Annotated in this window: 38 protein-coding genes, 2 tRNA genes and 1 pseudogene; 15 read left to right on the forward strand and 26 right to left on the reverse strand. The window is 69.8% G+C overall.

Features of this window, described 5'->3' with window-relative positions; all coding sequences use genetic code 11:
- Positions 1-382 precede the first annotated feature (382 nt).
- From ACWEOW_RS24420 to ACWEOW_RS24495, 16 genes are all read right to left on the reverse strand, one after another.
- A tRNA-Ala gene (locus ACWEOW_RS24420) sits at positions 383-458 on the reverse strand.
- Positions 459-488: 30 nt separating this feature from the next.
- Positions 489-719 carry a DLW-39 family protein gene (locus tag ACWEOW_RS24425; RefSeq protein ID WP_452271855.1) on the reverse strand — a complete coding sequence of 77 codons (231 nt, stop codon included), beginning with the start codon at positions 717-719 and terminating at the stop codon, positions 489-491.
- Positions 720-748: 29 nt separating this feature from the next.
- Positions 749-825, reverse strand: a tRNA-Ile gene (locus ACWEOW_RS24430).
- 216 nt (positions 826-1041) lie between these two features.
- A complete protein-coding gene (locus tag ACWEOW_RS24435; protein ID WP_452271856.1) occupies positions 1042-1962 on the reverse strand; it encodes a DUF3566 domain-containing protein in 921 nt (306 codons plus the stop codon).
- Entirely contained in the window at positions 1959-4811 is a 2853-nt protein-coding gene (gene gyrA, locus ACWEOW_RS24440; protein WP_452271857.1) for a DNA gyrase subunit A, read from the reverse strand. The genes ACWEOW_RS24435 and gyrA overlap by 4 nt, the downstream gene beginning before the upstream one ends.
- A gap of 147 nt (positions 4812-4958) precedes the next feature.
- On the reverse strand, positions 4959-7082 hold the full coding sequence (gene gyrB / locus ACWEOW_RS24445) for a DNA topoisomerase (ATP-hydrolyzing) subunit B (RefSeq protein WP_452271890.1): 2124 nt from the start codon (positions 7080-7082) through the stop codon (positions 4959-4961).
- A 398-nt stretch (positions 7083-7480) separates the two neighbouring features.
- Entirely contained in the window at positions 7481-9004 is a 1524-nt protein-coding gene (locus ACWEOW_RS24450; RefSeq protein ID WP_452271858.1) for a protealysin inhibitor emfourin, read from the reverse strand.
- Positions 9005-9082: 78 nt separating this feature from the next.
- Entirely contained in the window at positions 9083-10273 is a 1191-nt protein-coding gene (locus tag ACWEOW_RS24455) for an FtsX-like permease family protein (RefSeq protein WP_452271891.1), read from the reverse strand.
- Complete coding sequence (locus tag ACWEOW_RS24460) at positions 10273-10929, reverse strand: ABC transporter ATP-binding protein (RefSeq protein ID WP_452271859.1); 657 nt, start codon at positions 10927-10929, stop codon at positions 10273-10275. The genes ACWEOW_RS24455 and ACWEOW_RS24460 overlap by 1 nt, the downstream gene beginning before the upstream one ends.
- Positions 10926-12695: a hypothetical protein gene (locus ACWEOW_RS24465; protein WP_452271860.1), complete on the reverse strand. Its 1770-nt coding sequence runs from the start codon at positions 12693-12695 to the stop codon at positions 10926-10928. The genes ACWEOW_RS24460 and ACWEOW_RS24465 overlap by 4 nt, the downstream gene beginning before the upstream one ends.
- 102 nt (positions 12696-12797) lie before the next feature.
- The gene (locus tag ACWEOW_RS24470; protein ID WP_452271861.1) at positions 12798-13265 is read right to left on the reverse strand and encodes a hypothetical protein; all 468 of its coding nucleotides are present in this window, start codon (positions 13263-13265) and stop codon (positions 12798-12800) included.
- A 194-nt stretch (positions 13266-13459) separates the two neighbouring features.
- On the reverse strand, positions 13460-14074 hold the full coding sequence (locus ACWEOW_RS24475; RefSeq protein WP_452271862.1) for a DUF721 domain-containing protein: 615 nt from the start codon (positions 14072-14074) through the stop codon (positions 13460-13462).
- The gene (gene recF / locus ACWEOW_RS24480) at positions 14067-15326 is read right to left on the reverse strand and encodes a DNA replication/repair protein RecF (RefSeq protein WP_452271863.1); all 1260 of its coding nucleotides are present in this window, start codon (positions 15324-15326) and stop codon (positions 14067-14069) included. The genes ACWEOW_RS24475 and recF overlap by 8 nt, the downstream gene beginning before the upstream one ends.
- Positions 15327-15374: 48 nt before the next feature.
- Complete coding sequence (gene gnd / locus ACWEOW_RS24485; RefSeq protein WP_452271864.1) at positions 15375-16484, reverse strand: phosphogluconate dehydrogenase (NAD(+)-dependent, decarboxylating); 1110 nt, start codon at positions 16482-16484, stop codon at positions 15375-15377.
- 192 nt (positions 16485-16676) lie between these two features.
- On the reverse strand, positions 16677-17804 hold the full coding sequence (gene dnaN, locus ACWEOW_RS24490; protein WP_452271865.1) for a DNA polymerase III subunit beta: 1128 nt from the start codon (positions 17802-17804) through the stop codon (positions 16677-16679).
- 649 nt (positions 17805-18453) lie between these two features.
- The gene (locus ACWEOW_RS24495; RefSeq protein ID WP_452271866.1) at positions 18454-19143 is read right to left on the reverse strand and encodes a TetR/AcrR family transcriptional regulator; all 690 of its coding nucleotides are present in this window, start codon (positions 19141-19143) and stop codon (positions 18454-18456) included.
- A 117-nt stretch (positions 19144-19260) separates the two neighbouring features.
- Between ACWEOW_RS24495 and ACWEOW_RS24500 the strand changes: the two genes are divergently transcribed.
- Positions 19261-20232 (forward strand): NAD-dependent epimerase/dehydratase family protein, encoded by a 972-nt coding sequence (locus ACWEOW_RS24500; protein ID WP_452271867.1) that lies wholly within the window; start codon positions 19261-19263, stop codon positions 20230-20232.
- 40 nt (positions 20233-20272) lie between these two features.
- Here the strand turns inward: ACWEOW_RS24500 and dnaA are convergent, their stop codons facing one another.
- A complete protein-coding gene (gene dnaA, locus ACWEOW_RS24505) occupies positions 20273-22042 on the reverse strand; it encodes a chromosomal replication initiator protein DnaA (protein WP_452271868.1) in 1770 nt (589 codons plus the stop codon).
- 564 nt (positions 22043-22606) lie between these two features.
- On the opposite strand from dnaA, the gene rpmH reads away from it, so the two are divergent.
- The 7 genes from rpmH to ACWEOW_RS24540 all read left to right on the forward strand — a co-directional run bounded on the left by rpmH (position 22607) and on the right by ACWEOW_RS24540 (position 28219).
- On the forward strand, positions 22607-22744 hold the full coding sequence (gene rpmH / locus ACWEOW_RS24510) for a 50S ribosomal protein L34 (RefSeq protein ID WP_010849920.1): 138 nt from the start codon (positions 22607-22609) through the stop codon (positions 22742-22744).
- 18 nt (positions 22745-22762) lie between these two features.
- Positions 22763-23113, forward strand: coding sequence for a ribonuclease P protein component (gene rnpA / locus ACWEOW_RS24515; RefSeq protein ID WP_452271869.1), 351 nt, complete (start codon positions 22763-22765; stop codon positions 23111-23113).
- A complete protein-coding gene (gene yidD / locus ACWEOW_RS24520) occupies positions 23110-23430 on the forward strand; it encodes a membrane protein insertion efficiency factor YidD (protein ID WP_452271870.1) in 321 nt (106 codons plus the stop codon). Before rnpA ends, yidD begins: the two co-directional genes overlap by 4 nt.
- A gap of 83 nt (positions 23431-23513) precedes the next feature.
- Positions 23514-24503 (forward strand): membrane protein insertase YidC, encoded by a 990-nt coding sequence (gene yidC / locus ACWEOW_RS24525; protein WP_452271871.1) that lies wholly within the window; start codon positions 23514-23516, stop codon positions 24501-24503.
- 102 nt (positions 24504-24605) lie between these two features.
- Positions 24606-25355 (forward strand): Jag family protein, encoded by a 750-nt coding sequence (locus tag ACWEOW_RS24530; protein WP_452271872.1) that lies wholly within the window; start codon positions 24606-24608, stop codon positions 25353-25355.
- A gap of 85 nt (positions 25356-25440) precedes the next feature.
- Positions 25441-26232: a 16S rRNA (guanine(527)-N(7))-methyltransferase RsmG gene (gene rsmG / locus ACWEOW_RS24535; RefSeq protein WP_452271873.1), complete on the forward strand. Its 792-nt coding sequence runs from the start codon at positions 25441-25443 to the stop codon at positions 26230-26232.
- Between the two features lie 226 nt (positions 26233-26458).
- Positions 26459-28219 (forward strand): AAA family ATPase, encoded by a 1761-nt coding sequence (locus tag ACWEOW_RS24540; protein ID WP_452271874.1) that lies wholly within the window; start codon positions 26459-26461, stop codon positions 28217-28219.
- 982 nt (positions 28220-29201) lie between these two features.
- On the opposite strand, the gene ACWEOW_RS24545 is transcribed toward ACWEOW_RS24540, so the two are convergent.
- A complete protein-coding gene (locus ACWEOW_RS24545; RefSeq protein WP_452271875.1) occupies positions 29202-29339 on the reverse strand; it encodes a hypothetical protein in 138 nt (45 codons plus the stop codon).
- Positions 29340-30990: 1651 nt separating this feature from the next.
- Here ACWEOW_RS24545 and ACWEOW_RS24550 point away from each other — a divergent pair.
- Positions 30991-32067 (forward strand): ParB/RepB/Spo0J family partition protein, encoded by a 1077-nt coding sequence (locus ACWEOW_RS24550; RefSeq protein ID WP_452271876.1) that lies wholly within the window; start codon positions 30991-30993, stop codon positions 32065-32067.
- A 42-nt stretch (positions 32068-32109) separates the two neighbouring features.
- Here ACWEOW_RS24550 and ACWEOW_RS24555 read toward each other — a convergent pair whose 3' ends face one another.
- Positions 32110-33570, reverse strand: a complete 1461-nt coding sequence (locus ACWEOW_RS24555) for a hypothetical protein (protein WP_452271877.1) — start codon at positions 33568-33570, stop codon at positions 32110-32112.
- A gap of 139 nt (positions 33571-33709) precedes the next feature.
- Between ACWEOW_RS24555 and ACWEOW_RS24560 the strand changes: the two genes are divergently transcribed.
- Both ACWEOW_RS24560 and ACWEOW_RS24565 read left to right on the forward strand, forming a co-directional pair.
- Positions 33710-34567, forward strand: coding sequence for an Fpg/Nei family DNA glycosylase (locus ACWEOW_RS24560; protein WP_452271878.1), 858 nt, complete (start codon positions 33710-33712; stop codon positions 34565-34567).
- Between the two features lie 86 nt (positions 34568-34653).
- On the forward strand, positions 34654-37833 hold the full coding sequence (locus ACWEOW_RS24565) for a BTAD domain-containing putative transcriptional regulator (RefSeq protein WP_452271879.1): 3180 nt from the start codon (positions 34654-34656) through the stop codon (positions 37831-37833).
- A 32-nt stretch (positions 37834-37865) separates the two neighbouring features.
- Here ACWEOW_RS24565 and ACWEOW_RS24570 read toward each other — a convergent pair whose 3' ends face one another.
- From ACWEOW_RS24570 to ACWEOW_RS24580, 3 genes are all read right to left on the reverse strand, one after another.
- Positions 37866-38267, reverse strand: a complete 402-nt coding sequence (locus ACWEOW_RS24570; RefSeq protein WP_452271880.1) for a nitroreductase family deazaflavin-dependent oxidoreductase — start codon at positions 38265-38267, stop codon at positions 37866-37868.
- A gap of 125 nt (positions 38268-38392) precedes the next feature.
- Positions 38393-39226 carry an ABC transporter permease gene (locus tag ACWEOW_RS24575; protein ID WP_452271881.1) on the reverse strand — a complete coding sequence of 278 codons (834 nt, stop codon included), beginning with the start codon at positions 39224-39226 and terminating at the stop codon, positions 38393-38395.
- On the reverse strand, positions 39223-40377 hold the full coding sequence (locus ACWEOW_RS24580; RefSeq protein WP_452271882.1) for an ATP-binding cassette domain-containing protein: 1155 nt from the start codon (positions 40375-40377) through the stop codon (positions 39223-39225). Before ACWEOW_RS24580 ends, ACWEOW_RS24575 begins: the two co-directional genes overlap by 4 nt.
- A 110-nt stretch (positions 40378-40487) precedes the next feature.
- On the opposite strand from ACWEOW_RS24580, the gene ACWEOW_RS24585 reads away from it, so the two are divergent.
- The 3 genes from ACWEOW_RS24585 (at position 40488) to ACWEOW_RS24595 (ending at position 42627) form a co-directional block, all read left to right on the forward strand.
- The gene (locus tag ACWEOW_RS24585) at positions 40488-41378 is read left to right on the forward strand and encodes a metallophosphoesterase (RefSeq protein ID WP_452271883.1); all 891 of its coding nucleotides are present in this window, start codon (positions 40488-40490) and stop codon (positions 41376-41378) included.
- A gap of 105 nt (positions 41379-41483) precedes the next feature.
- Positions 41484-41795: a DUF4287 domain-containing protein gene (locus ACWEOW_RS24590; protein WP_452271884.1), complete on the forward strand. Its 312-nt coding sequence runs from the start codon at positions 41484-41486 to the stop codon at positions 41793-41795.
- 1 nt (position 41796) lies between these two features.
- Complete coding sequence (locus ACWEOW_RS24595; RefSeq protein WP_452271885.1) at positions 41797-42627, forward strand: alpha/beta fold hydrolase; 831 nt, start codon at positions 41797-41799, stop codon at positions 42625-42627.
- An 80-nt stretch (positions 42628-42707) separates the two neighbouring features.
- On the opposite strand, the gene ACWEOW_RS24600 is transcribed toward ACWEOW_RS24595, so the two are convergent.
- Positions 42708-43373, reverse strand: a complete 666-nt coding sequence (locus ACWEOW_RS24600) for a hypothetical protein (RefSeq protein WP_452271886.1) — start codon at positions 43371-43373, stop codon at positions 42708-42710.
- A 275-nt stretch (positions 43374-43648) separates the two neighbouring features.
- On the opposite strand from ACWEOW_RS24600, the gene ACWEOW_RS24605 reads away from it, so the two are divergent.
- Entirely contained in the window at positions 43649-44305 is a 657-nt protein-coding gene (locus ACWEOW_RS24605) for a GNAT family N-acetyltransferase (RefSeq protein WP_452271887.1), read from the forward strand.
- 3 nt (positions 44306-44308) lie between these two features.
- On the opposite strand, the gene ACWEOW_RS24610 is transcribed toward ACWEOW_RS24605, so the two are convergent.
- From ACWEOW_RS24610 to ACWEOW_RS24620, 3 genes and pseudogenes are all read right to left on the reverse strand, one after another.
- Entirely contained in the window at positions 44309-45538 is a 1230-nt protein-coding gene (locus ACWEOW_RS24610; RefSeq protein WP_452271888.1) for an N-acetylmuramoyl-L-alanine amidase, read from the reverse strand.
- Positions 45539-45686: 148 nt separating this feature from the next.
- Complete coding sequence (trxA, locus tag ACWEOW_RS24615; RefSeq protein ID WP_452271889.1) at positions 45687-46010, reverse strand: thioredoxin; 324 nt, start codon at positions 46008-46010, stop codon at positions 45687-45689.
- A 75-nt stretch (positions 46011-46085) separates the two neighbouring features.
- Positions 46086-46337: pseudogene (locus tag ACWEOW_RS24620) on the reverse strand (thioredoxin-disulfide reductase); the annotation flags it as partial.

Below are 46337 nucleotides of genomic sequence, written 5' to 3' on the forward strand. Positions count from 1 at the left end.
CGAACCGGCGAGCGACCTCGGTGACCGTCGCCCCGTCCAACACCTCCAGCACCGCCCGGTACCGCAGCTCGCTCACACCCAGCTCCCGCAACATCACGCGCTCCTTCCGCGACCCCACTCGGGGTCAGAAAAGAACGCACCGCGACAGCACAGCAACCACTCACCAGCGCAGGACCATCGGCAGGACTGTCAGCCACCTACCGGAACGACTGTCGCGCAGGAACCGAACCCGCGTCCCCAAACTGGAAGGCAGGAACCGGAACCCGATGGTCAAGCATGAACCGGAACTGCACATGATGGCAACGATCACCGCTGCAGTACTTTTCTGGGGTACGGGCACGAAAGAGGCCCTCTCCGAAATCGGAAAAGGGCCTCTGACCTGTGGTGGAGCCAAGGGGACTCGAACCCCTAACCCCCTGCTTGCAAAGCAGGTGCGCTACCAATTGCGCCATGGCCCCTGGTCCAGCGGGCCAGAGGCCCTGGCTGGATCAGGACGAGGTCGTCGCCTCGTCTGTGGCAGTGGGTGCTGCCGGTGTCGGTACGGGCTCCGTCGCCTCGGCGACGGGCTCCGCTGCAGGTGCGGGCGCAGCGGTCGACGTGTCGACGTCGTCCGTGGCCTGCGTCCACAGGTCCTGCTCGGCCTGCTGCTGACGCGCCTTCCGGCGAAGGAACACGACGCCGGCAACGGCTGCACCGATGAGGAGTAGACGCTTCACCATTCGAGGATCCCCTTCCGCGGTGGTGGTGATGGTGGGCCTAGGAGGACTTGAACCTCCGACCTCTTCCTTATCAGGGAAGCGCTCTAACCGTCTGAGCTATAGGCCCATCGTCACCTTCGCGCGACCGATCGAACACGGTGGTCCTGATGACCGGACGCGAGGGGAAACGTTACCCGATGCCCCTCGCCTGCACCAAAACGGCCCAGCCCGGCTGCCACGATCGAGCGGCTGCCACGACCCAGCGAGCGCCGACGTATGCCGGGAGACCGGCGTCACGGCATACGCCAGCGTCCCAGCGGGGCTGAGGCCGGCAGGGGCGGCGTCAGTCGTCGGTGAGGGTGAGCTGCACGCCTCCGACGAGCGCGGAGCAGATGTTGTAGAGGAACGCCATGACGGTCGCGATCGCGGTCATGAGGATCACGTCGATGACCCCGATGACGATCGACAGGGACACGACCCGGCCGAAGCCCACGTAGTCCTTGATCGAGAACGGGTCGGACGTCGTGGTCTGGAGCGACTGGAGCACACCCTCGACGTCGGTGAACACGTTCATCGTCGACAGGATCATCCACAGCACAGCCGTGAGGACCACGCCCGCGATGCCGAGGGCGACCGAGAGCAGGAAGCTCATCTTCATGACCGACCAGGGGTCGACCCGCGCCACGGCGAGGCGCACCCGGCGAGGGCCACGGTGCTTGCGCGCTGCGGCCGTGCTGGCCGTGCGCGAGCCCGCCGTGGCGTGCGCGCCGCCAGCACCGGCACCGCCAGCACCGGGCGACACCCGCGCGGTCGGAGCGGTGCGGGTGGTCACGGCGCCGCGGGACAGCTCGGTGCCACCGTTGTCAGGAGCGCCGGAGGTGCTGCCCGTGCCAGTGGACCCGGGCGTGCTGATCGGGGTCGTCGAGCCGGTGGTGCCGTACGCCGAGGAGCTGTAGCCGCTCGAGGAGCCAGAGCCAGAGCTGTAGCTGCTCGACGAGCCGGTGCCGGCCCCGCTCGAGCTGTAGGGCGAGCCGTTCGTGCCGTAGTAGCCCGCGCCGTTCGACGTGTAGTCGCCAGAGCCAGCCGTGCCGGACGCATCAGACGAACCCGATGACCCCGACGTCGACTCACGCGACGCTCCTGTCGAGCCGGACGCACCCGAAGAGCTGTTCGTCGAGCTCGGCGACGTCGAGCCACTGCTCAGGGCCGGGCTGGTCCCGTATCCGGTCGCACCGAACGGCCCATCAGAGCTCGTCGTGCTCATTCGTCACCTCCGTTGTCGCCATCGGACGAACTGTCCTCGATTGTCGAGGTTTCGTCTGACGGTACGCCATCGGGCCCAGGAACCGTAACGGACGCTCCCGTAGTGGAGCCCTCCGACACGCTTGTCGTGTCCGAACTGCTACCTTCGCCCGTTCCCGGGGCCCCTTCGGCCCCTCCGCCAGCCTCTCCACCGGCCGCGGCGCCTCCGCCCGCCGCGTCGCCCGCGTCAGACCCCTCGGGGTCGATGCCCACCTCGGACGCCACCGCCGCCTCGGCGTTGCGGGCCACCGCGACGATCGCGTCACCCTTGTCAGGCGTCGCGAACCGCACACCTTGCGTGGACCGGCCGGTGTGACGCACCTCGTCGACCCGCGACCGCACGATCTTGCCCTTCTCCATGACGACCATGACCTCGTCGGTGTCGACGACGGTCAGCGCGCCGACCAGGTCACCGCCCTTCTCGGAGAGCTTCGCGACCTGGATGCCCAGGCCGCCACGGCCCTGGAGGCGGTACTCGGAGACTGGGGTGCGCTTGGCCAGGCCGTTCTCGAAGACGACGAAGACGTCGAGCTCCTCGCCCTCCTCGACGACCGACATCGCCAGCAGGTCGTCGCCGGGCCGGAACTTCATCCCGGTCACGCCGGACGTGGACCGCCCCATCGGCCGCAGCGCCGAGTCGGTCGCCGTGAACCGCAGCGACTGGCCCTTGCGGGACACGAGCAGCAGGTCGTCGCGGCTCGAGGAGAGCCCAGCGCCGACGAGCTCGTCGCCGTCGCGCAGGTTGATCGCGATCAGCCCGCCCGAGCGGTTCGAGTCGTAGTCCTGCAGGCGCGTCTTCTTGACCAGGCCGCCGCGCGTGGCGAGCACGAGATAGTCGGCCGACTGGTAGTCCTTGATCGCGAGCACCTGGGCGATCTGCTCACCAGGCTGGAAGGCGAGCAGGTTCGCCACGTGCTGGCCCTTGCTGTCGCGCGACCCCTCGGGCAGCTCGTACGCCTTGGCCCGGTAGACGCGCCCGAGGTTGGTGAAGAAGAGCAGCCAGTGGTGGGTCGTCGTCGTGAAGAAGTGCTCGACGACGTCCTCCCCGCGCAGCGTCGCGCCGCGCACACCCTTGCCGCCGCGCCGCTGGGAGCGGTACTGGTCGACCCGCGTGCGCTTGGCGTACCCACCCCGGGTGATCGTGACGACGACGTCCTCCTCGGGGATGAGGTCCTCCATCGACATGTCGCCGTCGAAGGGCATGATCGTCGTGCGCCGCTCGTCGCCGTACTTGTCGACGATGGCCTGCAGCTCCTCCGAGACGATCTGCCGCTGCCGCTCGGGCGAGGCAAGGATCGCGTTGTACTCGTCGATCTGCACCTGCAGGGCGTCGTGGTCCTGCTGCAGCCGCTCCCGCTCGAGGGCGGCGAGCCGGCGCAGCTGCATGTTGAGGATCGCGTTCGCCTGGTCCTCGTCGATCTCGAGCATCTCGATGAGGCCCGTGCGGGCGATGTCGACGGTGCGGGAGCCGCGGATCAGCGCGATGACGTCGTCCAGGCGGTCGAGCGCCTTGAGCAGGCCACGCAGGATGTGGATCTCAGCTTCAGCCCGGCGGAGCCGGAACGTCGTACGCCGGACGATGACCTCGATCTGGTGATCCACCCAGTGCCGGATGAACGCGTCGAGCGGCAGCGTGCGGGGGACGTCGTCGACGAGGGCGAGCATGTTGGCGCCGAACGTCGTCTGCAGCTGGGTGTGCTTGTAGAGGTTGTTGAGCACGACCTTGGCGACGGCGTCGCGCTTGAGCAGGATGACCAGTCGCAAGCCGTTGCGCCCCGACGTGTGGTCCTCGAGGTCGGCGATGCCCTGGACCTTGCCGTCCTTGACGAGGTCGGCGATCTTCTGCGCCAGCATGTCGGGGTTGACCTGGTATGGAAGCTCGGTGACAACCAACGCCTGTCGGTTGCCGACCTCCTCGACGTTGACGACGGCCCGCATGAGGATCGAGCCGCGTCCGGTGCGGTAGGCGTCCTCGATGCCGCGCTGGCCCACGATCGTCGCGCCGGTCGGGAAGTCGGGGCCCTTGATGATGCCGAGCAGGTGCTCGAGCAGCTCCTCTCGGGGCAGCTCGGGGTTCTGGAGGTGGAACTGCGCGCCGGCCGCGACCTCGCGCAGGTTGTGCGGCGGGATCTGGGTCGCCATCCCCACCGCGATCCCCGCCGAGCCGTTGACGAGCAGGTTCGGGAAGCGGCTCGGCAGCACGGACGGCTGCATCGTCTTGCCGTCGTAGTTGGGGACGAAGTCGACCGTGTCCTGCTCGATGTCGCGGACCATCTCCATGGCGATCGCTGCCATCCGGCACTCGGTGTATCGCGGGGCGGCGGCACCGTCGTTGCCGCGCGAGCCGAAGTTGCCCTGGCCGTCGACCAGCGGGTAGCGCAGCGACCAGTCCTGGACCAGGCGCACCAGGGCGTCATAGATCGCAGTGTCGCCGTGCGGGTGGTAGTGGCCCATGACATCGCCGACGACGCGGGCACACTTGTTGTAGCCACGGTCGGGCCGGTACCCGCCGTCGTACATCGCGTACACGATGCGCCGGTGCACGGGCTTCAAGCCGTCACGGACGTCGGGCAGCGCCCGGCTGACGATGACCGACATCGCGTACTCGATGTACGAGCGCTGCATCTCGGTGTTGAGATCCACCGGCTCCACGCGGTCGTGCTCACCGGGCTCCCGCGCAATCACCGCTGTAGCGTTGGGGTCCCCCTCGTCCTCGGGCTCCGAGCCGAGGTCGTCGGGCGTCTCGTCGGGCGTCTCGTCGGGCGTCTCGTTGACGTCGTCTCCGTCGATGGGAGGCAGGTCGTCGCTCACGTCAGGTCCCTTTGTCTCTCAATACGCTTCGTGCAGTCCATGCTGAGGTATTCCGGGTGGGTCGACGTGGTCGAGCCTGGAGGTCCCAGCCTGGCGGGCATTTCGGGGGTCAGGGCTCAGGCCGGTTCCGGCCATGAGCCCCGTGGGTCACACGTCGAGGTTCTTCACGTCGCGGGCGTTCTTCTGGATGAAGGTGCGACGGGACTCGACGTCTTCGCCCATGAGCACGGCAAACACCTCGTCCGCCTTGGCCGCATCGTCGAGCGTCACCTGCAGCAGGGTCCGCGTCTCCGGGTCCATGGTCGTCTCGCCGAGCTCCTGGAAGTTCATCTCGCCGAGGCCCTTGTAGCGCTGGACCGGGTTGTCCTTCGGAAGGCGCCATCCCCGGGCCTTGCCCAGCTCGATCAGGCCGTCGCGCTCCCGGTCGCTGTACGCGAACTGGTGGGCCGGGGCGTTGGCCCAGCGGATCCGGTAGAGCGGAGGCTGCGCGAGGTAGACGTAGCCGGCCTCGATGAGCGGGCGCATGAAGCGGAAGAGCAGCGTCAGCAGGAGGGTGCGGATGTGCATGCCGTCGACGTCCGCATCGGCCATGAGCACGATCTTGTGGTAGCGCGCCTTGGCCAGGTCGAAGTCCTCGCCGATCCCGGTGCCGAACGCCGAGATGAGGGCCTGCACCTCGTTGTTGGCCAGGATCTTGTCGATCCGCGCCTTCTCGACGTTGAGGATCTTGCCGCGGATCGGCAGGATCGCCTGCGTGCGCGGATTGCGCGCCTGCGTGGCCGACCCGCCGGCGGAGTCGCCCTCGACGATGAAGACCTCGGAGATGCTGGGGTCCTTGCTCTGGCAGTCCTTGAGCTTGCCCGGAAGGCCGCCGGACTCCAGCAGGCCCTTGCGCCGGGTCGCCTCGCGAGCCTTGCGGGCCGCCATCCGAGCCGCCGCGGCCTGGATCGACTTGCGGACGATGTCCTTGCCCTCGTTGGGGTGGGCCTCGAGCCAGTGCCCGAACTCATCGGTCATGGCGCGCTGGACGAAGCCCTTGACCTCGGAGTTGCCGAGCTTCGTCTTCGTCTGGCCCTCGAACTGGGGCTCTCCGAGCTTGACCGAGATGACCGCGGTGAGACCCTCGCGAACGTCGTCGCCGGTGAGGTTCTCCTCCTTGTCCTTGAGGAGGTTCTGCTTGCGGGCGAACTCGTTGACGAGCTTGGTCATCGCCGCACGGAACCCCTCCTCGTGCGTGCCGCCCTCGTGGGTGTTGATCGTGTTGGCGTAGGTGTGGACCGACTCGCTGTAGGCCGTCGTCCACTGCATCGCGAGCTCGAGGCTGAGCGACCTGGCCTCGTCCTCGACCTCGATCGAGATGACCTCGGGGTGCACCGGCTCGGTGCGCTTGCTGCTGTTGAGGTGGTTGACGTAGTCGACGAGGCCTCCGTCGTAGCGGTAGGTGACCTTCTTGGCCTTGAGCTTCTTCTTCTCGGTCGCGGGGACGTCGTGCCCGTTGTCGCCCTCCTCCTCGACCTCGGTGAGGTCGGCCTCCAGGTCGTCGAGGTCCTCCTCGGCTGCGTCGGTCTGGTCGACGCGCTCGTCGACGAGGTTGATCGTCAGACCCTTGTTGAGGAACGCCATCTGCTGGAACCGCGCCCGGAGGGTCTCGAAGTCGTAGTCGACCGAGTCGAAGATGTCCGGGTTGGCCCAGAACGTGATGGTGGTGCCGGTCTCCTCGGTCGCCTCCTCCTCGCGAAGGGGCCCGTCGGGGACACCCATCGTGAAGCTCATCCGGTGCGCGTGGCCCTTCTGGCGGACGGCGGCCTTGAGCTTGGTCGACAAGGCGTTGACGACGGAGGATCCGACGCCGTGCAGGCCACCGGACACCTTGTACCCGCCGCCGCCGAACTTGCCGCCGGCGTGCAGTTGGGTCAGGACGAGCTCGACGGCGCTGATCTTCTCGACCGGGTGGATGTCGGTCGGGATGCCACGACCGTTGTCCTTGACCCGGACTCCACCGTCGGCGAGCAGGGTGACGTCGATCGTGTCGGCGAACCCGGCCAGGGCCTCGTCGACCGAGTTGTCGACGATCTCGTAGACGAGGTGGTGCAGACCGCGCTCACCGGTCGAGCCGATGTACATGCCCGGGCGCTTGCGCACGGCCTCGAGTCCTTCGAGCACGGTGATCGCGCTCGCGTCGTAGTCGACGCCGTTGGGGCGCGTATCAATAGCGGTGGCCGAGGGCGCGGGGAGAGGAGGGGAGGGAGCGGCGGGCGGGTCCGTGGGGATCGCACCGAGGGTGCCGGGGGTGGTGTCGTTCTGCTGGTCGGGCGTCTGGGCGGCCTCGGACACGTCTCTCCTTGGTTCTTGCACGGTGGTCCGGGCGAGCTGCGACGGCCTGTCCGGACCCGCCGTCACCGCATCGGTGACATCGGGACGGCCCGACCAGGTGTCAGAGCGCTCTCTGCGGCCGGTCGAGCCGAGTCCCTCTCATTCTAACGGTCCGCGGGCACCAACCGTGCCCTCAGACGCGTGAAACGGCCATTTTCCGGCGTTCGAACCCCAAGATCCGAGGGGGGAGTCACGCCCTGCCCCCTCAACGCGCCTGTGACGCCGTCCGCGGAACCGGGTTGTGTGCCCTCCGAGACGCCTCCCGCCCATTCTCCCGTATCCGCCGCGGACGTGATTCAGCCCTGCCCGAGGGTCCGCTCGAACAGCTGGTGGATCGCCTCGGGAAGGTGCGGCTCGGCGACGTCGACGTCGAGGTCGACCTGCTCGCAGACGACCGAGTAGCAGTACGCGTCGGGCTGGGCGCGCTCCTCCAGCGCGGCGATCCGCTGCAGGGTCGGGGCCGCGAGCAGGTGCTGCCAGTCCTTGGCGTCCCGCTCAGGCAGGTCTCCGAGCGCGACGTGGCGCTCGCGGACGAGTCCCGCGAAGCCACCGGTCCGCCGTAGCAGCAGATGCGCGTCCACCCCCGGGACCTCGCCGTGAGCCGGTCCGCTCGGTGGGGCGTCGGGCGAGCCGTCGCCCCAGCCATCGCCGGCCGAGCCATCGCCGGCCGAGCCATCGCCGGTGGACGCAATGGGCGCGCTGCCGGTCGATCCGCCGTCCGCCGAGCCCGGCTCGAGCACACCGACCTGCTCCCACGCGTCGCGCACGGCGTGGTGCTGCGTCGACCCGGACCCGAATGCGGCCACCGCGGCCGCAACGGTCAGGCCCGCGAAGGTCGCGAAGTCACAGTCCGCCTTGATCCCGTCACCCGACAGGACGGCATACCAGATGTGCCCGGCGTCGTCCCAGGCGTTACCGCCGATGGCGCGGGCCGCGAGCGCGAAGGCGCGGTTGGGGATGCCGGAGTTGATGTGGACGCCGCCGTTGTCGTCGTCGGTCTGGACGTAGTCGGCCATGGAGGCCGGCTGCGGGTCCTTGCCGAGCTGCGGGTCGTCGTATGCCGTGCCGGGGTTGAGCATGTCGCGCAGCGCCCTGCCCTGGACCGACGGCATGAGCAGCTCGGCACCGATGAGCCAGTCGGCGTCGGCCGCGGACTGGCCGAGCGCACGCTGCTTCACCAGGACGCCGAAGACGTCCGAGATCGACTCGTTGAGCGCACCCGACTGCCCCTGGTAGAGCAGCCCCGCGGTGTGCTCGGTCACGCCGTGCGCGAGCTCGTGTCCGATGACATCGAGGCTGCGCGTGAACCGCTGGAACACGACGCCGTCGCCGTCGCCGAAGACCATCTGGGTGCCGTCCCAGAAGGCGTTGTCGTAGCTGCGGCCGTAATGAACGGTCGCGAGCAGCGGCAACCCCTTGCCGTCGAGCGAGTCCCGGTCGTATGCCGTCTCCCACAGAGTCCAGGTCGCGCCGAGCCCGTCGTAGGCCTCGTTCACCGCGACGTCGCTCGATGCCGGCTCTCCCTCGGCCCGCACCTGGCGCCCGGGGGTGCTCTGGCTGCCCTGCGCATCGGAGATGGTGCGGCGTGGGGAGGGGGCCACCGCCCCCTGCTCACCCGTCACCGGTCGCGGAGGACGGCGCGTCGTCGGCATCGCCGTCGGCGTCCGGCGCGACTGACGCAGCGCCGCGTCGTGTGCGAGCGCCTCGAGCGCCTTGGCGGCGAGGGCGGGCTCCCCGCTGCGGGCCAACGCCTCGAGCATGTACGGCGGGACGATGGTGCAGCGCGGCCGAATGGTCGCCTTTGGGTGGGAGTGACTCATGTCGACAGTCTGCGACGGATCGCTGACAACCGCCTCCCACTCAGCTTTGGACGTCGTGCCCACCAGCGGGGTGGGGTTTCACACCTGACTTCGCGCGACGAGATAGGGATCCTTAGCCAGGGAGCGTCGCACGGCCAGCAGGGTTGCGACCGACGTCGTCAGCACCAGAGCGGCAGCAACCGTGGCGAGCAGCGTGACCGGCACGGCGACGCCGCCCGTCAGGCCAACCAGGTCGAGCAGCGGCCTGACGACCACGACCGAGAGTGGGAGGCCCGCGGCATACCCGAGCACCACGCTGACGACCGTCACGAGCGCGCCCTCGATCACCAGCAACGACCGGAGGTCGCCGACCGTCCACCCGAGGCCGCGCAACAGGGCCAGCTCGCGCAGGCGGCGCGTGCCTGCCTCCCCGGCGCGCATCGCGACGCTGAGCGCGACGACGAGACCGGCCGCCACCGCGAGCACCGACCCAGCCACCCGGACCAGCCCCGGCGCGCCGCTCACATCCGCGACGCGGTCGGCCGTCGCCCGGGCGTCGAAATGCTGCCCGCGGAGCTGCTCGGCGACCGCTCGGGCGGTCTCGGTGGACGCCGTCTGGAGCACGATCGAGTCGGCGCCGCGGGTGCGGTCGAAGTCGTCGGGAGCCAGGCCCTCACGGGCTGCGGCGAGCCGCAACGCGTCGGCTCGGCTCAGGTATGCCGTGTCCGGCCGTTCCGGCGCGTGCGCCAGCGAGTAGATCCCGACGACCCGGAACGCCTCCTCCTTGGTGCGCCCCTGGCCCTGGGCGACCCGTGTCACCACGTCGATGGTGATCGTCGATCCGAGGCGCTCTCGCGCGCTCAGACCCTGGACCCGTTCGGGCAGGACGATCTCGCCGTTGCGCTGTACCGCGCGCCCCGCGACCAAGGTCACCTTGTCGATCGGTGACCACGTCGTGCCGGCGAGGATGGCCGCACGCTCGCCCCAGGGCAGGGAGCACTGGTACCGCACCGCAACCCCAGTGACGCCGGGCAGCCGTGCGAACCCGGCCGTGGCGTCCCGAGTCAGGTACCGGACCTCCTGGGCGTCGACCGGTTGGGTGACCTCGACCTGACCGAGCGTTCCGCGCGCAACGTAGTCCTGCGCCACCGACCTGGACACGGAGGCGCTCGCGACCATGCACAGGCAGCCGAGCATCATGAGCACCGCCAGCACCACAAGGGCGACCGGACGCACGACGACGCCTCGCCGCAGGGTGAACGGGGCCCAGGCACGGGCCTTCGTCGACATCACCGGAGCACCTGGTGGTCCAGCGCCCAGCGAGTGGCGCCGACCCGCAGGAGCTCCGAGTCGTGCGTCGCGACGAGCGCCGCCCCGCCACGCTCCACGACCGACGTGATCGCATCACCGACGAGTCGGGCGGAGGCGGCATCGAGGTTTGCCGTCGGCTCGTCGGCGAGCAGGATCGGCGGCCTCCCGACAAGACCGCGCGCGATGCCGACCCGCTGGCGCTGGCCGCCCGACAGTCGCTGCGGGAGCGTGTCGGCGTGCTCGGCCATGCCGACGGACTCGAGTGCTGCGATTGCGGTCGGGCGGTGGCCGCGGTGGGGTGCACCGAGCTGCGCTGCGACGTTCTCCCACGAGGTGAGGTAGGGGATGAGCCCGGCGTCCTGCCAGACGACCCGCGCCCAGGACGACCTCAGGGCATCGCGGCTGTCGCCCGTCAGCCGGTCCGTCTCGGTGCCCGCGAGGCAGATGGACCCGGCACTCGGGCTCAGCAAGAGGGCGGCGAGGGCCAGGATCGTTGACTTGCCCGTGCCCGAGCGTCCCGTGAGGATGCAGCACTCACCCCAGTGGACGGTTCGGGTCAACGGCCCGAATGTGGGTCCGTCCGGGTAGGCGTAGGTGACGTCGACGAGCTCGAGGGCGGCCTGGGTGAGGGTCACGAGTGGCCCTCCGAGCCGGCAGTCGCCGCCGGCGTGGCGGCCGCGCTGAACAGGTCCGACGCCCGCAGACCCAGCGCGAGGGCCGAGTCGTAGACGGCCTGCGTGGCGGCCACCGACGCTGGGCCGCCTGGCGTCCAGCTGAACATGGCGCTCGTGCCGGCCGCCCGGAAGCGCCCGAGTCGGGAGGTCACCGGCGACAGGTCGGCAAGCGACACCCGCTCCTGACGGGCTCCTTCGAGCCGAAGCAGGGCCGTCGCCAGCTCGAGCTGGCCGGCCTCGATAGCCCGCCGAGCCTGGTCGATCGGCGCACCCGAGCCCATCGAGTCCCCGGTGGCACACTGTCCGAGCTGACACAAGGCTGCCGCGAGACGTGCGCGGACCGCACCGCGCTGGACCCACGGCTCACCTGACCGGTCGACCTTGGCGCGCTCGGTGGTGTCGATGCCGAGCCGGGTCCGGGCATCGGTGACCATGATCCACTGACGTGCCTGGCCGCCGCTGCGGATCTCGGTGGGAAGCGGCCGCTCGAGAATGGCTGACGCGGCGGCGGTGACGCGTGGGCAGGAGGAGGCGATCGCGCGGCAGCCGAGTGCCACCAGGATCGTCTCGTCGTCCGCGCGCTGCGGGTCTGCGGACGGGGCCGTCGAGTCGCCGGTCGAGTCGCCCGTCGAGTCGCCCGTCGAGTCGCCCGTCGACGTCGAGGTCCCAGCCGTCTCGGCGCGTCTGACGAACACGTCCCGCAGCCAGGCCGGAGTCTCGGCAACAGCACCGAGGCTGCCGAAGAGCTGGGCGGCGATCACCGTCGACTGGAGGTTGCCCTGCGAGACGGGTGCCTCGCTGACCAGTCCGGACCGCAGCAGCTTGGACCGCCAGGGTCCGAGAGCACTGATCGCCGCGGCGCGCACCGCCGGGTCGACCGTCCCGGCGCGGGCGAGCCAGTACACCGCCTGCGGCTCCATCACGCCGGCGGTTGGCCGCGTCAGACACGCCATCGGCGTGGAGCGCTGGCCACCCACCTGCCCACCCACCTGGCCCAGCACCCAGGCGGCGGGACCCTGGATGGCATCCCAACCGCGGCATCCATCTGCTGGTGTCGGGCCGGGGGCGACCGGGACGGAGGTCGTCGGCGTGGAGGTAGTCGACGTGGACGTCCCTGGAAGGGTCACGCCGAGGTCGTGCAGGCGAACCCGTTCTTCCGGGGTGAAGGTGCGCGCCGACGCGAGCTGCCGGAGGACAGAGGTCTCGATGTCCTCGAGCCCGAAACACCGCGCGAGCGTCACCGCGTCGACGAGGTGGCCGGTCCGGGACTCCTCGTCGGTCTCCTTCGAAGGCGTCGACAGCAGGGCCTCCAGGCGCTTGACCACGGCATCCTTGTCCGTCTGCGCCACTCGCAGCCCTCCTTCGCCGGCTGCGTCGCATGCCCACTCCCAGGTCCAGAGTGGGTCGACCGCGGGCGCCTCGTCGTGGACCGCGGCAGCGAGGTCCTGGTCGTCGGGCCGCGGCGCAGGGATCCCAGCAAGCCGCATCGCTCGCAGGATGTGCGCGGAGTTGTACAAGCTGGCGCGCGCGCGACGGTCCGTCTGCTCGACGGCGACCAACCCGGCGGGGTCCCGGAGCTTGGCCAGGTCCGCGGCAAGGCTGCTCGCCAGGACGAGATCAGGGTCCGGCGGAGGCGGGCTCGAGCCGAGCTGTCCGGCCAGGCGCGTCCCCATGGTCACGGCCAGGAGGGCGACGAGCGCGCCGACGACCTTGGTTCTCGTTGTCACGTTATGGGGCCTTCCCGGCTGGGCGAGTCTCAGCACGGAGCCCGCCCAGCCGTTTGGTGTCATGGGCGCTGCGGTGTCGTCTGCGTGACGGTCGTACCGTCGTCAGTTGCCCGCGCAGGCGCTCGCGGCGGCCTTGACCCCCAGCGTGTAGACCCAGGCGTCGGAGCAGGTCGACATCCAGAGGGTGTTCCACGAGGGGTCAGCGACGCCGCTGATGTCAGAGATCCACGTGTTGTAGTTCGTCCACGAGATGCGGCGGGTGTCGCTGTCGACGATGGAGCCCGACGGGCTGGTCGAGATGCTCACAGCGATGCCGTGTGCGCTGACCGTCGCGGCGTTCGTGATCGTGTAGACCTTGTAGGCGCTTCCGTTCTTGAGCGCCTTGGACGAGGTGGCGAACGAGCACTTGTCGACGAATGCGCTGCACTCCCACGCGTTCGCCTGCAGGATCGCCCCGGTGTTCGGGATGCCAGTCGACGAGCTGTCTGACACCGCGAAGGCCGGACCGGCCGTCCCGAGGAGCGCGAGGCCGAGGCCGACGACCGCTACTTGCGCTGCGAGCTTCTTCATGTAATACCCCTGACGCGTGGTCAGGGGAGAGCGGGTTCGCCCTGCTTGACGTCCCTGACAGCGACGATGTCGCCGGTGTCACCGTATCTGACACGACCGACGGTTGCTCGGATTCAGTCTTGGGAATCTCTGGGGGAACTCGTCAAAGTCGCTGAGGGGAGTGGATGTACCTGCCAAGCGGGTGCGCCGAGCTCCTAGCCGTAGGTGTCGCGTGGGCCTCGGGAGTCGGGGGAGCGCCGCCCACCGTGGCTCCACGAGGGAGCGCTCGGCCCGACGACCTTGAGCTCGGTCACGGCACCTGCGCCGATCTCTTCCTCGACGCGCGCGAGCAGCGACGAGCCGAGCAGGCGCATCTGGGTGGCCCACGCCGTCGAGTCGGCGCGCACGGTCAGGACCCCGTCCACAAATGTGAGCGGCTCCACGTGCGCGGCGATGTCGGGCCCGACGATCTCGAGCCAGCGACCCATGACCGAGCCGACCGCGACGTCGACCTTCCAACCCCGGTCCACCAGGAGCCGGTCGAGCTGGTCTCCGAGCAGCGACGGATCCCGACCGTCCCGGTCGGGCCCGGACAACGCGGTGCCGGTCTCGGCGGGCCGGCGCCGCTTGCGTGGCTTCATGCCCGGACGCAGCCCCCGCTCGGCGGCCGCGGCCCGAGCACGGGCCAGGGCCGAGGCGGCCGCGTCGGCGATCCGCGTGTCCTCGTCGCTCGGGACCGGCAGGTCGTCCGGCTCGGGCGACTCCGTGACTCGTGCCGTCTCCTGCGGCGACCCCGGCTCGCCGGCTCTCGGCTCCGGTCGTTCAGCCATCGCGATGCTCGTCATCCATGTCGCCCACGTCGCCCATGTCGCCCACGGCATACGGCTGCGGGTTCACCTCACCCAGCTCGACGGCATACGTCGTGCCTCGTTCCCGAAGCATTTCGGGGACATCGGCGCCGACGGCGGCCGTGATGAGGACCTGCTCGCAGTCGGCGATGAGCGCGGCCAGCCGCTCCCGGCGCCCGGAGTCCAGCTCCGCGAACACGTCGTCGAGCACGAGGACGGGGTCATCGCCGAGGTCGCGCCGCAGGAGGCGGTATGCCGCCAGCTTGAGTCCCAGCGCAAACGACCAGGACTCGCCGTGGCTCGCATAGCCCTTGGCGGGCAGGTCTCCCAGCGAGAGGACCACGTCGTCGCGATGGGGGCCGACGAGGGAGATCCCACGCTCGATCTCGTTGGCGCGCAGCGACTCCAGGGTGTCGAGCACGCCGCTGCGCAGCTCGTCGATCTCGGGCACCTCACCCTCGGCGATCCGCTTGGCGAGGTCTTCGTGCAGCGAGCTGCGGTAGGTGGCCCGGGCGTTGGAGCTGGCGTTGCTCACGGCGTCGTAGCACTCGGCGAGGTCAGGCACGAGGTCGCGCAGCAGCCGCAGGCGGGCGTAGACCAGCTGCGAGCCGACGGTCGCGAGGTGGTCGTTCCAGATGTCGAGGGTGTGCAGCGCCGACTCGCGCGCCTCCTCGACCGGCGGGTCACCGGGGCGAGGCCCGCGTCGCGAGCCCTTGCGCAGGACCGGCGCCGCGGACTTCAGCAGAGCGTTGCGCTGCTTGAGGATCTTGTCGTAGTCGGACCGCACGCCCGACCACCTCGGCTGGCGCTGCACCAACAGCTCGTCGAGGAACCGGCGTCGCTCGGACGGGTCGCCCTTGACGAGGGCGAGGTCCTCCGGTGCGAAGAGCACGGTGCGCAGCGTCCCGAGCACGTCGCGCGGACGGGCGACCGGAGCGCGGCCCAGACGTGCGCGGTTCGCCCGGCCCGGGGTGATCTCGAGTTCCACCATCGTCTCGCGGTCATCACGCACGACCGCGGCCCGGATCACCGCCTGACCGGTGCCGAAGCGGACGAGCGGCTGGTCCGTGGCGACCCGGTGCGATCCGAGCGTCGCGAGGTACCCGACGGCCTCGACGAGGTTGGTCTTGCCCTGGCCGTTGAGGCCGACCAGCGTCGTGACCCCCGGCGTCAGCGCGAGCTCAGCGCTCGGGTAGCTCCGGAAGTCCTTGAGGGTCAGGTGGCGGACATGCAACGCAGGGCGGTCTTCGTCTGGGCGTCGGCGCTCAGGCCAGCGGCGCCGTCAGGCCTTCTTGGCGGCCCGTTTGGCCGTCGACTTGCTGGCGGTCGACTTGCTGGCCGTCGACTTGGCGGCCGTCGACTTGGCGGCCGTCGACTTGCGCGCAGTCGACTTCCTGGCTGCGCTCGCCTTCACCCCAGCATGCTTGAGGGTCGCCTTCTCGGGCGAGCCCTTCCTCGCGTCGGCCTCCTTCACCGCCTCGGCGGCATCGCGCCGCAGGCGCTCGCCCTCGGCGATGGTCATCACCTGGTGGCCACCGAACTGGCCGCGCAGGGCGGCAACAGCCTGCATCGTCGGTGAGACCTGTTGCCGCGATGCGAACCGGGCGAACAGGGACGCCGAGATCACCGGCATCGGCACTGACAGTGCGATGGCCTCCTCGACGGTCCACCGGCCCTCACCGGAGTCGTTGGTGTAGTCGGACACGTCGTCGAGGTGCGGGTCCTGCTCGAGCGCGGCGACCATGAGGTCGAGCAGCCAGGACCGGACCACTGTCCCCCGGCTCCAGGCCTTGAAGGCGCCGGGGACGTCGGTGACGATGTCCTTCTTCTCGAGCAGCTCGTACCCCTCGGCATACGCTGCCATGAGGCCGTACTCGATCCCGTTGTGGACCATCTTCGTGTAGTGGCCGGCGCCGACCTTGCCGGCGTGGACGAAGCCTTCCTCGCGCGGACCCTCCGGGCGCAGCGCGTCGAAGATCGGCATCGCGCGGGTGACCCACTTCTTGTCGCCACCACACATGAGGCCGTAGCCGTTCTCCAGGCCCCAGATGCCGCCGCTCACGCCGCAGTCGACGTAGCCGATCTTCTTCGCCGCGAGCAGCTTGGCGTTCTCGGCGTCGTCGGTGAAGCGGGAGTTTCCGCCGTCGATGACGAGGTCACCGGGCTCGAGCAGGTCGCCGAGCTTGGCGACGGTCTCCCGGGTCGGGTCGCCGGCGGGGACCATCACCCACACGACCCGCGGGGCGTCGAGGGCCTTGACGAGAGCGGGGAGCGTCGCGACGTCGCGCTTCTCCGGGTGGTGGTCGAACCCGACCACCTCGTGTCCAGCGCGCCGCAACCGCTCGCGCATGTTGCCGCCCATCTTGCCGAGACCGATGAGACCGAGCTGCATGTCGCGTGCCTTTCTGACGGGGGCGAGCGGGGCGGTTCGAGGCTACGCCTGCGAGGGAGGCGCCGCACCGAATGGCCCCGGTGCGTCATCGTGCGACGTAGTGCGACGCGACCGGGCGACCGGGCGACCGGCCCGGGAGTGCGCGGCCGTTCGGCCGGTCGGCTACCGGCGGTGGGGACCAGGGTGCAGAGCTCAGCTGGCGAAGCGGACCGGCATGAGAACGTAACGGTAGGACCCGTCGGGCTCACCCTCCGCCTCGTCCTGCCCGGTCAGCACGGCCGGCCGGCTCGGCTGGGTGAAGGCCAGGCGGCTGTATGCCGTGCCGACCGCGTGCAGCCCGTCGAGCAGGAACTGCGGGTTGAACGCGATCTGGATCTCGGGACCCGTGAGGGTCGCCTCGACGGCTTCGGAGGCCTGCGCGTCGTCACCCGTGCCGGCCTCGATCGCGACCTGGCCGTCGGTGAACTTCAACAGCACGGGCGTGTTGCGCTCCGCGACGAGGGCTACCCGCTTGACGGCCTCCTCGAGCGCAGCCGTCTCGATGACTGCCTCGGTGTCCACGGATGTCGGGAAGATCGAGGTGACCTTCGGGTACTCGCCGTCGAGCAGGCGCGTGGTCGCGCGGCGCTGGCCGGCCTCGAATCCGATCAGGCCGTCACCGTCGTGACCGAGGGCGATCTCGACACTGCCCGCGGCTCCGAGCGCCTTGGCTGTCTCCGAGAGCTGCCGCGCGGGGATCAGCGCGATGTGGCTGGCGTCGGTGGCCACCGGGCTCCAGGTCAGCTCACGCATGGCGAGGCGGTAGCGGTCCGTGGCCAGGAGCGTGACCTTGTCCCCCTCGACCTCCATGCGCACCCCGGTCAGGATCGGCAGGGTGTCGCCGCGGTCGGCCGCGACGGAGACCTGCGCGACGGCCTGGGTGAAGACGTCGCCGGCGATCGTGCCGCTCGCCTCGGGTGCAGCCGGCAGGGTCGGGTAGTCCGCGACCGGCATCTCCCGCAGGCTGAACCGCGAGGACCCGCAGGTGACGTTGAGCTTGGTGCCGTCGGTCGCGACGTCGATGGGCTTGTTCGGCAGGTTGCGGGAGATGTCCGCGAGCAGTCGACCCAGGACCAGCACCTGCCCGGCCTCGGCCACGTCGGCCGGGACGGTGATCTTGGCGGACACCTCGTAGTCGAAGGCCGACAGCGTGAGCGATCCTTCTTCGCTCGCCTCGACGAGCACCCCGGCGAGCACCGGCACCGGCGGACGGGCCGGCAGGCCGCGCGCCACCCAGGTCACGGCCTCGGCCAGGACGTCTCGCTCAACCCGGAACTTCACGGTGCACTCACTTCGACGAGGAACGACAGATGGGGCTCAGACACTAGTCCTTGGCGGCGACAGACACCACAAACACCACGAACAACGGATGAGGCCGGTGCGGACGGGCGGTCGCCGCTCCAGCCGTGCCGACCGGTACGGCGTGGCGGAGGGGCGTGGGTGTGGGCGCGTCCGGACCCTCGTTGTCGGGGCTTCCTGTCATTCAGAGGGTCTCGTCATAGTCATAGGCGCTGTGGATCCTGTGGACAACCGGCGTCCGGGCAGGTCACGTTGCGAGTCGGCTTGTGCACGAGCTGTGTGCGGAATGCCAGGGGTCTTCGTGATCGGTGTGGATGACGGATGACAGTGCACACAGTCCTCACAGTCGCGGTGTGGGTTGTCCGCAGCGTGAGGCGGTTCGTCCACAGATTTCCACAGAGCTGTGTGGAATACGCGTCTGCGCCTGGGGTCAGGATGTCCTGTTTGCGACCATTGGTGATAGGTCGCCTGTGTATGGAGGCGGTCTCCGCTTCCACAGAGTTGTCCACAGTCAGTGGAAAACGGATCAGCATGACGGCCTCGACCGGTTCCACAGCCCGGAGTCACGAGCAGGTCACGCTGTGCACACAGCTGTGGATGGGCCTGTGGACGAATGTGCACCACGGTGGAGTCAGTCGGGGAGCACGAGGCCACGGGCCTGTGCCAGATGCCACTCGAAGAGGGCTTCAGGGTCGCCGAGCTCGCCGAGCTGTCCGAAGACCTCGCTGGACACCGCGCCGATGAGCAGCGTCCACGCCGACAGTCCCTTGGCGAGCAGGACGGCGTCGATCGCGGTCCCGGCGAAGAACTCGTCGGACAGCAGGTCCCCGACCGCAGCGGTCGCACCGTCGCCGGCTGAGGCATCGACGGGCGGGCGCGCAGAGCGTCGCGCGATGTCATCGAGCAAGCGGGTCACCAGGGCGAGCACGGCTGTGCCCGGCCCGCTGGTGCGCTCGGCCGGAGCGGCATAGTCGGGCACCGGTGAGCCGTAGATCAAGGCGTAGTCATGAGGAAAATCGAGAGCCCAGCGCCGCACGGCCCGGCCGATGGCGTCCCACCGGCCGGCGAGGTCGACCGCGTCGACGCGGTCATGGGCGGCCGCGACCTCGGCTGCGAGAGCGGTGTAGGCGTGGATGATGAGTCGTGTGAGCAGCTCGTCGCGACCGTCGACATAGCGGTAGATCCCCGAGGACACCATCCCGAGATCGCGGGCGACCGCTCGGAGACTGATGGCAGCGGCGCCATAGCGTCCGAGGTGCTCACGTCCGACCCGCAGGATCTCGGCCTCGACGGCGGCCCGGTTCTCATCTCGTACGCCCATGCACAGAGCCTTCCACAGGATCGCAAGAAATGTGAGCACTGCTCTTGTTTTTCGCCCCGACAGTTGCCATAGTTGATCCGAGAGCAGTGCTCACATTTCTACGAAGGAGCTTGGACCATGTCTCACCACCTCGTCCTCGGAGCAGGCGGCATCGGCCGCATGACCACGGCCCGGCTCGTCGAGCTCGGCCACACCGTCACTCTCGCCTCCCGCTCCGGGACCGTCCGGGACCGTCCGTGGGCGCGGCACACCGTCCCCGCCGGACAGGCCGACCCGGTGACCGTGGTCGCTGTCGACGCCGCTGATGCGGACGCGCTGACCCGGCTCACCCAGGGGGCAGCCAGCATCACCAACGCGATCAACCCGCCGAAGTACACGACGTGGGACACGGACTGGCCGCCGGTCGCCCAGGCGATCCTGACGGCCGCCGAGCGCAGCGGCGCGGGCCTGGTCACGATCGGCAACCTCTATCCGTACGGCCAGGTCGACGGGCCCATGCGCCCTGGCGACCCCGAGCGCCCGAACGGGCACAAGGGAGAGCTGCGCGCGCGAATGTGGCGCGACGCGCTCGCCCTGCACGAGTCCGGTCGGATCCGTGCGACCGAGCTGCGTGCCAGCGACTACTTCGGCCCGGAGGCCACTCGCGGGATGAGCGTGCTCAACGACTTCGTCATCTCCCGGGCCGCTGCCGGCAAGATGGTCATGCTGCCGATGGGTCGGCCGGACGCGCCGCACACCTGGACCTACCTGGCCGACGTCGGTGCGCTCGCGGCCACCCTCGCCACCGACGACCGGTCCTGGGGTCGGATCTGGCACGTCCCCAGCGCGCCGGCGAAGTCCATGCGGGCGGTTGCAGCCGACACGGCGCGCATCGCCGGCAAGCCGGCCAAGCGGGTCTGGGCGCTGCCCCGCCCGCTCGGCACGGCGCTGGGCTCGGTCGTGCCGATCATGCGCGAGCTGCGCGAGACGCGGCACCAGTTCGAGCGCCCCTTCGTCCTCGACGCGTCCCTCACCGAGGAGACGTTCGGGCTCGCGGCCACGCCGTGGGAGGAGGCGCTCACGGCCACGGTGCACGCGCTCGCCGGCTGAGCGGCATACCCGGGTGGGTGGGCCGGCGAGCCCACCCAGGTCAGTGGGACTGCTGGCGGATGCGGTTGGTCAGCTCGGTGACCTGGTTGTAGATGGCGCGCCGCTCGCCCATCAGCTCGCGGATCTTGCGGTCGGCGTGCATGACCGTCGTGTGGTCGCGGCCGCCGAAGTGCTGGCCGATCTTGGGCAGCGACAGGTCGGTCATCTCGCGGCACAGGTACATCGCGATCTGTCGAGCCGTCACCAGCTGTCGTGACCGCGATGATCCACAGAGGTCCTCCAGGGTCACTGCGTAGTACGCGGCGGTGACCGCCATGATCGTCGCCGCCGTGACCTGGTTCGGGGTCTCGTTGGGCAGGACATCCTTGAGCACGATCTCGGCGAGCGGCAGGTCGATCGACTGCCGGTTGAGGTTGCTGAACGCCGTGACCCGGATCAGCGCGCCCTCGAGCTCGCGGATGTTGGTCGAGAAGTTCGTGGCGATGTACTCCAGGACGTCGTCCGGGACCTTCATGCGGTCCTGGATGGCCTTCTTGCGCAGGATGGCGATGCGGGTCTCGAGGTCGGGCGGCTGGACATCGGTGAGCAGCCCTGACTCGAACCGGGTGCGCATGCGGTCCTCGAAGCCGGACAGCTCGCGCGGCGGCAGGTCGCTCGTGATGACGATCTGCTTGTTGGCGTTGTGCAGCGTGTTGAAGGTGTGGAAGAACTCCTCCTGGGTCTGCAGCTTGCCCTGGAGGAACTGGATGTCGTCGATGAGCAGCACGTCGACGCTGCGGTAGCGGGCCTGGAAGGCGCTGGCCTTGTCGTCGCGGATGCTGTTGATGAAGTCGTTGGTGAACTCTTCGGAGTTGACGTAGCGGACCCGGACGTTGGGGAACATCGTGCGCGCGTAGTGGCCGATGGCGTGCAGCAGGTGGGTCTTGCCCAGGCCCGACTCGCCGTAGACGAAGAGCGGGTTGTAGGCCTTTGCCGGCGCCTCGGCGACGGCGACCGCGGCCGCGTGGGCGAAGCGGTTGCTCGCGCCGATGACGAAGGTGTCGAAGGTGTACTTCGGGTTGAGCCGGGTGTCCCCGGACACCATGGGCTCAGGTCGCTGCTGGCGCAGGGGGCCGCTCTCCCCGCCGCTGAGCGGGTGGTCGGTGTCCATGCCGTGACCGTTCCCGCCGGGAAGGTGCTGCGCCGGATGGGTCGGTGCATGGGTCGCCGGGTGGGTGCCGGGATGGGTCGACGCGTGGGCGTCGAGGGAGGTGGGCCCGTGTGCCGGCACGTGACCCAGCGCGGGGTTGATGCCGGGCCTCGGGGCCGGCGGCATCCCGGGACGGTAGGGCGGCGCGAGCGGCGAGTCGGTGTAGCCGAGCTGGTAGGGGTCGTCGAGGTCCGCGCCATTGAGCGCGGGAGCGCTCTCCTCGAGGTCCCGCAGCGGGTTGTATGCCGTCTGGCCGGGCAGGCCGCCCGAGGTGTAGCCCCGCACTGGGCCCCGGGCGGCGTCGGACAGCGCCGGCTGGCCGGTGGGCTCGTCGGTGATCATCCCGAGGTCGGTCTCGAGGCTCTCGTCGACCGAGACGGCCAGCTGAACCGGGTGGCCGAGCTGGTCGGCCAGGGCCGAGTTGACCTGGTCGCGGACGCGGTCCTCGAGGAAGTCCTTCGTGAAGGAGTTCGGCGCGCGGACGACGGCCGTCTGGTCGAGCACGCCGACGAGGCGACAGAGCCGGACGAAGGCTCGCTCACGATTGGACAGGCCGATCGAGTCCAGGGTGCCGAGAGTCTGCTGCCAGATCTCCGCGTAGTCGACGCCTGCCTCGGCCACCTGATCCACCTACCCCTGCTGATTCGGTTGCGCCCGTTCGGATTTGGCAGGTCGGCTCGGGACCTCGGTGCCCCTCGGAGCTGCGGCGACAGCGCCTCCGGGCGGTCCGACATACGGCGTTCCTGCTGAACGATGCCTTGTTGTCCACACGTTTGTCCACAGCCTGTGTATGGCTTGCCAAGGCTCGTAAGGCTCGAAAACCTACAACCCGCCGACGGGCCTGACAATCGGCTTGTCCACAGATCCTCGCACTGTTCGGCGTGTCGTCTTGCATTCTGACGGACGCGTCCGATGATCGGTCGTTTGGGGCTCGGCGCTGCGGACCGACCTGGCCGGTTTGACCCTCCTTCCGCGGCTCCCGTATCGTTGACCGAGCGTGTCTGCGACCTCTTTCGCATGCCCATGGCCCCGATCGCCGGGTCCAGCCAGAGCCCCTGGCCGGACCACCTTCTCGGAACTCCACGGGCTTGCCGATTGCGGTCGCCGAAGACCACAGCCAGCCCCACCCCACGGGAGTGCGGTCGATGCCCGTCGACCGGACGCCCGCGACCTACGGAGATCCTCGTGAGCAAGCGCACCTTCCAGCCGAACAACCGTCGCCGCGCCAAGACGCACGGCTTCCGCCTGCGCATGCGCACCCGCGCCGGCCGCGCCATCCTCGCCGCCCGCCGTCGCAAGGGCCGCGCCGAGCTCTCGGCCTGAGCCGCCGAGGGCCTCGACGTGCTGCCGGCACGTCACCGCCTGCGTGACCGGGCGGACTTCACGTCGGCAGTCCGAGGGCCCGGCGCCAGCAGAGCAGGCGGGCGACTCATCGTCGTGCATGCCAACCGGACCGATGCGCGTGCGGATCTTCCGCCGCGTGTCGGTTTTGTTGTGTCCCGCGCCGTCGGCAACGCCGTGGTGCGCAACCGCACCAAGCGGCGCCTGCGCGCCGGCGCCGCGACCCGGCTGAGCGGCATACCGTCGGGGTTCGACGTCGTCGTGCGCGCCAACCCGGCCGCTGCCGGGGCGACCTTCGCCGAGCTCGACTCGGCCCTCGGCCGGCAGATCGAGAAGGCGTGTGCGCGATGAGCGTCACCGTCAACCAGGTCCTGGCCGCGCCGCTGGTGCTCGGCGTGCGGCTGTACCAGCGGTTCATCTCGCCGCTGTCCCCGCCCAGCTGCCGCTTCTACCCCAGCTGCTCTGCGTATGCCGTCACCGCCCTGACGCGGTTCGGCCCGATCCGCGGGGGCTGGCTGGCCCTTCGCCGGCTCGGGCGGTGTCATCCGTGGAACCCCGGCGGCGTCGACCCCGTTCCGATGACATGGGCCGAACGCAACGACTGGAAGCCCGAGGACTTTCGTCCGCGTGATGCCGACGCGGACGAGCACCAAGATCACACGACCTGACCAAGCGGCATATCGTTGCCGACCAGTGGTGAGCGGCCGTCCGGCCGGATGTCGCCGCCGCACCAGATGACAGAGGAAGCACGTTGAGCGAGTTCTTCAACACCCTGCTCTATCCGATCAAGCTCGGTGAAGCATGGGTCATGTACGGATGGCACTGGTTCTTCGAGACCCTCGGTCTCAAGGGGGACTGGTCCGGCTGGGCGTGGGCGCTGTCGATCGTCGGCCTCACCGTGATCGTCCGGATCCTGCTCATTCCCCTGTTCGTCAGGCAGATCCACTCCTCGCGCCGGATGCAGCTCATCCAGCCCGAGATGCAGAAGATCCAGAAGAAGTACAAGGGCAAGCGCGACCCGGAGTCCCAGAAGGCGCAGCAGCAGGAGATCATGGATCTCTACCGGCGCACGGGGACCAACCCGTTCAGCAGCTGTCTGCCGATCCTCATCCAGAGCCCGTTCTTCTTCGCACTGTTCCAGCTGCTCAACAACCTCAAGGCCCAGGCCGAGGGCAAACAGCCCGGCATCGGGCCGATCACGCAGCAGGTCGCGGCACAGATCGAGAGCTCGACGATCTTCGGGGTGCACCTGTCCGACAGCTTCGTCACCGCCAACGGCAACCTCAACGTCAAGATCCTGTCGGCCGTTCTCATCGTCCTCATGTCGGCCACGACGTTCACGACGCAGTACCAGCTGATGCGCAAGAACATGCCGGCGGCTGCGCTCGACAACCCGTTCGCGAAGCAGCAGAAGGTGCTGCTCTACGTGATGCCGTTCTTCTTCGCGATCTCCGGCATCAACTTCCCGATCGGTGTCCTCATCTACTGGCTCACGACGAACCTGTGGACCATGGGTCAGCAGTTCTACGTCATCCGCAACATGCCGGCTCCGGGGTCGGAGGCCGAGGCAGCGCGGCGGAGGCGACTGGAGCGCCAGGGCAAGACCTTCGAGGAGCTCACGGTCCCCGGTCTCGACAGCGCCGCCGAGACGGTGCCGGCCGATGCGCCGAAGACTGGCCAGCGGCAGCAGCCGAAGGGTAAGAAGCGCTCGAAGACGGCGCCGCCGAAGACCCGGCGATAGCGGTTACCCACCATCTTATCCACAGGACCATCAGGACTCTGACCTGCGAAAACGAAAGTTTTCCACAGATCGGTGAGCCGTGATGAACGAAGGAGTCTCGCTATGAGCGACACGCAGGCAACCCATCTCGATCCGGACGCGCAGGACGACCAGGCAGACTCGGTCGAGTCGGCCAGCGGATCCGACGAGCAGGGCCTCGCGAGCCACGATGTGCCGGACGTGGATGTGCCGGACGTGGATGTGCCGGACGACGAGGAGCTGCCGGCTACGGGGTCGGACCGCGACGACGACTCAGTAGCGCCGACCGCCGCTGCCGGCGAGGGCGACGAGGCTGTGGCTGAGCAGGCATCGCCCGCGAAGGTCGACCGCAAGGCCCGCGTGCGCCAGCTGGAGCGTGAGGGCGAGGTTGCGGCTGACTTCCTCGAGACGCTGCTCGACATTGCCGATCTCGACGGCGACATCGACGTCGATGTGGACGGCGACCGTGCGGCCGTGGCGATCGTCGACTCGGAGGAGGGGCGCGTGCCCAGGCGCCTGGTCGGTGCTGACGGCAAGGTCCTCGAGGCGCTGCAGGAGCTGACGCGGCTCGCGGTTCAGGCCGAGACGGGCGAGCGGAGCCGACTCATGCTCGACATCGCGGGCCACCGGGCGCAGCGCCGGTCCACGCTCGTTGCGCTCGCGAAGCAGGCCATCGCCGAGGTCAAGGAGTCCGGGTCCCAGCGATCCCTGGAGCCGATGAGCGCTTTCGAGCGCAAGGTCGTGCACGACGAGGTTGCCGCCGCCGGGCTGGTCTCCGAGTCCGAGGGTGTCGAGCCCAAGCGGTACGTCGTGATCCTGCCGGCCGGCGACTGAGTCGCAGCGCCCGTTCCTTTCGTGTGACCGGTGGCCTCCTCTGGAGGGCCGCCGCATCGCTGGTCCTGAGATGGAGGCGTAGGGCGTGGACGAGGACACCGACAGACCGGCCGGCGTGCCGGAGACTCCCGCCGTGGCGGCGCAGATCTTCGGCGACCGGCTGGGGCTGGCCGAGGAGTTCGTCGCCATCCTGGCGGACACCGGCATCAGCCACGGTCTGATCGGGCCCCGGGAGGCGCCGCGTCTCTGGGATCGTCACGTGCTGAACTGCGCGGTCGTTGCGGACGCCATCCTGCCTACCGGTCAAGCGCAGCAGGTCATCGACATCGGGTCAGGGGCCGGCCTCCCGGGCCTCGCCCTGGCCATCGTGCGCCCGGACCTGGACCTCCATCTCGTCGAACCCCTCGCTCGTCGCACTGGGTGGCTCTCCGGAACGGTGGCACAGCTCGGGTTGACCAACGTCTCGGTGCACACGGCTCGCGCCGAGTCCATGTGGGACCGGATCGAGGCGCCCTGGGTCACCGCCCGGGCCGTGTCTGGCATCGTGCAGCTGGCCGAGTGGACCCTTCCGCTGCTGACGCCGAGGGGCAGCCTGCTGGCACTCAAGGGCTCACGAGCGGCCTCGGAGCTCGAAGAGTCGAGAACTGCACTGACTCGGCTCGGCGTGGTGGATGCGGCGGTCGAGCAGTACGGTGACGGGCTGTTGGAGGAGCCGACGATCGTGCTTCGCGCGACCATCGGCGAAACGCTGGACCGTCGACGCTTTCGATCGCGGCCCACGAGCAGCGCGGGTTCGGCCCGCCGGCGGGCGGATCGGCGAGGCGGATCGCGCCAGTCCGGCCCGGCGGCAACCACCCGCCGTCGTCATCAGCCATGATCGTGTCCAGACCCTTTCGTAGGCCGCTGCGCGTGACGTGGCTTGCGGTTCGACCCCCGAGACCGGAGGTGCTCCCCTCGTGACGATGTCGACCAACCTCGGATGGCCGAGCGAGCCAGAGCCCGGTCCGGAGCACCGTCGACTTGGCTGGCTGGCTCGCATGCTTGGTGTTTCACGTGAAACGGGCGGCACGTCGGCGCCTACTCCACCGGGGGAAGGTGCTGCGGTGGAGACGGTGCCTGATTCGGCGATCGCGGATGCCGCGTCCACAGAGGTCGCGCCGGGGGAGGCCGCGGCCGCGGGCACCGCGCCGGGGGACGTCGCGCCGGGGGACGGCGCGCGGGGGGACGTCGCGCGGGGGGACGTCGCGCGGGGGGAGGCCGCGCCGATGTCTGTGGCACCAGGTGGCGGCTCAGCCTGGGACGTGGAGTCCACCGCGCCCGCCGCGAACGAGCACGAGCCGTCTGGACCTGACTCGGTGTCCGTGGTCGCACCGGGCGTCATCGAGCGGCCAGCAGCGGTGACCCGCCCGGAGTCGGCCGAGCCCTCGGCCACGGCGGGTGATCCGGCACGCGGGGATCTTCACAACCCGACGGACGGGTGGCACGAGGCGCCGTCAGCGCCTCAGGAACAGACGGCAGGTTTGATGGACACTCCCGCCATGGCGCCGTTGGTGGCGACGGGCGACGCAGCCGGCTCAGGGGCCGAGCTCGGGCCGGATGACGAGCGGATGGCGGAGACTGGGCACCCCGACGGGGAGCCGGATGAGGCGAAGGTGGTCGAGGTGGAGGTGCCCGGCGCGGGGTCTGAGCTGACGGATGCGGTCGCGCAGAGCGCACCACCGGACCTCGACGGAGACTCACTCGGGATGGTGTCCGCGAGTGCTTCCATCCGTGGCACGGAACCCTTGTCGGACGTTTCCGAAGACTCCCTGCTCGTCCGTGAGCCTGTGGACAGCCCCGTGGATGACGGGGCCGAAATCGAGGCGTCCGAACGGGAAATGGGCATTTCAGAGGTTGGGGAAAACGCTGTGGATGACCGCATTGGTGCACACCGTTTCGGCAGCCGCACGGTCGAGCGAGATGCGCTTGCTACGACCCCCAGTGTCGACGACGACGACGCGCCGCATGCACGAGAACTGGCCGAGAACGCACACCGACGCATTCAGCTGACAGGGCGTCCCTTTCCCAAGCCGGCGGCCCCGCGCGTCCTCACCGTGGCCAACCAGAAGGGTGGCGTGGGAAAGACCACGACGACCGTCAACGTGGCCGCCGCGCTCGCTCAGGCAGGTCTCCGAGCGCTCGTCATCGACCTGGATCCTCAGGGCAACGCCAGCACCGCCCTCGGCATCGACCACCACGCGGAGGTGCCCTCGATCTACGACGTCCTTGTCGAAGGCACGCCGCTGCTCGAGGTGATCCAACCGTGCACGACGGTTGACAACCTCTACTGTGCCCCGGCGACCATCGACCTCGCAGGAGCGGAGATCGAGCTGGTCTCGCTCGTCGCCCGCGAGTCGCGCCTCCAGAAGGCGATCGTCGCTGCCACCGAGACCGGACATTCCTTCGACTACATCCTCATCGACTGCCCGCCGAGCCTGGGCCTGCTCACCGTCAACGCGATGGTGGCGGCCAGCGAGGTGTTCATCCCGATCCAGTGCGAGTACTACGCACTCGAGGGCCTGTCGCAGCTGCTCAAGAACATCGAGCTGGTAAAGGCTCACCTGAACCCACCGCTGCATGTCTCGACGATCTTGCTCACGATGTATGACGGCCGAACCAGGCTGTCCGCGCAGGTGGCGGACGAGGTCCGAGAGCACTTCCCCGAGCAGGTGCTACGGACGACTGTCCCCCGCTCGGTACGAGTGTCCGAGGCCCCGAGTTTCGGCGAGACGGTCATGACCTACGACCCGACCAGCAGTGGTGCCCTTGCCTACCTCGAGGCTGCCGGCGAGATCGCCGACCGGGGCGCGCAGGGTCGCGTCTGACGCGCGACGTACTACCCGTCACGGGGTCGCCACCACCTGGTGGCGGCCCCGTTTCACGTGAAACCGTGTCGGGCCGGGAACATGGGTGGTCGTTGTCGCCGGTCATCGCTGGTTGTCACTCTGGTGATGATGTGGTTGTCACTCTGGTGATGATGTGGTTGTCACTCTGGTGATGATGTGGACGTCGCTGTGGTGATGATGTGGACGACGCCGTGGGGTGAGGTTCGACGTGCGCGTCGGTTCAACGCAAGCGTCGATGCCATGGGTCGACTTCCGGGCGCTCCGTGATGCCGCAGGCGACGCGCCCGTTCTGGAGACTTCGCGGGCGCACGGACGGCTCGGCTCGGCGGACCCGGTGCCGGTCCACGAGGGCGAGCGCGACAACGTGACGGGTTTGAGAGCGATCAGTCGGGCGTGTCACCGCGGGCGTCACCGCGGCGCAGTCGTCACCCCGCCGAGGGTCGGCACGTCTCAGGCTGCCACCTCGGTGCGGTGTGGCGCGATCCGGTGATGCGCAACGAGCGCCCGAGACTGGGGACGTGACGTCCGGCCTGGACCGGCCAGCCGGACGCGGTGCTGGCTGGGATCCGGGCGCGGCGTGGCCGGCGCAGTGAGCCGGCCAGGCTCTGCCCATCGGGTGATGGACCAGGCCCGTCCGTCGGCGTGGTTGGCTCCCTCTGGCCGGCGACGGCGGCGAGCCGCGCAGCGACCGAGGGCTCGCGCGGGAGCCAGCCTGTCGCGACCACGACGTGTTCGCCTCTCGCGAATTGACAGCAGCATCGCGGCGCCGCAAAGCGTTTCACGTGAAACGAGGCGCGTCCCGAGTGAGTCGATCGCAGGATCGACACCCGCACGCCCCGGAGGGGATCCAACGGCCGGGCGGGCGGTGAATGTGGTGGTGTCTGGCCCCAGACCACCGTGACGAGTATCCGTGAGAACGGGCCAAGGCCAGTCCGCACCACGGGGTGCGATTGCGCCGGCTTCAGCGGACCTGGGTGCCGCGACATCGACTCGACATCAAGGCCGGGTCGGCGAACCGCTTGTCGCGCGTCGAGGGCGCCCGGTCGGACGTGCCCAGCACGATCTTCACGATGCGCTGGGATGCCGTCGCTTTGGCCATGCCCCGGAGGGGCAGGAGCTCGGCTACCGCGTCATCGGCCAGGTCGTCCGGCTCCGCCGCGAACTGATCATGCGCCCGCTGTGCCCGCGAACCGTCTGGTGGCCGCCACCGCCGATGGCGTGGAGTGTCCGCGCCGGCACCGTCACGGTCGCCGGCGGCTGGCCCCACGGCAACGCAGCGACGACGCGGGACATGGTTGTCGAGGTCGATGACTACGGAAACAGCTCTCAGGCTTGGGCGGCGTCAGCCCATCCGTTCCGCAGGTTGAACCATGAGCCCGTCTGCACCGGTGGGCGTTTCACGTGAAACGGCGGGCCGGGCCCGGTTGGGCAGCCTGGCCCCGCAGAGCCATCAGGCGGCGAGGTCCCCCTCGCACGGGTCGCACGCCGCCCCGATGGGCATGTCCAGGTTGCCTCGGCAGCTTGGCTTGGCGAAGTCGATCGTGATCCGGGGGTCGCGGGACGAGCCTGCGGTCGCAGAGCTGATCCAGAGTGGCCGCTGGGACGCTGTTGTTTCACGTGAAACACCCGAGCCGGAGCAGGGCGCGGCCGAGACCACCGTGTCCGCGCCCGGATGTTCGGGCGCGCTTGGCGAGGGTCCCTACCCTGCGAGCTTCGAGGCATCGGCTTCACCGGACGATGGGAGGTCCCCGATCCAGGGCAAGCTCCGATGGGGAAGGAGCTGGACGCCCAGGAGTCCATTGCAGCCCGAACGCCTCTTCGGCGTGGCGCCGGCTGCAGAGCCAACCGTCGCCCGCCCGGGACCGGGCGTGCGGCGCCAGCACGAGCTGCGACCCGATCTGATCGTCCGCCGCCCGGGTCCGTCCATCCGCTGCCGGGTCGGCTCTTCCAGCGTGTCGATTGCGTGGGCGAGGACGGGACGGCGAGACCTTGCGCTGCTCTCCATCGCGATCACCAAGACTCGACTGAGCTCGCCCCAGTCCCCCCGCCCTGGGCGACCTACGCCACCCCGAGGGCTGGCAACCAGCCTCGGCAGTGTCCCGGGGGGACGCGCGGAGCCGCGCTGCGGACGAGCGAGGTGAGCGAGCGTGCGGCGCGAGCCGGGCAGCGTCCGCCAACGCTGGCCAGACCAGGACGGTCGACCTCGACGTCTGGCCACATCGGCCATGGCCGTCCCCCAGGCGGCGAGAGTCGACGCCGTAGCGAACGAGGCCCGTCACCAAATCGGGCCCGGCTCGACCGAGAAGTCGACCACGTCGGCCTCGGCGCCGATGCGCACGCAGGGGAGCGGCCGATGTAGTCACCCCCTCGGGCGAAGCCAGCTCAAGGCCGGCAAAGGCGATTCGCGTCGGCGTCCACAGCCACCGGACAACGGGATCAGGAACGACCCGACCGGATGCCGGTCGGGCTCACGCGCAACAGACCGGCGTTCGGCTTCATCCTGTGTTTCACGTGAAACGCCGGCAACGCATCGACAGCGTGACCCGGCACATCGGCTCGCGACGAACCATCAGACGGCACAAGGCCTTCCACCACTCGCATCGGTCCACGTTTCACGTGAAACACGGCAGGAGCGTCTCCAAACTCGAGTTCCCGACACTGTGCATCCGTGCAGGCCGCGCCCTCACGGAGCACCTAGACTGAACGCCGGACGCGAGGTACGCGTCAGATCACGGCAGAGGGACTGACTGATGGCGGAGAAGCGTCGAGCACTGGGCCGGGGTCTGGGAGCGCTCATCCCCAGCGCGCCGAGCGGGAGCACCAACCGACCCGTTGATGTCTTCTTCCCCGACCAGAAGAGCGCCGACGCCACGGGCGACCACGGCACCCCGTCCGCAGCCGACATCGGCACCAACGGACACGGCGCCACGTCCGTGCTGTCCACCCAGGACGGCGCCGCGGCGCTGGCCGCCGACCAGACCGGACTGGCCGTCGTCCCTGGCGCCGAGTTCGCCGAAGTCGACATCGACTCGATCCGTCCCAACCCGAAGCAGCCGCGCACGGTCTTCGATGAGGACGAGATGGCCGAGCTCGTTCACTCGATCCGCGAGATCGGTGTGCTGCAGCCGATCGTCGTTCGGCGCATCCCCCGCGACCAGGTCGAAGCGGCGGACGGCAAGAAGTACGAGCTCATCATGGGCGAGCGCAGATGGCGCGCCTCGCAGACGGCCGAGCTTGGCGTCATCCCCGCCATCATCAAGGACACGAGCGACGACGACCTGCTGCGCGACGCGCTGCTGGAGAACCTGCACCGCAGCCAGCTCAACCCGCTCGAGGAAGCTGCGGCATACCAGCAGCTGCTGGACGACTTCGGCTGCTCGCACGAGGAGCTCGCGACCCGCATCGGACGCTCACGCCCCCAGATCTCCAACACCCTGCGCCTGCTCAAGCTGCCGCCGCTCGTCCAGCGCCGCGTCGCCGCCGGCGTGCTCAGCGCCGGTCACGCCCGTGCGCTGCTGGGCCTCAGCGATGGCGCCTCGATGGAGCGCATGGCGCAGCGGATCGTGGCCGAGGGGCTGTCGGTGCGCACCGTCGAGGAGCTGGTGGCCCTTGGCGATGGTGACACCCCGGCCAAGCCTCGACGCCCGCGTGCCGGCACCCGCCACCCTCAGCTGGACCAGTTCACGGTCGGCCTTTCCGACCACCTCGAGACGAGGGTCAACATCGCGCTGGGTCAGCGCAAGGGCAAGATCACGGTCGAGTTCGCATCGATCGAGGACCTGCGCCGCATTCTTGGTCTGATGGGGATGTCCGCGCCCACCGAGTGACCACTGGTTGAGCACCCTCGAGCGGGCGCCGCGAGGCACCCCTCACAGCCAGGGCGCCGGCCGTGGGATCCGCACGGCGACGACGTTGTCGACAACGAGCACGTTGGCGCTCGGATCCTTCTGAGCGGCAGCCGCGATCTTGGTGCACTCCTTGGGTGTGCACCATTGCGGGTAGATGCGGTACTGGTCCCACATCATGTTCGTCACCGTGACCGCCGTGATGTTGCCGGCGGTCTTGATGCGCTCCGGCGGGGGCGACCACTTCACCACACGCATCCCGGGGTGGGACGCCGATACCGTCGCACCCTCTTTGACCAAGGCGTCGTACTGGATACGGGTGGCCTGGTGGGCATCGAGATCGGTGCGCCACATCACGGTCCCGACCACGGCGATCACGACGAGCGCCGCTACGCCGGCGACGCGAGACCAGCGGAAACCATTGAGCAGCAGCGCCGCTGGAATGCACACCGCAGGCCACAGCCACAGGGCGCCCCGGTCGCCGGTGACCACTCCGGACACCGTCGTCAGCGCGCTGTCGACACCGGCGGCGATGAGCGTGGCACCGAGGACGATGCTGGCAGGCCGTCGAGTTCTACGGTCGACGACCGCCCAGATGATGCAAGCCAGGCCAACCACTCCGGCAAGCCCGACAAGGACAGCGTCCTGCGCCAGCTGGCCGCCGGCGCGCCCGAGGTTCTCCGAGAGATCGGCCAACGACCGGAGCGGGTTCGGCTTGCGCCAGACGGAGATCGTGACGCCGAACTGGCCGAAGGCCAGCCAGTTGAACGTATAGACGAGCAGGACGCCGAAGCCGTACGACAGCGCGAACCAGACCGCGAGGGCGAGGAGCCGCCGCACCGATGCACCGGTCTCGGTCACGGCGACCGCGAAGAGCAGCAACGCGGTGACCGGGGGATAGCTCAGCACGGCCAGGCTGACGAACACCAGCATCCACGCAGCCAGGGCGAACCGGTGCCGTCGGGCCAGCGGCAGGCTCCATACGCCAACCGCAACGACGATCATCGATGCCGAAAGCGTTGCCGGCCAGTAGATGAGCATGATCCACACGCCGGAGACCATGAACGTGAACATGACGAGGAAGACCTGCCACGCGCGCCGCAGCGCGAGGAGGCGCACCATCCCCCAGACGTACGCGGCATACGACGTGAAGAAGATCGCGGACGCGACCACGATGGACGTGCGCTGGCCGAGGACGCGCCAGTAGAGCCAGTTGAGCCAGCGGCCTTCGTACTTGTTGCGGTTGAAGATGTTCTGCCCGCCCGGGTCGTTCTTGCGGAGCGTGAACGCCCAGTCGTCGTGCCGGATGAACGGGTGGGTGAGCTGGAGCCACACACCGGTGACGAGGATGACCAGTGCGATGGCGGCGAGCGGGACGAGCCATCCAGGCCAGGCGCGGGCAGGCCGTGCGGGCGCGGATGACTCCACCCCCACCACGGAGGGCTCGGCATACGTCTTCTCGGTCATCGACTCCCCTGCGGTCATGCACGGACTGCTCCACGCTAGCCTGCGCTTCTGCAAGAAATCTTCACGTTGCCATCGACACAGCGCACGTGAGGGAGGCGGTGCCGCAGGATCCGCTGTCGCGCAGGCAACGCCACAGCGGCGATCGGGAGGACCAGACGTGCCGGAGGGTCACACGATTCACGCCCTGGCCGATCGACTCAACGGCGCGTTCCGTGGCCACCCGGTCGCCGCCTCGAGCCCGCAAGGCAGGTTCGCCGTCGACGCTGAACGGCTCGACGGGCGCATCCTCGAGCGCGCGCACGCGTGGGGAAAGCACCTGTTCGTCGAGATCGGTGATGCGACGCTACACGTTCATCTCGGGCTCATCGGGTCATTCCCGGTCAAACCCCGAGGGGGTATGCCGCCACCCGAGCCCCAGCCCACGGTCCGCCTCCGACTCGTGGGCCGTGAGCACTGGGCCGACCTGCGCGGGCCGATGATCTGCACGGTTGTCGACGCGCGCCGGGAGCGGGAGATCGTCGCCACTCTCGGCCCGGATCCGCTCCGCCGCAACCAGCGACCCGACCGGACCTGGCCGCGAGTTCACCAGAGCCGCAAGACAATCGCCGAGCTCATGATGGACCAGTCCATCATCGCTGGCGTCGGCAACGTCTACCGCTGCGAAGTGCTCCATCGGCTCGCGCTCGATCCGCTGACATCCGGCACGAGGCTCGAGCACGCGACCTGGAGCGCGGTGTGGGACGACCTGAGGCTGCTCATGCCGCTCGGGCGCACGTTCTCCCAGATCCTCACCATGCCCGACCAGGTCGAAGCGGCCCGACGGCTCCGCCGGAGTGGCCGGGCGAGGGCGATCACCGATCGGCTGACCGGTGAGCGGCTGGGGGACTACTTCGAGCGTCGCTTCCTGGTCTACCAGCGCACCGGCGCGCCGTGCCCGAGATGTGGCGGGCCTATCGCCGACCGCCAGGTCGCCGGGCGAACTCTCTACTGGTGTCCGTCCTGTCAGACCGCTTGACCGCGTGACCGGATGACGTCTGCGGCGGGAAGCACCCGCGTCAACGGCCCGGCCTGGGGGAGCGTGGGCGAACGTACGCTGTCCCCGTGCAGCCCCTGCTCAATCTCGGTGACGAAGTCTCCTGGCGCGGCCGGCCGCTGGTCGGTGACCGCGTGCAGACGCTGCTGGCCGTGCTCGCCGCCCACGCGCCCGAGCCGGTCAGTGATGAGCGGCTCATCGACGAGCTCTGGGGTGCCGACCTGCCGACGAACCCGGCCAAAGCATTGCAGGTGGTCGTCTCGCGGACGCGAACCATGACGGAACGGACGGCCGTCGAACGAGGTCCTGCGGGCTACCGGCTCGGCCTGTCGAGGGAGGACGTCGACGTCCTGCTGGTCGAGGAGCTTGCCGCCAGCGCGGCCGAGCGCCTCCGCTCGGGTGCCGCCGCCGAGGCGGCCGACCTGGCGAGGACCGCGATCGCCCTGAACGTTGCTCCCACCGCTGAGTCAGCGCCGCTCGCCGACGTCCGCAGCTCCGCCCGCAGACACGGGCGGTCCGCTCGCCGGACCCTGGCCCTGGCCACGGCAGCTCTCGGTGACCACAACGACGCACTGCCGCAGCTCGTCACCGCGGCCGAGGCCGACCCGGATGACGACGAGGTCATGGCTACACTCCTGACCAGCGAGGCCGCCGTCGTGGGCCCGGCGGCAGCCCTGACGCGCTACGAGGCGCACCGTCGCGACCTGGCCGAGCGCCTCGGCACCGACCCGGCTCCGCGCCTCGCCCGGATCCACCAACAGCTTCTCGACGCGGACCATCCTGTGCGACAAGGGATTCGGCACTCAGCGACCGAGCTGCTCGGTCGCGCCGACGACCTCAGCAGCATCGGAGCGCTGGTGCGCACGGTTCGTGTCACCTCCATCGTCGGGGCAGGTGGCCTCGGCAAGACCCGCCTCGCACACGTCATCGGTGCCACCGCGGAGCAGTCGGTGGTGCACTTCGTCGAGCTGGTCGGCGTGACCACGTCCGAGGACGTCGTCGGCGAGGTCGGCTCAGCCCTCGGGGTGCGCGACTCGGTTGTCGGCCGCCGAACGCTCACGCCACGACAGCGTGCCGACGTCCAGGCGCAGATCGCACAGCAGCTCGACCGCACGCCGACCCTGCTCATCCTCGACAACTGCGAGCACGTCATCGAGGCCGTTGCGGATCTCGTCGCCTACCTCGTCGCAACCTGTCGTGACGTCGCCGTCCTGACGACATCACGGGCACCGCTCGGGATCGCGGCCGAGCACGTCTACGCCCTCGGCGAGCTGAACCCACAGGACGCCGCAGACCTGTTCCGGCTGCGCGCCAGGGCCGCGCGACCCGGCGTCGCGCTTCACCCGGACGCCGTCCGTGCGGTGGTCGCCCGGCTCGATGGGCTGCCCCTGGCGATCGAGCTGGCCGCCGCCAAGGTGCGAGCCATGTCGGTCGAGGACATCGAACGGCGCCTCAGCGACCGGTTCGCCCTGCTGCGCGGCCGCGATCGCTCGGCACCCGACCGCCACCAGACCCTGCTCGCGGTGATCGACTGGTCGTGGAACCTGCTCGCCGGGCCCGAGCGGCGCGCGCTGCGTCGTCTGTCGGTCTTCCACGACGGGTTCACGCTTCAGTCGGCCGAAGCGCTGCTGGGGGACGCCGCCCTGACCTCGATCGAGCTGCTGGCCGACCAGTCTCTGGTCGTGGTCCGCGACCTCGAGGACGGGGTGCGGTACCGGATGCTCGAGACGGTCCGCGACTTCGGCAGGCTCCAGCTCACCGCATCCGATGACGAGGCGGACGCCCTTGCAGCCCAACGAAACTGGGCCACAGGACTGGCAACCCTAGCTGCTGCCCGGCTGTACGGTCCGGACCAGGTCGACGCGATAGACGAGATCGGTCGGGAGGAGGCCAACCTCACCGACGTCCTCCACAGGTCGCTGGCGCTGCCCGACCCCGAGGCGGTCGTGGCCTTGGTGGCGGGGCTCGGCGGCTTCTGGGCTATCCGTGGCGACAACCCGCGCCTGATCACGCTGGCCGATGCGGTCGAGGCGGCCCTCGACGGGTGGAGGCCACCGGACGGGCTCGTCGAGACGACGCGCACGGCGGTCGTCATCCTCGTCACCAACTCCACGGTCGTCGGCATCGAGACACCGGGCGCGCTGGCGCTGCTGCGAGAGCTCGGAGCGGGCGAGATCCCGAGCTTCACCCGGGCCGCGACCCGGGTCCTGCTCGCCGTCTACGCACCGGACATGGACGACGTCGAGCCCAGCCAGGCCGAGACGGTCGTCGCCGACCGCCTCCGGGTGCTCGGGGAGGACCGCGACCCGCTGACTGCGTCGCTCGCCCTGCAATGGCGATCGCATCTCCAGGAGAACTCGGGTGACCCTCAGGGAGCGCTCGAGGACGCGTCTGCCGCGCTCGCGATCGCCGTCGGCGGTCAGAGCCGATCGGCGATGGGTCCGTGGGGCGAGGCGCTGCTCAACACCCAGCTCGCCCAGATGAACGCCCAGCTCGGCTACTTCGGCGTGGCCGCTGAGCATGCCCGCCGCGCGATCCCGGTGCTCGAACGTCTCGAGTCGATCGACGACCTCCTCCAGGCCCACACGCTGGTGGCGATGGATGCGCTCGTCGACGGCCGGATCGACGAGGCCGAGGCGATCCTCGACTCGTTCTCCCGCTACGAAGGCGCCTCGATGTTCGGCGGCGGGGTCGTCACCGGGGCAGCCCGGGCCGAGGTCGCTCTGGCCCGCGGCGACGTGACGAACGCGCTGCGACGATACGACCAGCTGGCCGTGGACCTCGCCACCTTGCAGGTGCCCGGTCTGAAGGAGGTGACGGGGCTCGAGCCGTGGGCGGTGTTCGGCGAGGCCGTCGCCCTCACGGCACATGCCCGTCACGGCACCGCCGAGGACAGTCGCCGCTACGCGGACTCGGTCGCTCGCAAGGTCACGCGCGTGCTCGATGCCCAGACTCCACTGCTCGACCTGCCCGTCCTCGGCATGGGCCTCTTCGCGCTGGGGGTCTGGAGCCTGCTGCGCGACTCGTGCCCTCCGGCTCGGGGCGCGAAGCTCCTTGTCATGGCCGACGCGCTGGGCTACTCGCGCTTCGTCCCGACGATGGCCTGGGAGACGGCGCTCGCCGAGGCTCAGGACCGCGCACCGGGCCAGGTGCCGTACTGGCAGGCCGAGTATGCCGGTCAGCGCGGTCGCGAGATCCTCGACGACGCGCGGGCCGCGCTCGCCGACGCCGGTCTGCTGCGCAACTGACGCCGATCAGCAGACCCGACGTCCCCGCGCACTCACCAGCCGGTGAACGGCATACGGCGGAGGACCGGGACCTCCACGTACTCATGGCAGCCGAGGATCGGAAGCAGCGTCTTCGGCGGCTGCGGCATCCGGGCCAGGCCTTCGGCCTCCGTGAGGTCACGCGGCATACCGAGGGTGAGCACCGACCCGCGCAGGTGCATCCGGCCGCCACCGGCGGCGCGCAGGTTCGCCAGCCAGTCGACGCCGGAGCCATAGGTGAGAGCGATCGTGACGACCTCGCCGCCGTCGAAGGCCATCATCGGCACGTGGTAGGTGCGCCCCGACCGTCGCCCGGTGTGCTCGAGCTCCACGAACCACCCGTGCCCGGCGAGGTGCACCATGCCCTTGTTGAGGAAACGCTTGTTGACCTGGGTGATCGCCTTGGGGATCGGCATCGTCGCCACCTCCTGCACCTAGCCTGCCACGTCGGACCGGCCGATGGGCGTCGGCGCCCGCGACCACCCATGGGGTCGCGGGCGCCTTTGTGCCGCAAGCGATCAGCGCAACGACCACCGGGCGATCACATGCGACGGCGGTAGGCCCGCACCGACAGCGGCGCGAAGATGGCGACCACCGCGGCGCAGCCGACGAGCGCCCAGCCCACGTCGGCCGTCACGGAGCCGGCGTTGGCGAGGTCACGCACGGCGGACACGACGTGCGACACCGGGTTGATGCTGACGAAGGTGCCGAGCCACCCGGGCAGCGACTCGACGGGCACGAACGCGTTGGACAGGAAGGTCAGCGGGAACAGGATCATGATCGAGATGCCCTGGACCGCCTGGGCGCTGCGCGAGATCGTGCCGGCCCACGCGAAGATCCACGCGAGCGACCACCCGGCGACGATCGCCAGCAGGATCGCGCCGACGACGCCGAGCACGCCGCCGGCCGGGCGGTAGCCCATGAGGATGCCGGTCAGCATGGTGAGCACATTCGCGATGACGTAGCGGGTGAGGTCCGCCACCATCGGCCCCGCGAGCGGTGAGATGCGCGCGATGGGCAGCGACTTGAAGCGGTCGAAGACGCCCTTGTCCATGTCCTCGCGGAGCTGCACGCCCGTTGCCATGCACGCGGTCAGGGTGGTCTGCGCCATCATGCCCGGGATGAGGATCGGCAGGTAGGACTGGACGTCGCCGGCGATGGCGCCGCCGAAGATGTACGCGAACATCGCCGTGAAGAGCAGCGGCTGGATCGTGACGTCGAAGAACTGCTCCGGGTTGCGGCGCATCTTCTTCAGCGCGCGCCCGGCCATCGTGAACGTCTGGCTAACGGTGTCGCGCAGCGACACCGCGGCCCGGGTCGAGCCGGGGTCGATGGCCGTCGCCCCGCCGGTGGGAGCGAGAGTCGTGGTGGTCATGAGTGCTCCTCGGGGGTTCGGCCGCGAGCTTCGCCACGGTCGGTCGGGTTGCCATCGAGGTATGCCGTCGGGCCGGGCTCGCTTGTGGCAGTGGAGTTCTCGTCGGTCTGGTTCTCACCCGTGTCGTGGCCGGTGAGGGCGAGGAACACCTCGTCGAGAGTGGGCTTGCTGACGCTGAACGCGTCAAGGGAGATGTCTGCCTGACGCAGAGCGACGAGCAGCTCGGCAGCCTGGTCGGCACGGTCGAGCGGGACCTGGAGCTGTGCGCGCTCGGGGCTGAGGACCGGCTCGAGTCCGATCACCGAGCTCGAGAGGGTGGCGGCCTCCGCGAGCCGGTCCTGGTCGCGCAGCGTCAGCGACAGGGTCGAGTCGCCGACGGTCGACTTCAGCTCGTCGGGCGTGCCCTCGGCGACCTTGCGGCCGTGGTCGATGACCGCGATCCGGCTGGCGAGCTGGTCGGCCTCGTCGAGGTACTGCGTCGTGAGCAGGACCGTCGACCCGTCGGCCACGAGGGCCCGGATGGTGTCCCACATCTGGCCGCGAGTGCGCGGGTCGAGCCCGGTGGTCGGCTCGTCGAGGAAGATCAGCGGGGGACGCATGATGAGGCTCGCGGCGAGGTCGAGGCGCCGGCGCATGCCGCCGGAGAACTGCGAGATCTGGCGCGAGGCGGCCTCGGTGAGGTCGAACTTCTCGAGCAGGTCGACGGCGGTCGCCTTGGCGTTCGCGCGGGGGAGCCCTTGCAGGCGGCCGAAGAGGACGAGGTTCTCGGTGGCGGTGAGGTTCTCGTCGACCGACGCGTACTGCCCGGTGACGCCGACGAGCTGGCGGATCCGGTGCGGCTCGCGCTGGACGTCGACGCCGAAGATCTCGGCGTGGCCGCCGTCGATGGACAAGAGGGTGGCCAGCATGCGCAACATCGTGGTCTTGCCGGCGCCGTTCGGGCCGAGGACCCCATAGACCTCGCCGGGTCGCACGGTGAGGTCGATGCCGTCGACGGCGGTGAAGTCCTTGAACCGCTTGATGAGTCCCTCGGCCTGGACCGCGGGCGTGGCTCCGCCGCCCGGGCCGGTGCCGCGCGCATCGCCGTACGACGCGCTGGGCGATCGGCCCGCGGCGATGCCGTGGGTCGGGATGTCGGTGGTCGTTGTCATGGCTCCAGCGTCGGCCGTCCCGGTTTCACGACGCCTTCACGCCGGTTTCACGGCCACCGCGGCGGCTGCTGCGGCCGCACCGGCCCAACCGGGCGGCATAGATTGCTCGCATGGCCCTCAGCGGTTCGCGCCCGGCACCGACCCACGTGCTCGCCCACCTGTCCGACACCCATCTCATCGCCGGCGGGGGCCTGCTCGCCGGCCACATCGACACCCCCGAACAGCTGCGCAAGGCCCTCGCCCGCGTCGTGGCGTCCGGCGAGAGCATCGACGCGCTCGTCATCTCCGGCGACCTGGCCGACAGCGGCGACCCGGCGGCCTACGCGCTGCTCAGCGAGATCGTCGACCCCGTCGTCGAGCGCCTCGGCTGCGCCCTCGTCCTGACGGGCGGCAACCACGACGAGCGGCGGCCGATGTCGCTGGCGTTGTACGGCGAGGACTCCGACGACCCGCATGACACCGTCACGCTCGTGCGCGGTCTGCGCATCATCGCCCTCGACTCCGCCGTGCCGGGGTTTCACCACGGCGGCTTCTCCGACGACCAATATGCCTGGCTGGCAAGGGAGCTCGAGACGCCGGCCGAGCACGGCACGATCCTCGTCATCCACCACGCCCCCATCACCTACCGCTCGCCGGTCATGCAGCTGCTCGACTTCGAGGACGTCGAGCGGCTGCGTGATGCCCTCGCCGACACGGATGTGCGGGCCATCCTCAGCGGTCACCTGCACGTCACGAGCTTCGGGACACTGGGCGGTATACCGGTGTACGTCGCGGGTGGCATCAGCTATGTCGACGACGTCGGTGCCCCACGCGAGCTGCTCATGGGCGTCGACGGCCCGCAGTCGTGGAACCTCATCGAGGTGCACGCGGACCAGGTCGTGGGCACGGTCGCTCCCGTCGAGCAGCACAAGAGCTGGCCGGCCCTGTCCGAGTCGGTCATGGAGTTCATGGAGACGGTGCCCGAGGAGGACCGGCGGACGGTGTTCTCGACGAAGCGGTGATCGTATGACCTTTCGATATTCGTAATGTCGAATCGCCGTCGCCCGGATCGACATGAGGGTGTCACCACCGAAACCCCAGCCACCTTCACCACGAGGAGCGCCACGATGTCCTTCCAGGCCTACTTGGACACGATCGAGAAGAAGACCGGCCTCACCCCGCAGCAGCTCCTCGACGAGGCGGCCACCAAGGGCTATGGCCCCCAGACGAAGGCGGGCGTCGTCATCGACTGGCTCGCCGTCGACCACGGCCTCGGCCGCGGGCACGCGATGGCGCTCTACCACGTGATCACGAACGGTCCCACGATCAGCGAGAAGCAGGTGGGCACCGACGGAACCCACCGGGACGAGACAAGCGAGCTGCGGCTCGACGGCATCGCCGCGCGAGGCGGCGACCCAGTATCGACACAGAGGAACTGACATGAGCACCAACGAGACCAGCACCGGCACCGTGCAGCAGACCACGTCAGCAGACGGAACCGCCATCGCGTACGAGGCCTACGGCTCGGGCCCCGTCGCCGCCATCGTCGGCGGCGCCTTCTGCGACCGCGGCTCGTTCCGCGACGTCGCCGAGGCGCTCGGCGAGCTCGGCTTCACCGGGGTCACCTACGACCGTCGCGGTCGCGGGGACAGCGGCGACACCAAGCCGTATGCCGTCCGGCGGGAGGTCGAGGACCTGACCGCCGTGATCACGGCCGCGTCGAGCGGCACGGGCGAACCGGCATACGTGTACGGCGTCTCGTCCGGCGGCGCTCTCGTCATCGAGGCCATCGCCGCGGGCGCGCCGATCACCAAGGGCTCGGCGATCGAGGTGCCCTTCCGCACCGAAGCCTGGCCGCCGGCACCCGAAGACTACATCGGTACGCTCGAGCGGTTCGAGGCCGCGGGCGACCGAGAGGGCATCCTGCGCTACTTCAACACCAAGGCCGTCGGCATGCCCGACGAGATGGTCGACGGGATGCGTGGCACTCCCGCGTGGGAGCCGCTGCTGGCACTGACCTACACGGTCAGGTACGACGGGCTGTGCCTGGGCGGCGACGACCAGAGCCTGCCGACCGAGACGTTCGCCAAGGTGACCGTGCCCTTCCTGGCCGTGTGCAGCAGCGGCACCCAGATGCCCTGGCTGCACGACTCGGCCCAGGTCATCGCTGCGGCACTGCCCACCGCCACCGCGGTCGAGCTCCCGGGTGGCTTCCACGAGGTGCCGGCGGCGACGCTGGCGCCGGCACTCGCGGAGTTCTTCCGAAGCTGACGGCGACCGGCGCCCCTGCTGCGAGGCCTGCGTCGACGGTGCGTCGACGGTGCGTCGACGCAGGCCTCGGTGGGGCGCGGTCAGTGGATCCGGTCGACCTGTGAACCGAGGTCGGTCAGCTGCTGGGCCGCGCTGCCGACCGCCACGCTGCCGACCCAGCCGGTGGCTTGCGCGTCACGGCGGGCGACGGTGACGCGAGCGGTGTGCGGGCGGCCGGTCTCGTCGACCCAGTGGTTCGTCAGGGTGTCCGTGACGAGCGGGCTGGTCGCCGTGAACGTCAGGTCGATGCCCACTGCCGTGGGACCGGCGACGCCAGCTGGGTCGATGGCCCGGGCGGACCCGACGAGTCGTGCTCCGGTGAGCGCCGGCCGCACGCTGAGGACGCCGGAGTCGAGATCGAGGTCGCGCGCCCCCTCGAAGGCGCACTCCGTCGGCGGTGCTTCCGGGTTCCCCACCTCGCCGAGGGCGGGCGGCTCGACCCCCGGCGGGCAGGTCCACGCCTCGAGGCGCCCGGACGGTGCGTCAAGTCCCGGAGTGGCCAGGTCGTCGGTCGCCGCGACCACGCCGCGGTAGACGTTGCCCCCGAGCATCCCGGGGACACCCCCGGTGTCGAGCCACTGCACATACGCCATGCGCAGGTCCTGGTCGGAGATCGCGCCGCCCGCGTGAGCGGGCGAGCTGAGGGCAAGAATCGGCAAGGCGCCGATCCCCGCGGTGCAGAGCCATCGGATCGTGCTGGTACGCATAGGAATTCCCCTGTCCGGTGATGCCGGCCCTGATGGCCGGCCGGTCCTATGAGTACGCGACGGAGCACCAGAAGGTTGTCACGGACCTGGGTACCGATGCCCACGCGACTCGGAGAGCCAGCCGCAGGGTCACCTGGACGCAGGCGGCAGTCTCCTCGTGAGGTAGGCCCGCCGGGGGACGGGGTCCACCCGGCGAGCGGGCCGGGGGCCAGGAGGTCACCGGGCGGGCAGTCAGGCCAGAATGGGGTCATGCAGGCGATCAGGCGGGAGGTGCGATGCGCGAGCTCCAGCCGTTGACGCCCGAGCGCGTCGGCGACCTCGTCGGTGACTGTGCGCCCTGTACGTTCTGGCAGACCGTGCCGCGAAACGGCCACGCCGGCCCGGCCGACCCGCTCGAGCTCCTCGCCGAGTGGGTCGAGGCCGTGACCGGCGACTGGGGTCCGCCCGGCCGGGTCGCCTATGTCGACGGCCGGCCGGTCGGACACGTCCTCGTCGCCCCGGCTCGCCACGTCGCGCGGCTCGCCGCGTTCCCGACATCACCCGCTGACCCGGCCACCCTCATGCTCGTCACCGCGACCACGGCCGGCCCGGATGCCGGCCGCGGCCTGCGCAAGTCCCTCGTCCAGTCGGCGGCGAAGGACGCCCTGCGGCGGCGCGGCCGGTCGCTCGATGTCGTGGCCGCGCGGCCCCTCGCGGTGGGACGCCACACCTGCGTGCTCGACGTCGGATTCCTCGAGAAGGCCGGGTTCCGAGTCGAGCGCGACCACCCGGCATACCCGCGGATGCGGATCGACCTGCGCACGGTCGTCACGCTCAAGGACGAGGCGGCAGCCGCGATCACGCGAGCACTCGGCCGGATCCCGGGAGTGCGACCCGTGCCCGAGACGCATCCGCACGGGCCCAGCCGGGCGCGCTCGGTCGACAGCCCCTGAGGGTCAGGAGCCCGTCCGGCCGGCCCGGAGCGGCCCGGGCCCGCCCACGGCCTCCGCGCTGCGCATCGCATCGAGGTGTCGGCGCAGGTCGTCGAGCCGCAGCACTCCGGTGCGGGCCGTGTCGGCCTCGCCGAGGTAGACGCGCTGCAGGGCGACGACGACGGCCTCCGCCATGTGGTCGAGCGTGTGGTGGTCAGCCAGCGCGGACGCGTCGCCTGCGTGGTTGAGGTACCCGATGTCGAGCCGCACCGCTGGCATCCTGGTATGCCGCAGCAGCGGCCAGGTGCGGGCGTGCGAGCGGCAGTCGGTCAGGCCGGTGCGGGCCACCACCTCGCGCAGCAGGAGGTCGGCGAAGTGCTCGCCGATCGTCGACCAGCCGACCCCGTCGGCATGGCCGTAGAAGAACGTCGCCACGCCGTGGCCCGACTCCGTGGACGAGTGGTCGGAGTGCAGCGACAGCACGAGGTCCGCATCGCAGGAGTTGGCGAAGGCCGCGCGGTCCTCGTCGGAGCCGCCGTCGGTCGCGGTGGTGCGGGTGAAAACCACGCTCACGCCGTAGGCGGACAGCCGGCCTTCGATCCGGCGGGCCAGGTCGAGCGTCAGGACACCCTCGACGAGCCCGCGGGCGCCGCGCACGCCGCGGTCGGCGCCGCCGTGACCCGGGTCGAGCACGATGGTCCGCCCGCTGAGGCTGAAGCCCGACCGCCTGATCTGCTCGCGCTCCCGCAGTGCGTTGGCGGAGCCGCCGCTCACCGACCTCGTCAGCCCGGCGAAGGCCCGCATTGTCTCGGGACCGACCGTGCCGTCCGGGACGAGTCCGACCCCTGCCTGGAAAGCCCGCACCCCGGCATCGGTGTTGGGTCCGTGGATGCCGTCGACCTTGCCCGGGGTGAACCCCAGCTCGGCGAGGCGGGACTGGAGCGACACGACGTCGTCGCCCTCGATGAAGTGCTCCGGGATGTACCGCAGCACACGGTCCCCGAGGGTCCACCGGGCACCGTCCAGGACGGCATAGGTCGAGCGGCCGACGACGCCGTCGACGAGCAGCCCGCGGCGCTGCTGGAACGACTTGACCGCCGCCTCTACGCGCTCGTCGAAGATCGGGTCGCCGTAGCGGTCCGTGTGGCCGGGACCGCCGGGCAGGTCTCCTGACAGGACGAGGCGCTCGCAGACCGCCGCCACCGCTGGGCCCGAGTCACCGCGTCGGAGCACGACGAACTGTGGAGGGGTCATCTCGGCTCCTTCCTTTGGGAGGGCCCGAGCCGGGGTGCAGCTGGCTTCGCGAAGGGGTCGGGCTCGTCGGGGGCCGTGTTGCAGCGTAGTACGCCAAGGGGGTGGCGCCCGCAGTCCAGCGTGGCAGACCACCCCCAGTCGCACCTGGTCAGGCGATGAACTCCTCGAGCTCACGCAGCAGCTTCGGCTTCGGGTGAGCGCCGACGATCGACTTGACGACCTGGCCCTTGACGTACACGTTGAGCGTCGGGATCGAGACGACGCCATAGCGGGCAGCGGTGTCGACGTTCTCGTCGGTGTCGAGCTTGACGATCTCGATCTTGTCGCCGTACTGCTCGTTGATCTCCTCGAGGATCGGGGCGACCTTGCGGCACGGCCCGCACCACGTCGCCCAGAAGTCGACGAGCACGGGCTTCTCGCTCATGAGGACGTCGTCGGCGAAGGTGGCGTCGGTCGTGTTCTTCAGTGCCATGGAGTTTCCTTTTCCGTATGCCGCTGGGCTCGCGGTCGCTGGATGTGCGTGAGGAGGTCTTCGGCTGCGTCGAGGCTAGGCGTTGACACCGACGGTCGAGTCGGTCGCGTCGCGCAGGGTCGGGATCGCGCCGGAGTCGGTCTCGTCGATGAGGCGGGCTTCTTCGGCGGCGGCCTCGGGGGTGGTGGTGTCGGCCAGGGCGGCGAGGTAGTGCTCGGCGTCCAGCGCGGCCGCGCAGCCGGTGCCGGCGGCGGTGATGGCCTGCCGGTAGGTGTGGTCGACCAGGTCGCCGGCGGCGAACACGCCGGGCACGTTGGTGCGGGTGGA

It is taken from the genome of Monashia sp. NPDC004114 (assembly GCF_053603855.1).

What these genes read in the sequence shown, in the direction of transcription:
- ACWEOW_RS24550 (WP_452271876.1), top strand. Translation starts at nt 30,991, where the DNA reads ATGGCGGAGAAGCGTCGAGCACTGGGCCGGGGTCTGGGAGCGCTCATC.
- ACWEOW_RS24610 (WP_452271888.1), bottom strand. Translation starts at nt 45,538, where the DNA reads ATGACCCCTCCACAGTTCGTCGTGCTCCGACGCGGTGACTCGGGCCCA.
- ACWEOW_RS24545 (WP_452271875.1), bottom strand. Translation starts at nt 29,339, where the DNA reads ATGGCCAAAGCGACGGCATCCCAGCGCATCGTGAAGATCGTGCTGGGC.
- ACWEOW_RS24590 (WP_452271884.1), top strand. Translation starts at nt 41,484, where the DNA reads ATGTCCTTCCAGGCCTACTTGGACACGATCGAGAAGAAGACCGGCCTC.
- ACWEOW_RS24530 (WP_452271872.1), top strand. Translation starts at nt 24,606, where the DNA reads ATGAGCGACACGCAGGCAACCCATCTCGATCCGGACGCGCAGGACGAC.
- ACWEOW_RS24605 (WP_452271887.1), top strand. Translation starts at nt 43,649, where the DNA reads ATGCGCGAGCTCCAGCCGTTGACGCCCGAGCGCGTCGGCGACCTCGTC.
- ACWEOW_RS24455 (WP_452271891.1), bottom strand. Translation starts at nt 10,273, where the DNA reads ATGTCGACGAAGGCCCGTGCCTGGGCCCCGTTCACCCTGCGGCGAGGC.
- ACWEOW_RS24500 (WP_452271867.1), top strand. Translation starts at nt 19,261, where the DNA reads ATGTCTCACCACCTCGTCCTCGGAGCAGGCGGCATCGGCCGCATGACC.
- ACWEOW_RS24575 (WP_452271881.1), bottom strand. Translation starts at nt 39,226, where the DNA reads ATGACCACCACGACTCTCGCTCCCACCGGCGGGGCGACGGCCATCGAC.
- ACWEOW_RS24570 (WP_452271880.1), bottom strand. Translation starts at nt 38,267, where the DNA reads ATGCCGATCCCCAAGGCGATCACCCAGGTCAACAAGCGTTTCCTCAAC.
- gnd (WP_452271864.1), bottom strand. Translation starts at nt 16,484, where the DNA reads ATGCAGCTCGGTCTCATCGGTCTCGGCAAGATGGGCGGCAACATGCGC.
- ACWEOW_RS24555 (WP_452271877.1), bottom strand. Translation starts at nt 33,570, where the DNA reads ATGACCGCAGGGGAGTCGATGACCGAGAAGACGTATGCCGAGCCCTCC.
- ACWEOW_RS24425 (WP_452271855.1), bottom strand. Translation starts at nt 719, where the DNA reads ATGGTGAAGCGTCTACTCCTCATCGGTGCAGCCGTTGCCGGCGTCGTG.
- ACWEOW_RS24470 (WP_452271861.1), bottom strand. Translation starts at nt 13,265, where the DNA reads ATGAAGAAGCTCGCAGCGCAAGTAGCGGTCGTCGGCCTCGGCCTCGCG.
- trxA (WP_452271889.1), bottom strand. Translation starts at nt 46,010, where the DNA reads ATGGCACTGAAGAACACGACCGACGCCACCTTCGCCGACGACGTCCTC.
- ACWEOW_RS24580 (WP_452271882.1), bottom strand. Translation starts at nt 40,377, where the DNA reads ATGACAACGACCACCGACATCCCGACCCACGGCATCGCCGCGGGCCGA.
- yidD (WP_452271870.1), top strand. Translation starts at nt 23,110, where the DNA reads ATGAGCGTCACCGTCAACCAGGTCCTGGCCGCGCCGCTGGTGCTCGGC.
- ACWEOW_RS24450 (WP_452271858.1), bottom strand. Translation starts at nt 9,004, where the DNA reads ATGAGTCACTCCCACCCAAAGGCGACCATTCGGCCGCGCTGCACCATC.
- ACWEOW_RS24585 (WP_452271883.1), top strand. Translation starts at nt 40,488, where the DNA reads ATGGCCCTCAGCGGTTCGCGCCCGGCACCGACCCACGTGCTCGCCCAC.
- ACWEOW_RS24600 (WP_452271886.1), bottom strand. Translation starts at nt 43,373, where the DNA reads ATGCGTACCAGCACGATCCGATGGCTCTGCACCGCGGGGATCGGCGCC.
- ACWEOW_RS24595 (WP_452271885.1), top strand. Translation starts at nt 41,797, where the DNA reads ATGAGCACCAACGAGACCAGCACCGGCACCGTGCAGCAGACCACGTCA.
- ACWEOW_RS24475 (WP_452271862.1), bottom strand. Translation starts at nt 14,074, where the DNA reads ATGGCTGAACGACCGGAGCCGAGAGCCGGCGAGCCGGGGTCGCCGCAG.
- ACWEOW_RS24495 (WP_452271866.1), bottom strand. Translation starts at nt 19,143, where the DNA reads ATGGGCGTACGAGATGAGAACCGGGCCGCCGTCGAGGCCGAGATCCTG.
- ACWEOW_RS24435 (WP_452271856.1), bottom strand. Translation starts at nt 1,962, where the DNA reads ATGAGCACGACGAGCTCTGATGGGCCGTTCGGTGCGACCGGATACGGG.